This is a genomic window from Citrobacter sp. CK180, from assembly GCF_030333655.1.
GTDB classification, from domain to species: domain Bacteria; phylum Pseudomonadota; class Gammaproteobacteria; order Enterobacterales; family Enterobacteriaceae; genus Citrobacter_B; species Citrobacter_B koseri.
Map to the genome: position 1 here is coordinate 1 of NZ_JAOWFM010000025.1, position 57,671 is coordinate 57,671.

At 56.1% G+C, this 57,671-nt stretch carries 44 protein-coding genes and 1 pseudogene; 18 read left to right on the plus strand and 27 right to left on the minus strand.

From position 1 onward, the window contains the following. Positions 1-207: 207 nt before the first annotated feature. Together rcsD and rcsB are read left to right on the plus strand one after the other, a co-directional pair. Positions 208-2,877, plus strand: coding sequence for a phosphotransferase RcsD (rcsD, locus tag OGV50_RS01265; RefSeq protein WP_071260253.1), 2,670 nt, complete (start codon positions 208-210; stop codon positions 2,875-2,877). 16 nt (positions 2,878-2,893) lie between these two features. Further along, positions 2,894-3,544 carry a response regulator transcription factor RcsB gene (gene rcsB, locus OGV50_RS01270; protein ID WP_001061917.1) on the plus strand — a complete coding sequence of 217 codons (651 nt, stop codon included), beginning with the start codon at positions 2,894-2,896 and terminating at the stop codon, positions 3,542-3,544. A 93-nt stretch (positions 3,545-3,637) separates the two neighbouring features. Here the strand turns inward: rcsB and rcsC are convergent, their stop codons facing one another. Continuing rightward, positions 3,638-6,484: a two-component system sensor histidine kinase RcsC gene (gene rcsC, locus OGV50_RS01275; protein WP_012131533.1), complete on the minus strand. Its 2,847-nt coding sequence runs from the start codon at positions 6,482-6,484 to the stop codon at positions 3,638-3,640. Between the two features lie 168 nt (positions 6,485-6,652). Between rcsC and atoS the strand changes: the two genes are divergently transcribed. The 6 genes from atoS to OGV50_RS01305 all read left to right on the plus strand — a co-directional run bounded on the left by atoS (position 6,653) and on the right by OGV50_RS01305 (position 13,904). Further along, entirely contained in the window at positions 6,653-8,479 is a 1,827-nt protein-coding gene (gene atoS, locus OGV50_RS01280; protein WP_058667734.1) for a two-component system sensor histidine kinase AtoS, read from the plus strand. Beyond that, positions 8,476-9,861: an acetoacetate metabolism transcriptional regulator AtoC gene (gene atoC, locus OGV50_RS01285; protein ID WP_101744037.1), complete on the plus strand. Its 1,386-nt coding sequence runs from the start codon at positions 8,476-8,478 to the stop codon at positions 9,859-9,861. Before atoS ends, atoC begins: the two co-directional genes overlap by 4 nt. Positions 9,862-10,057: 196 nt before the next feature. Continuing rightward, positions 10,058-10,720 carry an acetate CoA-transferase subunit alpha gene (gene atoD, locus OGV50_RS01290; RefSeq protein ID WP_200075614.1) on the plus strand — a complete coding sequence of 221 codons (663 nt, stop codon included), beginning with the start codon at positions 10,058-10,060 and terminating at the stop codon, positions 10,718-10,720. After that, positions 10,720-11,370: a 3-oxoacid CoA-transferase subunit B gene (locus OGV50_RS01295; RefSeq protein ID WP_012131528.1), complete on the plus strand. Its 651-nt coding sequence runs from the start codon at positions 10,720-10,722 to the stop codon at positions 11,368-11,370. Before atoD ends, OGV50_RS01295 begins: the two co-directional genes overlap by 1 nt. Next, positions 11,367-12,689: a TIGR00366 family protein gene (locus tag OGV50_RS01300; protein WP_012131527.1), complete on the plus strand. Its 1,323-nt coding sequence runs from the start codon at positions 11,367-11,369 to the stop codon at positions 12,687-12,689. Before OGV50_RS01295 ends, OGV50_RS01300 begins: the two co-directional genes overlap by 4 nt. 30 nt (positions 12,690-12,719) lie before the next feature. After that, entirely contained in the window at positions 12,720-13,904 is a 1,185-nt protein-coding gene (locus OGV50_RS01305; protein WP_012131525.1) for an acetyl-CoA C-acetyltransferase, read from the plus strand. Positions 13,905-14,013: 109 nt separating this feature from the next. Here OGV50_RS01305 and gyrA read toward each other — a convergent pair whose 3' ends face one another. Further along, complete coding sequence (gene gyrA, locus OGV50_RS01310) at positions 14,014-16,650, minus strand: DNA topoisomerase (ATP-hydrolyzing) subunit A (protein ID WP_200090844.1); 2,637 nt, start codon at positions 16,648-16,650, stop codon at positions 14,014-14,016. Between the two features lie 159 nt (positions 16,651-16,809). On the opposite strand from gyrA, the gene ubiG reads away from it, so the two are divergent. The 4 genes from ubiG (at position 16,810) to yfaE (ending at position 21,750) form a co-directional block, all read left to right on the plus strand. Further along, entirely contained in the window at positions 16,810-17,538 is a 729-nt protein-coding gene (gene ubiG, locus OGV50_RS01315; RefSeq protein ID WP_012131523.1) for a bifunctional 2-polyprenyl-6-hydroxyphenol methylase/3-demethylubiquinol 3-O-methyltransferase UbiG, read from the plus strand. Positions 17,539-17,977: 439 nt separating this feature from the next. Beyond that, the gene (gene nrdA, locus OGV50_RS01320; RefSeq protein WP_012131522.1) at positions 17,978-20,263 is read left to right on the plus strand and encodes a class 1a ribonucleoside-diphosphate reductase subunit alpha; all 2,286 of its coding nucleotides are present in this window, start codon (positions 17,978-17,980) and stop codon (positions 20,261-20,263) included. A 102-nt stretch (positions 20,264-20,365) separates the two neighbouring features. Beyond that, positions 20,366-21,496 carry a class Ia ribonucleoside-diphosphate reductase subunit beta gene (gene nrdB, locus OGV50_RS01325; protein ID WP_012131521.1) on the plus strand — a complete coding sequence of 377 codons (1,131 nt, stop codon included), beginning with the start codon at positions 20,366-20,368 and terminating at the stop codon, positions 21,494-21,496. Further along, complete coding sequence (gene yfaE, locus OGV50_RS01330; protein WP_012131520.1) at positions 21,496-21,750, plus strand: class I ribonucleotide reductase maintenance protein YfaE; 255 nt, start codon at positions 21,496-21,498, stop codon at positions 21,748-21,750. The genes nrdB and yfaE overlap by 1 nt, the downstream gene beginning before the upstream one ends. Positions 21,751-21,832: 82 nt before the next feature. Here the strand turns inward: yfaE and glpQ are convergent, their stop codons facing one another. Together glpQ and glpT are read right to left on the minus strand one after the other, a co-directional pair. After that, positions 21,833-22,903: a glycerophosphodiester phosphodiesterase gene (gene glpQ, locus OGV50_RS01335; protein ID WP_058667747.1), complete on the minus strand. Its 1,071-nt coding sequence runs from the start codon at positions 22,901-22,903 to the stop codon at positions 21,833-21,835. A 4-nt stretch (positions 22,904-22,907) separates the two neighbouring features. Beyond that, positions 22,908-24,273, minus strand: a pseudogene (glpT, locus tag OGV50_RS01340) (glycerol-3-phosphate transporter). A gap of 273 nt (positions 24,274-24,546) precedes the next feature. On the opposite strand from glpT, the gene glpA reads away from it, so the two are divergent. The 3 genes from glpA to glpC are packed head-to-tail and all read left to right on the plus strand — an operon-like array spanning position 24,547 to position 28,611. Next, complete coding sequence (gene glpA / locus OGV50_RS01345) at positions 24,547-26,175, plus strand: anaerobic glycerol-3-phosphate dehydrogenase subunit A (protein WP_012131517.1); 1,629 nt, start codon at positions 24,547-24,549, stop codon at positions 26,173-26,175. Then, positions 26,165-27,424: a glycerol-3-phosphate dehydrogenase subunit GlpB gene (gene glpB / locus OGV50_RS01350; RefSeq protein ID WP_047462373.1), complete on the plus strand. Its 1,260-nt coding sequence runs from the start codon at positions 26,165-26,167 to the stop codon at positions 27,422-27,424. The genes glpA and glpB overlap by 11 nt, the downstream gene beginning before the upstream one ends. Continuing rightward, positions 27,421-28,611, plus strand: coding sequence for an anaerobic glycerol-3-phosphate dehydrogenase subunit GlpC (glpC, locus tag OGV50_RS01355; protein ID WP_058667751.1), 1,191 nt, complete (start codon positions 27,421-27,423; stop codon positions 28,609-28,611). Before glpB ends, glpC begins: the two co-directional genes overlap by 4 nt. 63 nt (positions 28,612-28,674) lie before the next feature. On the opposite strand, the gene OGV50_RS01360 is transcribed toward glpC, so the two are convergent. Then, positions 28,675-29,871: a nicotinamide mononucleotide deamidase-related protein YfaY gene (locus OGV50_RS01360; RefSeq protein WP_200090847.1), complete on the minus strand. Its 1,197-nt coding sequence runs from the start codon at positions 29,869-29,871 to the stop codon at positions 28,675-28,677. A 136-nt stretch (positions 29,872-30,007) separates the two neighbouring features. Continuing rightward, positions 30,008-30,550 (minus strand): YfaZ family protein, encoded by a 543-nt coding sequence (locus tag OGV50_RS01365; protein WP_012131513.1) that lies wholly within the window; start codon positions 30,548-30,550, stop codon positions 30,008-30,010. 272 nt (positions 30,551-30,822) lie between these two features. Between OGV50_RS01365 and OGV50_RS01370 the strand changes: the two genes are divergently transcribed. Continuing rightward, a complete protein-coding gene (locus OGV50_RS01370; protein WP_286488248.1) occupies positions 30,823-32,271 on the plus strand; it encodes a catalase in 1,449 nt (482 codons plus the stop codon). 38 nt (positions 32,272-32,309) lie between these two features. Here the strand turns inward: OGV50_RS01370 and menE are convergent, their stop codons facing one another. From menE to OGV50_RS01410, 8 genes are all read right to left on the minus strand, one after another. Continuing rightward, positions 32,310-33,725: an o-succinylbenzoate--CoA ligase gene (menE, locus tag OGV50_RS01375; RefSeq protein ID WP_200090848.1), complete on the minus strand. Its 1,416-nt coding sequence runs from the start codon at positions 33,723-33,725 to the stop codon at positions 32,310-32,312. Further along, entirely contained in the window at positions 33,722-34,684 is a 963-nt protein-coding gene (gene menC / locus OGV50_RS01380; protein ID WP_012131510.1) for an o-succinylbenzoate synthase, read from the minus strand. Before menC ends, menE begins: the two co-directional genes overlap by 4 nt. Beyond that, positions 34,684-35,541: a 1,4-dihydroxy-2-naphthoyl-CoA synthase gene (menB, locus tag OGV50_RS01385; RefSeq protein WP_012131509.1), complete on the minus strand. Its 858-nt coding sequence runs from the start codon at positions 35,539-35,541 to the stop codon at positions 34,684-34,686. The genes menC and menB overlap by 1 nt, the downstream gene beginning before the upstream one ends. 14 nt (positions 35,542-35,555) lie before the next feature. Beyond that, on the minus strand, positions 35,556-36,314 hold the full coding sequence (gene menH, locus OGV50_RS01390; RefSeq protein ID WP_047462359.1) for a 2-succinyl-6-hydroxy-2,4-cyclohexadiene-1-carboxylate synthase: 759 nt from the start codon (positions 36,312-36,314) through the stop codon (positions 35,556-35,558). Continuing rightward, entirely contained in the window at positions 36,311-37,981 is a 1,671-nt protein-coding gene (gene menD / locus OGV50_RS01395; protein WP_071260232.1) for a 2-succinyl-5-enolpyruvyl-6-hydroxy-3-cyclohexene-1-carboxylic-acid synthase, read from the minus strand. The genes menH and menD overlap by 4 nt, the downstream gene beginning before the upstream one ends. Positions 37,982-38,109: 128 nt before the next feature. Further along, positions 38,110-39,408 carry an isochorismate synthase MenF gene (gene menF, locus OGV50_RS01400; protein ID WP_200090850.1) on the minus strand — a complete coding sequence of 433 codons (1,299 nt, stop codon included), beginning with the start codon at positions 39,406-39,408 and terminating at the stop codon, positions 38,110-38,112. 95 nt (positions 39,409-39,503) lie between these two features. Further along, the gene (gene elaB, locus OGV50_RS01405) at positions 39,504-39,809 is read right to left on the minus strand and encodes a stress response protein ElaB (protein WP_012131505.1); all 306 of its coding nucleotides are present in this window, start codon (positions 39,807-39,809) and stop codon (positions 39,504-39,506) included. 53 nt (positions 39,810-39,862) lie between these two features. Continuing rightward, positions 39,863-40,324: a GNAT family N-acetyltransferase gene (locus OGV50_RS01410; RefSeq protein ID WP_047462350.1), complete on the minus strand. Its 462-nt coding sequence runs from the start codon at positions 40,322-40,324 to the stop codon at positions 39,863-39,865. 65 nt (positions 40,325-40,389) lie between these two features. Between OGV50_RS01410 and rbn the strand changes: the two genes are divergently transcribed. After that, positions 40,390-41,307, plus strand: coding sequence for a ribonuclease BN (rbn, locus tag OGV50_RS01415; protein WP_134769202.1), 918 nt, complete (start codon positions 40,390-40,392; stop codon positions 41,305-41,307). 64 nt (positions 41,308-41,371) lie between these two features. After that, the gene (locus OGV50_RS01420; RefSeq protein WP_012131502.1) at positions 41,372-42,376 is read left to right on the plus strand and encodes a chemotaxis protein; all 1,005 of its coding nucleotides are present in this window, start codon (positions 41,372-41,374) and stop codon (positions 42,374-42,376) included. A 62-nt stretch (positions 42,377-42,438) separates the two neighbouring features. Here the strand turns inward: OGV50_RS01420 and nuoN are convergent, their stop codons facing one another. The 13 genes from nuoN to nuoA all read right to left on the minus strand — a co-directional run bounded on the left by nuoN (position 42,439) and on the right by nuoA (position 57,517). Further along, complete coding sequence (gene nuoN / locus OGV50_RS01425; RefSeq protein WP_012131501.1) at positions 42,439-43,896, minus strand: NADH-quinone oxidoreductase subunit NuoN; 1,458 nt, start codon at positions 43,894-43,896, stop codon at positions 42,439-42,441. 6 nt (positions 43,897-43,902) lie between these two features. Then, on the minus strand, positions 43,903-45,432 hold the full coding sequence (nuoM, locus tag OGV50_RS01430; RefSeq protein WP_012131500.1) for an NADH-quinone oxidoreductase subunit M: 1,530 nt from the start codon (positions 45,430-45,432) through the stop codon (positions 43,903-43,905). Between the two features lie 184 nt (positions 45,433-45,616). Then, a complete protein-coding gene (nuoL, locus tag OGV50_RS01435; protein WP_049011527.1) occupies positions 45,617-47,458 on the minus strand; it encodes an NADH-quinone oxidoreductase subunit L in 1,842 nt (613 codons plus the stop codon). Next, the gene (gene nuoK / locus OGV50_RS01440) at positions 47,455-47,757 is read right to left on the minus strand and encodes an NADH-quinone oxidoreductase subunit NuoK (RefSeq protein ID WP_000612644.1); all 303 of its coding nucleotides are present in this window, start codon (positions 47,755-47,757) and stop codon (positions 47,455-47,457) included. Before nuoK ends, nuoL begins: the two co-directional genes overlap by 4 nt. After that, on the minus strand, positions 47,754-48,308 hold the full coding sequence (gene nuoJ, locus OGV50_RS01445) for an NADH-quinone oxidoreductase subunit J (RefSeq protein WP_012131498.1): 555 nt from the start codon (positions 48,306-48,308) through the stop codon (positions 47,754-47,756). Before nuoJ ends, nuoK begins: the two co-directional genes overlap by 4 nt. 11 nt (positions 48,309-48,319) lie before the next feature. Next, positions 48,320-48,862 (minus strand): NADH-quinone oxidoreductase subunit NuoI, encoded by a 543-nt coding sequence (nuoI, locus tag OGV50_RS01450; RefSeq protein WP_012131497.1) that lies wholly within the window; start codon positions 48,860-48,862, stop codon positions 48,320-48,322. A gap of 14 nt (positions 48,863-48,876) precedes the next feature. After that, positions 48,877-49,854 carry an NADH-quinone oxidoreductase subunit NuoH gene (gene nuoH, locus OGV50_RS01455; protein ID WP_012131496.1) on the minus strand — a complete coding sequence of 326 codons (978 nt, stop codon included), beginning with the start codon at positions 49,852-49,854 and terminating at the stop codon, positions 48,877-48,879. After that, a complete protein-coding gene (nuoG, locus tag OGV50_RS01460) occupies positions 49,851-52,577 on the minus strand; it encodes an NADH-quinone oxidoreductase subunit NuoG (protein ID WP_200026697.1) in 2,727 nt (908 codons plus the stop codon). The genes nuoH and nuoG overlap by 4 nt, the downstream gene beginning before the upstream one ends. An 81-nt stretch (positions 52,578-52,658) precedes the next feature. Next, positions 52,659-53,996, minus strand: a complete 1,338-nt coding sequence (gene nuoF / locus OGV50_RS01465; protein WP_012131494.1) for an NADH-quinone oxidoreductase subunit NuoF — start codon at positions 53,994-53,996, stop codon at positions 52,659-52,661. Then, positions 53,993-54,493 (minus strand): NADH-quinone oxidoreductase subunit NuoE, encoded by a 501-nt coding sequence (gene nuoE, locus OGV50_RS01470; RefSeq protein WP_012131493.1) that lies wholly within the window; start codon positions 54,491-54,493, stop codon positions 53,993-53,995. Before nuoE ends, nuoF begins: the two co-directional genes overlap by 4 nt. A 2-nt stretch (positions 54,494-54,495) precedes the next feature. Beyond that, on the minus strand, positions 54,496-56,298 hold the full coding sequence (gene nuoC / locus OGV50_RS01475; RefSeq protein WP_012131492.1) for an NADH-quinone oxidoreductase subunit C/D: 1,803 nt from the start codon (positions 56,296-56,298) through the stop codon (positions 54,496-54,498). Between the two features lie 85 nt (positions 56,299-56,383). Continuing rightward, a complete protein-coding gene (gene nuoB / locus OGV50_RS01480; protein WP_012131491.1) occupies positions 56,384-57,058 on the minus strand; it encodes an NADH-quinone oxidoreductase subunit NuoB in 675 nt (224 codons plus the stop codon). 15 nt (positions 57,059-57,073) lie between these two features. Next, entirely contained in the window at positions 57,074-57,517 is a 444-nt protein-coding gene (gene nuoA / locus OGV50_RS01485; RefSeq protein WP_012131490.1) for an NADH-quinone oxidoreductase subunit NuoA, read from the minus strand. Between the last annotated feature and the right edge of the window lie 154 nt (positions 57,518-57,671).

The window sequence follows — 57,671 nt, forward strand, 5'->3', positions numbered from 1 at the left end:
TGGCTCATGATGTCCCTCTGGGATGCGCTCCGGATGAATATGATGATCTCATATCAGGAACTTGTTCGCACCTTCCTTAGGGAAACGCCTTCGCGGAGCGGGAGGAAAAATGCAGCGTGTCTGATGAGCGAGAGTATGGAAATTCACACACTACCCTTTATACTGCCCTTTCCTCTTTAGCGTTGTTTTAACAGGTCATAAACACGAATGAGTCAGTCTGATACAACGGTTTCTACCCGATTCTCCCTTCTGCCGGGAAGCATTACCCGTTTCTTCTTATTACTGATCATTGTGTTACTTGTAACGATGGGCGTGATGGTGCAAAGCGCGGTCAACGCCTGGCTGAAAGACAAGAGCTATCAGATTGTCGATATCACCCATGCTATTCATAAGCGTGTAGACACCTGGCGCTACGTGACCTGGCAAATCTATGACAACATTGCCGCGACGGCTAGCCCATCCACGAGCGAGGGCTTGCAGGAAACGCGTCTGAAACAAGACGTCTACTACCTTGAAAAACCGCGCCGTAAGACCGAAGCGCTTATTTTTGGCTCGCATGACAGCTCAACGCTGGAAATGACCCAGCGGATTTCCACCTATCTCGATACGCTGTGGGGCGCGGAGAACGTGCCCTGGTCGATGTATTATCTGAACGGGCAGGACAACAGCCTGATTCTCATCTCCACCCTGCCGCTCAAGGATCTCTCCTCCGGCTTTAAAGAGTCTGCGATTGGCAATATTGTCGATTCCCGTCGGGCGGAGATGCTGCAACAGGCGAATGCGCTGGATGAACGCGAAAGCTTCTCTTCGTTACGTCGTCTGGCGTGGCAAAACGGCCATTACTTTACGCTGCGCACCACTTTTAATCAGCCGGGGCATCTGGCAACGGTTGTGGCGTTCGATTTGCCGATCAACGACCTGATCCCGCCGGGAATGCCGCTGGACAGCTTCCGCCTGGAACCCGACTCCTCAACCACGACGGTACGTAATACGGAGAAAGAGTCTCCAGACAGCGTCAGCATCAGCTTCAACAGCGCCAAAATTGAGATTTCTTCCGCGCTGAACTCAACCGATATGCGGCTGGTCTGGCAGGTTCCTTTCGGCACGCTATTGCTTGATACGCTGCAAAATATCCTGCTGCCGTTACTGTTGAATATCGGCCTGCTTGCGCTGGCGCTGTTTGGCTACACCACCTTCCGCCACCAGCCTGGCCGTTCAACGGAAGTGGCGACAAGCAATACCGCAAATAATGAACTGCGTATTCTGCGCGCGATTAATGAAGAGATCGTCTCCCTGCTGCCGCTGGGGCTGCTGGTGCATGACCAGGAGGCCAATCGCACCGTCATCAGCAATAAAATCGCCGACCATTTGCTGCCGCATTTAAATCTGCAAAACATCACCAGCATGGCGGAGCAGCATCAGGGCATCATTCAGGCGACGATCAATAACGAGCTATATGAAATTCGCCTGTTCCGCAGCCAGGTCGCCCCTCGCACGCAGATCTTTATTATTCGCGATCAGGACCGGGAAGTGCTGGTGAACAAAAAGCTCAGGCAGGCGCAGCGTCTGTATGAGAAAAACCAGCAGGGCCGCGCCGCGTTTATGCAAAATATTGGCAATGCTCTGAAAGAACCCGTGCGGATACTGGCGATCAACGCCGCTGCCGCAGACACGCCGGAAAGCCAGAAGCTGGCGAACCAGGCGGATGTTCTGGTGCGTATGATAGATGAAATTCAGCTGGCGAATATTCTGGAGAATGATACCTGGAAAAGTGAGCCGACGCTGTTCTCCATTCAGGATCTGATTGACGAAGTGGTGCCGGACGTTCTGCCTGCGATTAAGCGCAAGGGTCTGCAACTGCTGATCAAAAACCACCTTAGCGCCAACGATGAACGCCGTGGCGACCGTGACGCCCTGCGCCGCATTCTGCTGTTGCTGATCCAATACGCGGTCACGACCACGCAGATTGGGAAAATCACGCTGGAAGTCGATCAGGATGAGTCGGCTGAAGAACGCCTGACCTTCCGCATTCTGGATACCGGTGAAGGCGTGACGCTCAATGAGATCGACAATCTCCATTTCCCGTATATCAATGAAACGCAAAGCGACCGCTACGGGAAAGCGAATCCGTTAACCTTCTGGTTGTGCGATCAGCTGGCGCGTAAGCTCGGCGGGCATCTGAATATTAAAGCACGCGATGCGCTGGGGACGCGCTATACCGTACATGTTAAAATGACCCCGCATGACCAACATGTAAATGATGAAGAGCGCTTGCTGGATGACGTTTGCGTAATGGTTGACGTCACCTCTAATGACGTGCGCAATATTGTGTTGCGTCAGCTGGAAAACTGGGGAGCCACCTGCATCACGCCGGATGATCGGCAAATAAGTCAAGAATATGATCTCTTTTTAACTGATAATCCGTCTAATCTTACTGCCTCCGGCTTGCTTTTAAGCGATGATGAGTCAGGCGTGCGGAAAATGGGTCCTGGCCAACTGCGCGTCAACTTTAATATGAGCAACGCTATGCAGGAAGCTGTACTACAACTGATAGAAGAGCAACTGGCGCAGGAAGAGATTCCAGAGTCGCCCCTCGGCGGAGATGAAAACGCCGAACTTCATGCCAGCGGTTATTACGCGCTCTTTGTAGACACAGTACCGGATGATGTTAAGAGGTTGTATACTGAGGCAGCGACCAGTGACTTCGCTGCGCTGGCGCAGACAGCCCACCGCCTGAAAGGCGTGTTTGCTATGCTTAATCTGGTACCCGGCAAGCAGTTATGTGAAACGCTGGAACATCTTATTCGTGAGAAAGATGCTCCAGGTATAGAAAAATACATCAGCGACATTGACAGCTACGTCAAGAGCTTGCTGTAGCAAGGTAGCCCAATACATGAACAATATGAACGTAATTATTGCCGATGACCATCCGATTGTACTGTTCGGTATTCGCAAATCACTTGAACAAATCGAGTGGGTGAATGTTGTCGGCGAGTTTGAAGATTCCACAGCACTGATCAACAACCTGCCTAAATTAGATGCGCATGTGTTGATTACTGACCTCTCCATGCCGGGAGATAAATACGGTGACGGGATTACCCTCATCAAATACATTAAACGTCATTTCCCGAGCCTGTCGATCATCGTTCTGACGATGAACAACAACCCGGCAATTCTGAGCGCGGTGCTGGATCTCGACATTGAGGGGATTGTGCTGAAACAAGGCGCGCCGACTGACTTGCCTAAAGCGCTGGCCGCGCTGCAAAAGGGCAAGAAGTTTACCCCGGAAAGCGTCTCCCGCCTGCTGGAGAAAATCAGCGCGGGCGGTTATGGCGACAAACGTCTGTCCCCGAAAGAGAGTGAAGTCCTGCGTCTGTTCGCAGAAGGTTTCCTGGTGACGGAAATCGCCAAGAAACTGAACCGCAGCATTAAGACCATCAGTAGCCAGAAAAAATCGGCGATGATGAAGCTGGGCGTCGAAAACGATATCGCGCTGCTGAATTACCTCTCTTCCGTCACGCTGAGCCCGGCGGACAAAGACTGATCAAACGTCAGGTGCCTGATGGCGTTGCGCTTATCAGGCCGACGTTGATGATTGCAGTAGGCCGGAGAAGGCGAAACCGCCATCCGGCCTTTTTTATGCCCGCGTCTTTCTCACTCGCTCCGCATACACCGCCAGCGTCTGCTTAAGCACATCTAACGTCACCGGCTTGGACAGGCAGCTATCCATACCAGACTCCAGACAACGCTGTTTCTCTTCCGCCAGCGCGTTAGCCGTGACGCCGACCACCGGCAACGTCAACCCCAGCTGGCGAATGCGCTGCGTCAGACGGTAGCCGTCCATATTCGGCATGTTGACGTCGCTCAGCACGATATCAATATGGTTTTTACTCAGCACGTTCAACGCATCGACGCCGTCATTCGCGGTCTTGCATTGATACCCCAGCGATCCCAACTGATCGGCCAGCAAACGACGGTTGATCGGATGATCGTCCACCACGAGGATCATCATGTCGTCATTCGTCGCGTCGGTTTTATCCGGCGCAGGCAGCGCCGTTGCAAGCGCGTCGTTATCAAGCTCAATACTGTAAATCCGCGCCAGCAGCGCAGGCAATTCATGCGGCGACGCCACGCTGTGTACCCACTCGCCCGGCGCTCTTTCCTGCGGAATACCAATATGGCGGCGACTGAAAACAACCGCCGCACGCCCCTGCCATGCCTGCTCCAGCACATCGTCCGTAATCAGAATATCTTCCGGCGCCGGTTTTTGCCCTTCGTAACGAAGCACATCGACACCGCTTCGCGCCAGGCTGGACTCAATAAAATGACACAGCGACGCGTTGCGTACCGCCAGCCAGCAACGCGTTTGAGCCAGCCCTTCGACGCCTTTTTTCTGCGGGTACTGCGCGCCATAAAGTGGAATGCGTAACGTAAACTGGCTGCCCATCCCGGGCTCTGAATCGACGGAGATATCCCCATCCATCATGCTGATCAGTTTTTCACAAATCGCCAGCCCCAGGCCGGTTCCCTGGAAATTACGCTGCACGCCGGTTCCCACCTGGAAGAAAGGATCGAACAAACGCACAACCTCTTTCGCCGGAATCCCCACGCCGGTATCGCGTACCTGAATACTGAGATAATCGCCATCACACTGCACATGCAGCACAATACAACCGGTATCGGTAAATTTGATGGCGTTACTCAGCAGGTTAGAAATCACCTGTTGCAGACGCATCGGGTCGCCGTTCAGCGCAACCGGTACATCCGGTTCAATAAAGCAGTACAGGCCAAGCTGTTTTCTCACCACCAGCGGTAAATAGTTGGCCGTAATATGGTTCATCACCTCACGCGGCGAGAACTCACGTGGTTCAATCTTCAACTGCTCGGATTCGATTTTTGAGAAGTCGAGAATATCGCTGATGATTTTCAGCAGCAGGCTGGAGGAGTTGTTCATCGCCGTAACCAGCCTGTCGACCCCTTTCGGCAGCGCTTTGGTTTGCAGCAGATCGAGGTTACCGATAATCCCGTACAGCGGCGTGCGCAGCTCGTGGCTCACGGTCGCAAGGAACATTGATTTGGACTGGCTCGCCTGCTCCGCCGCCTGCGCCATCTCCTGCAACGACTCTTCCATTTTGACGCGCGCGCTCACATCCACCAGCACGCAAATCGCCACGTTTTCATTACGATAGCGCGAATGGACAAAGCTGATTTGCAGATTGGTATTGTTGCTGGTCAACACATCGACGAAGTTAACCTGCTGACCACAGATAATTTGCGTCAGCCTTTGCCGGTCCTCATGGGTGAGCATATTGAGGTAGGTATGCGCCAGTTCATTACTGAGAATATTGACCCCGTCAATGGTACGCAGGATGCAGATCCCCACTGGCGCGGAAGCGACGATTTTCCGGTTAAACTGCTCATGCTCTTCCAGCCGCTGAGCATCGCTTTCCGCCGGAATAAAGATACGCCGTTCATACATGCGCGCCAGCGTGAACAAGGCGGCGCCCACCAGCACATTCAGCAGAATAGCATTCAGAATCAGCATTCGAATATGCTCCAGCACCAGATCGACCGGTACGGAGTAGACAATGCTGAGCGACGATGGCGGCAGGCTTTTCTTCAGAACCAGCTCACGGAACCCTGGCGTATAGCCAAACCAGGAGCGCTCCTGCATCCAGCGAGGTTCCGGCCTGATATTGCTTTCCGGCCCGGTTAGCGAAATCAGCGGATGACCATTTTCATCGAGGATCGTCACCCCCATAGGCAAACTTCCCGGCGTGAAAAAGTTCTCCATCCGAATGGACTGCTCGACGCCCAGCAGCGCCTGCAAGCGGTTGGCCAGATAAACCGGCGTCAGGGCATAAAAATAGCCGATGCCGGGGCGCGGCCCCTGGCTAATCCAGAAAAGGTTATTCCCGCTCTCTTCCTGCGGGGCATTGCGGTACTTAACAATGCGCTCATGCAGCGTTTTCAGCGCATTATCACGTTCGACCGGCATATCGCGCAGGCCGAAATTCGCCATACAGAGATTGTCGCTGCCAATCAGGAAAACACGATTCAGATCGTAGGCCGCAGAAAAATTGTCGCGCCAGTAGCGCATAAACCAGGCCAGCGACTCCAGCGACCCGCGCCAGGCATTCCCCATCGCCGCACAGTCGGAGTCGGCAAACAGCGGCTCAAAATTGGGCACCACGGTTTTATCGTCGCGCGCCCGGCTGGACATCACGCCGTTTTCCGCCGTTAAGCGATTCTCGGCAATGTATTTAAGTTCTTTCATTACGTCAGACGTGCGCTGAATATAGCGCTGCGCCTGGTCGGAACTGAGATTGAATTCCTGACGGATTTCAGACTCTCTCTGATGCAGCGCATTGACGATGTAAAACACCGAAGCAAAAGCGATCAGCAGCCAGATCAGTAACGCCAACGCTCTGAACAGGTAGCGCGAAACTTTCAGGGTTGTACGAAAGGAAGCAAGGTATTTCAAAGGGGCGAAGCTCCGCCTCAGGCGATAAATAGAGTGTGGTTAAGGTAGCGGTAAATGCCCGGCGTCGCAATGCCCTCTCTTTGCGGGAATATGATATACCGCTGAGAAACCTGCGCCTCAACCCCCGATAATTGGCGTTTGCCTGATAAAGACCACACGGATGTCAGCATGCGCTACCTGAGACGGCTTTACCCGCGACGCTTACGCAATCAAATGATACTGATGGCTATCCTGATGGTCATCGTGCCGACGCTCTCTATTGGTTATATCGTAGAAACCGAAGGCCGATCAGCGGTCTTATCTGAAAAAGAGAAAAAATTATCGGCTGTCGTGCATCTGCTTGATGAAGCGCTGGGCGACAGCTTCACCCAGCAGGAAAATCTGCCGCGCGATGAGCGTATCCGCGCGCTGAATGCGCAGTTATCACCGGTCACTGAGCGTATCACCCGCGCGTTTCCGGGAATTGGCGCGGGCTATTACAATAAGGCGCTGGACGCCATTATCACCTACGCTCCTTCGGCACTGTATCAGAACAACGTCGGGGTCACTATCGCTCCCGATCATCCTGGCCGGGAGGTCATGAGTACCAACGCCCCGGTGGTATTTTCAGGCCGGCAGGTGCGCGGCGATATCCTCAACTCAATGATTCCGATAGCGCGGCATGGCGAGGTCATTGGTTATATCTGGGCGAATGAGTTGACCGAAGATATTCGCCGACAGGCCTGGAAAATGGATGTTCGTATTATTGCCGTTCTGGCGGCGGGGCTTATCAGCAGCCTGTTACTGATCATTCTCTTCTCACGCCGCCTGAGCGCCAATATCGATATCATTACTGAAGGCTTGCCTACTCTTGCGCAGAAAACGCCGGCCCAGTTACCCGATCTCCCCGGTGAACTGGGGCAAATCAGCCGCAGCGTCAACGCTCTGGCGCAGACACTGCGGGAAACCAAGACGCTGAACGATCTGATTATTGAGAACGCCGCCGATGGGGTTATCGCAATCGACAGACAAGGTAATGTCACCACGATGAATCCTGCCGCAGAGACCATCACGGGTTATACGCTGCATGAACTGGCCGGGCGCCCCTACTCAACGCTGTTCGCCGATCCTCATTTTTCCAGCCCTGTGCTTGACACTCTGGAGAACGGCACTGAACATCTGGCTCAGGAAGTCAGCTTCCCCGCGCGTGACCGGACAATTGAACTCAGCGTCACCACCAGTCGCATTCATAACGCTGACGGTGAGTTGATTGGCGCGCTGGTGATGTTTTCCGATTTAACCGCCCGTAAAGAGGCGCAGCGCCGTCTGGCGCAAACGGAGAGACTCGCCACGCTGGGTGAACTGATGGCAGGCGTGGCGCATGAAGTGCGCAACCCGCTCACCGCCATCCGGGGTTATGTGCAGATTATTCGCCAGCAAATCAATCTGCCTGTCCATCAGGAGTACCTGTCCGTCGTACTGAAAGAAATTGATTCTATTAATAAAGTCATCCAGCAACTATTGGACTTCTCCCGACCGCGACAAAGTCAGTGGCAGCAGGTATCCATTAATACGCTGATCGAGGAGGCGTTGATCCTGGTGCAGACTTCCGGGGTGCAGGCGCGAATTAACTTCAATACGGAATTCAACGCCGCATTGCCCACGATCGTCGCCGATCGCGAACTGCTCAAACAGGTGCTCCTGAACATGCTTATCAACGCGGTGCAGGCGATAGGCGCGCGCGGCGAAATTCGTATCCGAACCTGGCGCTACACGACCACGCATCTGGCGATCGCCATTGAAGATAATGGCTGCGGTATTGACGTCGCTTTGCAGAAAAAAATCTTTGATCCGTTCTTCACCACCAAAGCGTCAGGAACCGGCCTCGGGCTGGCGTTAAGTCAGCGCATCATCAATGCGCATCAGGGCGACATATACGTTACCAGTATGCCCGGATGCGGCGCGACCTTTACCCTTATTTTACCGATTAACCCGCAGGAAACCTCGTCAGAATGAAAACTCGCTACCGTATTCTCATCGTTGATGACGAAGATAATGTTCGCCGTATGCTCGCCACCGCGTTTTCGCTGCAAGGGCATGAAACCCAGTGCGCCAGTAACGGTCAGACAGCGCTGCAACATTTTGCCGACACGCCGCCCGACGTGGTGCTGATGGACATCCGCATGCCGGAGATGAACGGCATTGAAGCGCTGAAAGTGATGCGCGCACAGCATCCACGGGTCCCCATTATTCTGATGACAGCCTACGCTGAAGTGGAAACCGCCGTAGAAGCACTGCGCAGCGGCGCATTTGATTATGTGATTAAACCGTTCGACCTCGATGAACTGAACTTATTGATTCAGCGGGCCTTGCAGCTTCAGGCCATGAAGCAGGAGATCCGCAGCCTGCATCAGGCGCTGAGCACCAGCTGGCAATGGGGACATATCCTGACCAACAGTCCGGGGATGATGGATATCTGCAAAGATACCGCGAAAATCGCGCTTTCCCAGGCCAACGTGCTCATTAGCGGCGAAAGCGGCACTGGAAAAGAGTTGATCGCCCGCGCCATTCACTATAACTCACGCCGGGCAAACGGCCCCTTCATCAAGATTAACTGTGCGGCGCTGCCGGAATCACTGCTGGAAAGCGAACTGTTCGGCCACGAAAAAGGGGCGTTTACCGGCGCACAAACGCGACGTCAGGGGCTGTTTGAGCGCGCTCATCAGGGAACGCTGCTGCTGGACGAAATAGGCGAAATGCCGCTGGTGTTACAGGCTAAGCTGCTGCGAATCCTCCAGGAGAGGGAGTTTGAACGCATTGGCGGGCATCAAACCATTCAGGTTGATATCCGCATTGTCGCCGCCACCAACCGGAATTTGCAGGAAATGGTGAAAGAAGGCACCTTCCGTGAAGATCTGTTTTATCGGCTGAATGTGATTCATCTGACGCTTCCTCCTTTGCGTGAGCGGCGGGAAGATATCCCCCTGTTGGCCAACCACTTTTTGCAGAAATTCAGCTCAGAAAACCAGCGGGATATTATTGAAATTGACCCTTCCGCTATGTCACTTCTCACCGCCTGGCCGTGGCCCGGTAATATCCGCGAATTATCCAATGTGATTGAGCGCGCGGTGGTGATGAACACCGGGGCGGTGATTTTTGCCGAAGACCTCCCTACCCAGTTCCGCCAGTCGGTGAGTCACGCCAGCGGAATAAAGCCAGCCCAACCCGGTGAACGGAACCTGAAAGAAGAGATTAAACGCGAAGAACGCCGAATCATTATGGAGGTTCTGGAGCAGCAGGAGGGAAACCGCACGCGCACCGCGTTAATGCTGGGCATCAGCCGACGCGCGTTGATGTACAAATTGCAGGAGTACGGCATCGATCCGGCAGGCCTCTGATACCAGAAGTTGCTATGCAGAATTTTGCACAGTGCGCAAAATTCTGCATAGCGCCTCACGCCCTCTCATACCCCTTCCGTGAAAATTATTTTTATATTCATCAGGTTAACCCTTCTCTTCCCGGTTTATTAATCCTGGCATCCCGCTTGCTATTCCCTTTGCGTACCCAAAATGGAGTATGCAAAAGGGAAACATAATGAAAACAAAACTGATTACCTTACAGAACGCCTCAGGCTTCTTTCGTGACGGCATGACCATCATGGTCGGCGGTTTTATGGGGGTAGGCACCCCGCCCCGCCTTGTTGAAGCCTTACTTGAATCCGGTGTCAGGGACCTGACGCTGATCGCCAACGATACCGCATTTGTCGATACCGGCATCGGCCCGCTTATCGTAAATGGCCGGGTGCGCAAGGTCATCGCCTCCCATATCGGCACCAACCCGGAAACGGGTCGGCGGATGATTGCCAAAGAGATGGAGGTTCAACTGGTTCCGCAAGGCACCCTGATTGAACAAATCCGCTGCGGCGGCGCCGGGCTGGGCGGTTTTCTGACCCCGACTGGCGTCGGCACCGTGGTTGAAGAGGGAAAGCAAACGCTTCAGCTTGATGGCAGAACCTGGCTGCTGGAGCGTCCGCTGCGTGCAGATCTGGCGCTTATTCGCGCCCACTGCGCCGACCCGCTCGGCAACCTGACCTACCAGCTCAGTGCCCGTAATTTTAACCCCCTCATTGCTCTCGCCGCAGACATCACCCTGGTTGAGCCTGACGAACTGGTTGAAACAGGCGATCTACTGCCTGACCAGATTGTCACCCCTGGCGCTGTTATCGACCACATCGTTATTCCACAGGAGAGCAAATAATGGATGCTAAACAACGTATTGCGCGCCGCGTGGCGCAAGAGCTGCATGATGGCGACGTGGTTAACCTGGGAATTGGTTTGCCGACGATGGTCGCAAACTACCTGCCGGATGACATTCACATCACCCTGCAATCTGAGAACGGCTTTCTGGGACTGGGGCCGGTCACCACGGCCCACCCGGATCTGGTGAACGCTGGCGGTCAACCCTGCGGCATTTTGCCCGGCGCGGCAATGTTCGACAGCGCCATGTCGTTCGCATTGATTCGCGGGGGCCATGTTGACGCCTGCGTACTCGGCGGGCTACAGGTGGATGAGCAGGCAAACCTCGCCAACTGGGTGGTTCCCGGCAAAATGGTTCCCGGCATGGGGGGCGCAATGGATCTGGTCACCGGCGCGCGCAAAGTGATCATTGCAATGGAACATTGCGCGAAAGACGGCTCGGCGAAAATTCTGCGCCAGTGCACCATGCCGCTCACCGCCCAGCACGCGGTGCATATGCTGGTTACCGAACTGGCTGTATTTCGCTTTATCGACGGCAAGATGTGGCTGACAGAAATCGCTGAAGGGTGTGATTTGGAAACCCTGCGGGCAAAAACTGAAGCGCACTTTGAGGTTGCGGCCGATCTGGTCATTCAGAGAGGTGACGCATGATTGGGCGTATTTCACGCTTTATGACGCGGGTCGTCAGCCGCTGGCTTCCTGATCCGCTGATCTTCGCAATGCTGTTAACCCTGCTGACGTTCGGGATCGCTCTCTGGCTGACGCCGCAAACGCCGGTCAGTATGGTGAGGTTCTGGGGCGACGGCTTCTGGAACCTGCTGGCTTTCGGTATGCAAATGGCGCTGATTATCGTGACGGGCCACGCCCTGGCCAGTTCCGGCCCGGTTAAAAGCCTGCTGCGTACCGCCGCTTCAGCCGCTAAGACGCCCGCCCAGGGCGTCATGCTGGTGACCTTCTTTGGCTCGGTCGCCTGCGTGATCAACTGGGGCTTTGGTCTGGTGGTCGGCGCAATGTTTGCCCGTGAAGTGGCCCGTCGCGTGCCGGGTTCCGATTATCCGCTGCTTATCGCCTGCGCCTATATCGGTTTTCTCACCTGGGGCGGCGGCTTCTCTGGCTCTATGCCCCTGCTGGCCGCAACGCCAGGCAACCCGGTAGAACACGTCGCGGGGTTGATTCCGGTTAGCGACACCCTGTTCACCGGGTTCAATATTTTCATCACGCTCGGCCTCATCGTGGTGATGCCGTTTATTACCCGAATGATGACGCCAAAACCCTCCGACGTGGTCAGCATCGATCCGAAGCTGCTGCTGGAAGAAGCCGATTTTCAGAAGAAACTGCCGGCTGACGCACCACCGTCGGAAAAACTGGAAGAGAGCCGCATTCTCGCGCTGATCATTGGCGCATTAGGGATTGCCTATCTGGGGCTCTACTTCGCCGAGAAGGGATTCAACATCACCATCAATACCGTCAATCTGATGTTTATGATCGCCGGTCTGCTGCTGCACAAAACGCCAATGGCCTACATGCGCGCCATCAGCGCCGCAGCGCGCAGTACCGCCGGTATTCTGGTGCAGTTCCCCTTCTACGCCGGGATCCAACTGATGATGGAACACTCCGGCCTCGGTGGCCTTATCACTGAATTCTTCATCAACGTCGCCAACAAAGACACCTTCCCGGTGATGACCTTTTTCAGCTCTGCGCTGATTAACTTTGCCGTGCCATCAGGCGGCGGCCACTGGGTTATCCAGGGACCATTCGTCATGCCTGCGGCTCAGGCGCTGGGGGCGGACCTCGGCAAGTCAGTCATGGCAATCGCCTACGGTGAGCAGTGGATGAATATGGCGCAGCCATTCTGGGCGCTGCCCGCCCTGGCAATCGCCGGACTCGGGGTACGCGACATTATGGGCTACTGCATCACCGCCCTGCTCTTCTCCGGGATCATTTTTGTCATCGGTTTGACCTTTTTCTGACGGCAACCACGCACTTTTAAGGAACAGAAGATGAAAAACTGTGTCATCGTCAGCGCGGCGCGTACCGCAATCGGCAGTTTTAACGGCGCACTGGCAACTACCAGCGCCATCGACCTTGGCGCCACCGTGATTAAAGCGGCGCTTGAACGCGCGCAGCTCGACCCGCAACGGGTGGATGAAGTGATTATGGGCAATGTGCTACAGGCTGGTCTTGGGCAAAACCCGGCGCGTCAGGCACTGCTCAAAAGCGGCCTCGCAGAGACGGTCTGCGGCTTTACCGTTAACAAAGTATGCGGCTCCGGCCTCAAAAGCGTGGCGCTTGCCGCGCAGGCGATTCAGGCCGGACAGGCACAGGCGATTGTCGCAGGCGGTATGGAAAATATGAGCCAGGCGCCGTATCTGCTGGATGCCAAAGCCCGCTGGGGCTATCGCCTTGGCGACGGACAGCTCTCCGATGTGATCCTGCGTGACGGTCTGATCTGCGCCACTCACGGCTACCATATGGGGATCACGGCAGAAAACGTCGCCCGGGAATACGGCATCAGCCGGGAGATGCAGGATGAGCTGGCGCTACTCTCACAGCGCAAAGCCGTTGCCGCTATTGATTCCGGCGCATTCCAGGCCGAAATTGTGCCGGTTAGCGTCACATCCCGTAAGAAAACCGTGGTGTTTGAGCGCGACGAGTTTCCGAAAGCCGATTCAACGGCGGAAGGTCTTGCTGCATTACGCCCGGCCTTCGACAAGGCGGGTACGGTAACGGCAGGAAACGCCTCTGGGATCAATGACGGCGCGGCAGCGCTGGTAGTGATGGAAGAATCCGCAGCGCTGGCGGCGGGCCTGACCCCACTTGCTCGTATCAAAGCCTACGCCAGCGGCGGCGTCGCCCCGGCGTTAATGGGGATGGGGCCGGTTCCCGCCACGCAGAAGGCGCTGCAACTGAGCGGTTTAACACTTTCGGATATCGATCTGATCGAAGCCAACGAGGCGTTTGCCGCACAGTTCCTTGCCGTGGGTAAGACGCTCGGTTTTGATCCGCAGAAGGTGAACGTCAACGGTGGGGCTATCGCCCTGGGACACCCCATTGGCGCCAGCGGCGCGCGTATTCTGGTGACGCTGCTGCACGCCCTCTCTGCACACGATAAAACGCTCGGGCTGGCCACGCTCTGCATCGGCGGCGGTCAGGGTATTGCGATGATAGTGGAAAGGATGAATTAAGGATTTGCGCCTTTGCCGGGTGGCGGCCTGATAAGGCGTTTACGCCGCCATCTGGCAAAAAAAAAGGAGGCGCAATGGCCTCCTTTCACACACGATTTACAACGCCGAATTACTCGTCAGCGTCATCCGTTGCATCGTCATCGGTTTCCGCTTCCGGGGCGATATCCTCGTCCCCTTCCGCTACGCTGCCGTCGATGGAGTCGAGTTCCTCATCATCCACCGGCTCAGCAACACGTTGCAGACCCACCACGTTTTCATCTTCCGCCGTGCGGATGAGGATTACGCCCTGGGTGTTACGGCCAACGACGCTGATTTCCGATACGCGGGTACGAACCAGCGTACCGGCATCGGTGATCATCATGATCTGGTCGGCATCATCCACCTGTACCGCGCCAACAACGGAACCGTTGCGCTCGGTGACTTTAATGGAGATAACGCCCTGCGTGCCACGAGACTTGGTTGGGTATTCGCCTTCCGCCGTACGTTTACCGTAACCATTCTGCGTCACGGTCAGGATAGCGCCTTCACCACGCGGAATAATCAGAGAAACGACGCTGTCTTCGCCCGCCAGCTTGATGCCACGTACGCCGGTCGCGGTACGACCCATCGCACGAACGGCATCTTCTTTGAAGCGCACCACTTTACCGGCAGCGGAGAACAGCATGACTTCGTCGGAACCGGAGGTCAGATCCACGCCGATCAGCTCGTCGCCTTCGTTCAGGTTCACCGCGATGATACCGGCGGAACGCGGACGGCTGAACTCGGTCAGCGCCGTTTTCTTCACCGTACCGCTGGCGGTTGCCATAAAGACGTTAACGCCCTCTTCGTACTCGCGTACCGGCAGAATGGCGGTGATACGTTCATCGGCTTCCAGCGGCAGCAGGTTGACGATCGGACGGCCACGCGCGCCACGGCTCGCTTCCGGCAGCTGATAGACCTTCATCCAGTACAGACGGCCACGGCTGGAGAAGCAAAGGATCGTGTCGTGGGTGTTAGCCACCAGCAGACGGTCGATAAAGTCTTCTTCTTTTATACGCGCGGCAGATTTACCTTTCCCGCCACGACGTTGCGCTTCGTAATCGGTCAGCGGCTGATATTTGACGTAACCCTGGTGAGACAGCGTTACAACCACATCTTCCTGGCTGATCAGATCTTCGATATTAATATCGGCGCTGTTAGCGGTGATTTCAGTGCGACGCTCATCGCCAAACTGATCGCGGATCAGTTCCATCTCTTCGCGAATCACTTCCATCAGACGATCGGCGCTGCCCAGAATGTGCAGCAGTTCTGCGATCTGTTCCAGCAGCTCTTTGTACTCGTCGAGCAGTTTTTCATGCTCCAGGCCGGTCAGTTTCTGCAAGCGCAGATCCAGAATCGCCTGTGCCTGTTGTTCAGTCAGGTAATACTGACCATCACGCACGCCAAATTCCGGCTCCAGCCACTCAGGACGGGCAGCATCATCACCGGCGCGTTCCAGCATAGACGCCACGTTGCCCAGATCCCATGAACGGGAGATTAACGCCGCTTTTGCCTCTGCCGGCGTTGGCGCACGGCGGATCATCTCGATGATCGGATCGATGTTCGCCAGCGCAATCGCCAGCGCTTCAAGGATATGCGCGCGATCGCGGGCTTTACGCAGTTCGAAAATAGTACGGCGCGTCACCACTTCGCGGCGGTGACGCACGAACGCGGAAATGATCTCTTTCAGGTTCATGATCTTCGGCTGGCCGTGGTGCAGCGCAACCATGTTGATACCGAAAGAAACCTGCAACTGGGTCTGGGAATAAAGGTTGTTAAGCACCACTTCCCCGACGGCATCGCGTTTCACTTCAATCACGATGCGCATCCCGTCTTTATCAGACTCGTCGCGCAGCGCGCTGATGCCTTCAACGCGTTTGTCTTTCACCAGTTCAGCGATTTTCTCGATCAGGCGCGCTTTGTTCACCTGGTACGGAATTTCATGAACGATGATGGTTTCGCGGCCGGTTTTCGCGTCAGCTTCCACTTCCGCGCGAGCGCGAATGTACACTTTCCCGCGACCGGTACGATAGGCTTCTTCAATACCGCGACGACCGTTGATGATCGCGGCGGTCGGGAAGTCCGGGCCAGGAATGTATTCCATCAGCCCTTCAATGCTGATGTCTTCATCATCGATATACGCCAGGCAACCGTTGATCACTTCCTTCAGGTTGTGCGGCGGGATGTTGGTGGCCATACCTACCGCGATACCGGACGAGCCGTTTACCAGCAGGTTAGGAATTTTGGTCGGCATGACGTCAGGAATTTTTTCCGTGCCGTCATAGTTGTCAACGAAATCCACCGTCTCTTTTTCGAGATCGGCCATCAGTTCATGGGCAATCTTCGCCAGACGGATTTCCGTATAACGCATTGCCGCGGCAGAGTCGCCGTCGATAGAACCAAAGTTGCCCTGACCATCCACCAGCATGTAACGCAGCGAGAAAGGCTGCGCCATACGGACGATAGTGTCGTACACCGCGGAATCACCATGAGGATGGTATTTACCGATTACGTCACCAACAACACGGGCAGATTTTTTATAGGCTTTATTCCAGTCATTGCCCAATACGTTCATGGCGTATAGTACGCGACGGTGTACCGGCTTCAGGCCATCTCGGACATCCGGCAGCGCACGGCCAACAATGACCGACATCGCATAATCCAGATAAGAGCTCTTCAGCTCTTCCTCAATGTTGACCGGTGTAATTTCTCTCGCAAGGTCGCTCATCTAACCGCTATCCCTCTACTGTATCCCGGATTCAAAGGTCGCAAATTATAACACAATCGCAATGAGACAGGTAAATGGAATGGTCTTCTACGGAGGCTTTATTCATCCCGTCGTGCTGATATACTCAGGCGACTTGCCAAATAAGGAGTAAAAGCGCCAATGAATGCCGAAAAACCCCCGGTGACACATAACGTTGATCACGAAGAAATCGCCAAATTTGAAGCTGTCGCGTCACGCTGGTGGGATCTTGAGGGTGAATTTAAGCCTCTGCACCGCATTAACCCGCTGCGCCTGGGCTACATTGCCGAGCGTTCCGGCGGCCTGTTCGGCAAAAAGGTGCTCGACGTTGGCTGCGGCGGCGGCATTCTGGCTGAGAGCATGGCGCGTGAAGGTGCGACGGTAACGGGCCTGGATATGGGCTTTGAGCCTTTGCAGGTCGCGAAACTGCACGCGCTGGAAAGCGGTATTCAGGTTGATTACGTGCAGGAGACGGTTGAAGAGCACGCGGCGAAACATGCGCACCAGTACGACGTCGTGACCTGTATGGAGATGCTGGAGCACGTACCGGACCCGCAATCGGTCGTCAGGGCCTGTGCGCAATTAGTTAAACCGGGCGGTGAAGTCTTTTTCTCGACCCTTAATCGCAACGGCAAGTCGTGGCTGATGGCGGTGGTAGGAGCAGAGTATATTTTACGCATGGTGCCGAAAGGCACGCACGATGTGAAAAAATTTATTAAACCTGCGGAGTTGCTGAACTGGGTCGATCAGACCGTGTTGAAAGAGCGTCACATGACCGGACTGCACTACAACCCGATTACCAACACCTTCAAGCTCGGGCCGGGCGTTGATGTTAACTATATGGTTCACACTACCGCACAAGTTGACTAACTGCGTCTGTAGGCCGGGTAAGGCGTTTATGCCGCTATCCGGCAATTTGCCCGGGGCGCTGCGCTCGCCGGGCCTACGCATCGCCTACCAATCCTGAGTAGGATCGTCAGGGCAATTTTTGCGCCAGATCATAGGAACTTTTCCTGCCTTCGATGAAGAAATCAGCACTCGATCAAATTTTCATTTTTTTTTATGAATTATTGACATGCCCTCCAGGCCTTATAAGACGCGCACTTAGCGATTATCACCCTTTTGCAACCTCAATTTAACCTCAAAATCAACTCTTGTACTGAAAAGAATCCCTACTAGAATACTCACCATATAGCGTTTCATTTATCAGTTACCCCCTATATATAGTATTTATCCACAGACTTAGTCACAACGTGGCATTGTGGATAAACGGGGGATATTTTTTCTTTCACGGACAGGTAAAACCCACATGAATCAGAGTCTGCTGGTGACAAAGCGTGATGGTCGTACTGAACGCATCAATCTCGACAAAATCCATCGAGTTCTGGATTGGGCGGCAGAAGGACTGAATAACGTATCCATCTCCCAGGTTGAACTGCGTTCTCATATCCAGTTCTACGACGGTATCAAGACGTCCGATATCCATGAGACCATCATTAAGGCCGCTGCCGACCTGATCTCCCGCGATGCGCCGGATTATCAGTACCTGGCCGCGCGCCTGGCGATTTTCCACCTGCGTAAAAAGGCCTACGGCGAGTTCGAACCGCCAGCGCTTTACGATCATGTGGTGAAAATGGTTGAGCTGGGTAAATACGACAATCATCTGCTGGAAGACTACACGGAAGAAGAGTTCAAGCAGATGGATTCGTTCATCGTACACGACCGCGATATGACCTTCTCCTACGCTGCCGTTAAGCAGCTGGAAGGTAAATACCTGGTACAGAACCGTGTAACCGGCGAGATTTATGAAAGCGCGCAGTTCCTTTATATTCTGGTTGCCGCTTGCCTGTTCTCTAACTATCCGCGTGAAACCCGTCTCGACTACGTGAAACGTTTCTACGATGCGGTTTCTACATTCAAAATTTCTCTGCCGACGCCAATCATGTCCGGCGTGCGCACCCCGACTCGTCAGTTCAGCTCCTGCGTGCTGATCGAGTGCGGCGACAGCCTGGACTCCATTAACGCCACCTCCAGCGCGATCGTGAAATATGTTTCTCAGCGTGCCGGTATCGGCATCAACGCCGGTCGTATTCGCGCGCTGGGTAGCCCGATTCGCGGCGGCGAAGCGTTCCACACCGGCTGTATTCCGTTCTACAAACACTTCCAGACGGCGGTGAAATCCTGCTCTCAGGGCGGTGTGCGCGGCGGTGCGGCGACGCTGTTCTACCCGATGTGGCATCTGGAAGTGGAAAGCCTGCTGGTACTGAAGAACAACCGCGGCGTGGAAGGCAACCGCGTGCGTCACATGGACTACGGCGTACAGATCAACAAGCTGATGTACACCCGCCTGCTGAAAGGTGAAGACATCACCCTGTTCAGCCCGTCCGACGTTCCGGGTCTGTACGACGCTTTCTTCGCCGATCAGGACGAGTTCGAGCGTCTGTACACCAAATACGAAAAAGACGACAGCATTCGTAAGCAGCGCGTGAAAGCCGTGGATCTGTTCTCGCTGATGATGCAGGAACGCGCATCAACTGGCCGTATCTACATTCAGAACGTGGATCACTGCAACACCCACAGCCCGTTTGATGCGCAGGTTGCGCCGGTACGCCAGTCCAACCTGTGCCTGGAAATCGCCCTGCCGACCAAACCGCTGATGGACGTTAACGACGAAAACGGTGAAATCGCGCTGTGTACGCTTTCCGCCTTCAACCTGGGCGCAATTAACAGCCTGGATGAGCTGGAAGAGCTGGCGGTGCTGGCGGTACGCGCGCTGGATGCGCTGCTGGATTACCAGGATTACCCTATTCCGGCGGCTAAACGCGGCGCAATGGGCCGCCGTACGCTGGGTATCGGCGTGATTAACTACGCTTACTATCTGGCGAAACACGGCGTGCGTTACTCTGACGGCAGCGCGAACAACCTGACGCACAAAACGTTTGAAGCCATTCAGTACTATCTGCTGAAGGCCTCTAACGAGCTGGCGAAAGAGCAAGGCGCATGCCCGTGGTTTAATGAAACCACTTATGCTCAGGGCATTCTGCCGATCGACACCTACAAAAAAGATCTGGATGCGATCGCCAACGAAGCGCTGCACTACAACTGGGAAGCGCTTCGTGAGTCCATCAAAACGCACGGTCTGCGTAACTCCACGCTTTCCGCCCTGATGCCGTCTGAGACCTCTTCGCAGATCTCCAACGCCACTAACGGTATTGAACCGCCGCGCGGCCATGTCAGCATCAAAGCGTCGAAAGATGGCGTACTGCGCCAGGTGGTGCCGGATTACGAAGGGCTGAAAGACCGCTATGAGCTGCTGTGGGAAATGCCGAGCAACGACGGCTACCTGCAACTGGTCGGTATCATGCAGAAATTCATCGATCAGGCGATTTCCGCTAACACCAACTACGATCCGACGCGCTTCCCGTCTGGTAAAGTACCGATGCAGCAATTGCTGAAAGATCTGCTCACCGCCTATAAATTTGGCGTGAAAACCCTGTACTATCACAACACCCGTGACGGTGCGGAAGATGCGCAGGACGATCTGGTGCCGTCTATTCAGGACGATGGCTGCGAAAGCGGCGCATGTAAGATCTAAGTTATTTTTGCCGGGTAGCGCTACGCTTACCCGGCCTACGGTTTTGTAGGCCCGGCAAACGAAGTACCGCCGGGCGATACAATCTCAACAGGACTCACTTCAATGGCATACACCACTTTTTCACAGACGAAAAACGACCAACTCAAAGAGCCGATGTTCTTTGGCCAGCCGGTCAACGTGGCACGCTACGACCAGCAAAAATATGACATCTTCGAAAAACTGATCGAAAAACAACTCTCCTTCTTCTGGCGCCCGGAAGAAGTTGACGTTTCACGCGATCGTATCGATTTCCAGTCATTGCCGGAACACGAAAAACATATTTTCATCAGCAACCTGAAGTACCAGACGCTGCTGGACTCCATTCAGGGGCGTAGCCCGAACGTGGCATTACTGCCGCTGATTTCCATCCCGGAGCTGGAAACCTGGGTAGAAACCTGGGCGTTTTCTGAGACGATCCACTCGCGCTCGTATACCCATATCATCCGCAACATCGTTAACGATCCGGCGGTGGTATTTGACGACATCGTCACCAACGAACAAATTCAGAAGCGCGCGGAAGGCATTTCTCACTACTACGATGAGCTGATTGAAATGACCAGCTACTGGCATCTGCTGGGGGAAGGTACGCACAACGTGAACGGCAAAACCGTCACCGTAAACCTGCGTGCGCTGAAAAAACAGCTCTACCTGTGCCTGATGAGCGTTAACGCGCTGGAAGCGATTCGTTTCTACGTCAGCTTCGCCTGCTCCTTCGCTTTCGCGGAACGTAAGCTGATGGAAGGTAACGCCAAAATCATCCGTCTGATTGCCCGCGACGAAGCGCTGCACCTGACCGGCACGCAGCATATGCTGAACCTGCTGCGTAGCGGCATAGACGATCCAGAAATGGCGGAAATCGCCGAAGAGAGCAAGCAGGCGTGCTATGACCTGTTTGTACAGGCCGCGCAGCAAGAAAAAGAGTGGGCGGATTACCTGTTCCGCGACGGTTCCATGATCGGCCTGAACAAAGATATTCTGTGCCAGTACGTCGAGTACATCACCAATATCCGTATGCAGGCGGTCGGCCTGGAGCTGCCGTTCCAGACGCGCTCCAACCCGATCCCGTGGATCAACACCTGGCTGGTTTCCGATAACGTCCAGGTGGCGCCGCAGGAAGTAGAAGTCAGTTCTTACCTGGTCGGCCAGATTGACTCGGAAGTTGATACCGACGATCTGAGTAACTTCCAGCTCTGATGGGACGCGTGACGCTACGTCTTTCCGGCACCGAAGTGCTGTGTCGGGAAGAACACCCTTCTCTGCTGGTGGCGCTTGAGGCGCATCAGGTTGAAGTGGAGTACCAGTGTCGTGCGGGCTATTGCGGCTCCTGCCGCTGCCGTCTGGTCGCAGGCCAGGTTGACTGGCTGACCGAACCGCTGGCTTTTATCAGCGAAGGGGAAATTTTGCCCTGCTGTTGCAGGGCAAAAGGCGATATTGAGATAGAGATGTAGCCTTGTCGGGTGGCGCTACGCTTACCCGACCTACAAAACCGCAGTTCACAGGCCGGGTAAGGCGAAGCCGCTACCCGGCTTTTTAGTGCTTATCCTTCAAAAACGCCACCGCTTTATCCGGGAAATCGGTGAACAATCCATCCACACCCGCCTTGTTATACAGGATGTCATAAAGCTGATTAACATCCGTGGCGTAGTCAGGAAGCTGATCGGCGCGTACGGTGTAAGGGTGTACCACCATCTTGTTCTGCTGCGCCTCTTTCACCATGCCGGTCAGCGTGATATGCCCGACCTTCGATTTTTCATCAATCAGCATATGATAGTCCGGGCCGATCCCGTCAGCATAGCTGGCGATTTCTTTCATCGCGCCAGGCTTGAACATCCAGTCGTAGTTATAGTTAACCCAACTGCCGTCCGGCTGTTTTTGCTGAGTTTCATTCCAGTCGGTATACGCAATCAACTGCACCAGATTGAGATCCATCCCCCTCTTCGGTTCCAGCTCATTCTTAATGCGCTTCAGCTCCGCGGCATCGAAACACTGCAAATAAACGTTATCTTTTTTACCGGTATAACCATACTTTTTCAGCACATCCAGCGTCTTAGCCGCAATATCCTTCCCTTCCTGATGATGGAACCACGGCGCTTTGATTTCTGGATAAATACCGATATTTTTTCCGGTCGAATGATTCAGCCCCTGAACAAACTCAATCTCTTCCTCAAAGGTATGCACGCGGAAATCTGATTTTCCCATCGGGAAACGGCCAGGGTAAGTCTGTACTTTCTTGCCGTTCTCAATATCAAAACCTTCGGTGAACTTCAGGGATTTAATTTCATCCAGTGTGAAATCAATGGCGTAGTAACGCCCGTCCTTGCGGGCGCGATTCGGAAAACGTTCGGCAACGTCGGTAACCCGGTCAAGGTAGTGGTCATGCAGGACGACCAGATGGTCGTCCTTCGTCATCACCAAATCCTGCTCCAGATAATCGGCACCCTGCGCATACGCCATCGCTTTCGCTGGCAGTGTGTGCTCCGGCAGATAGCCGCTGGCGCCACGGTGCGCAATCACGATTTTATCCGCAGCGATTGCCGCGCTGCTCACGACCATACCCGCCAGCATCAATGCCACGCTGAGATTTTTCAGTGTCGTCTTCATTCACTTAAGCTCCGTTGCGTTTCAACATCAGCTCTTCATGGTGGCGTTTTTCGCCAATCATCACGATAATCAGCAGGATAACCGCCAGAACGCTGCCGCCGATCATCACCATGAAGCCGCCGTCCCAGCCGAAGAAGTCAACGGTATAGCCAACAATGGCGCTCGCCGCGACGGAACCGCCGAGATAACCAAACAGGCCGGTGAAGCCCGCCGCCGTACCTGCCGCTTTTTTCGGCGCCAGTTCCAGCGCGTGCAGACCAATCAGCATGACCGGGCCATAAATCAGGAAGCCGATAACGATCATACAGGCCATATCTACGGTCGGATTTCCTGGAGGGTTCAGCCAGTAAACAACTGTGGCAATGGTCACCAGCGTCATAAAGAACACGCCCGTTGCGCCACGGTTGCCACGGAACACTTTATCCGACATCCAGCCGCACAGCAGCGTACCCGGGATACCGGCATATTCGTACAAGAAATACGCCCAGGACGATTTATCCAGCGCAAAGTGTTTCACTTCTCTCAGGTAGGTCGGCGACCAGTCGAGGATGCCGTAACGCAGCAGGTAAACGAACACGTTCGCAATCGCGATGTACCACAACAGTTTGTTCGGCAGCACGTACTGCATAAAGATCTGTTTTGCCGTCAGCTCTTCTTCCGCTTTTTCGTTGTAATCATCCGGGTAGTCGTTTTTGTACTCTTCAATCGGCGGCAGACCGCAGGACTGCGGCGTATCGCGCATCAGCGCGAAAGCGAAAATCGCCACCAGGATCGCACCAAACGCCGGCATGTAGAGCGCGGCTTTCCAGTCATTAAACCAGGCCATCCCCAGCAGGAACAGCAGCGGAGGAATACCGCCGCCAACGTTATGCGCGCAGTTCCAGACGGAGACGATACCGCCACGTTCTTTCTGTGACCACCAGTGCACCATTGTACATTGTACGACCGCACGGCGGCCACCCCATTCCCTGGAACCAGCCGCAGAGGAACAGCAGCACGAACATCACGGCAATGCTGGACGTGGCCCACGGCACAAAGCCCATAAACAACATCACGGCCGCCGCCAGAATCAACCCTGCGGGCAGGAAAACGCGCGGATTCGAGCGGTCGGAGACCGACCCCATGATAAATTTCGAAAAACCATAGGCGATGGAGATCCCGGACAGCGCAAAACCCAGATCGCCGCGCGAGAATCCCTGCTCTACCAGGTAAGGCATCGCCAGCGCAAAGTTCTTACGCACCAGATAGTAAGCGGCATAACCAAAGAAAATCCCCAGGAAAATCTGCCAGCGCAGCCGACGATATGTCGGATCAATCTCCGCTGCTGGCAAGCGCGTTTTATGTTGCGCAGGTTTAAAAATACTTAACATATGTAGCCTCCGTGGCCGTGTCTTATTAGAGGTAAACACCGCAGTTCGTTTAACTAACCAACCTCGCTGCTCCCAGTGTGGGCGCGATGTTAAGTAAAGATACCTGTCGTTAATGTGAATTACAGCACAGATTGTTACACATTTATGACAAATGTTCAGAAAGGCGCACGAAATCACGTTTCATTTTCGAATCATGAGCGATTATGCGCGAAATCAAACAAACCATGCTTTTTATGTGGCTAAATGATAAAAAACGAACTGTGAGGGATAACCATGAAAACTCGCGACTCGCAAACAAGTGACGTGATTATCATTGGTGGGGGAGCCACAGGCGCAGGGATCGCCCGAGACTGTGCGCTACGCGGATTGCGCGTTATCTTAGTTGAGCGCCACGATATCGCGACCGGCGCAACCGGCCGTAACCACGGCCTGCTGCATAGCGGCGCCCGCTATGCTGTTACCGACGCGGAGTCTGCCCGCGAATGCATCAGCGAAAACCAGATTCTGAAACGGATCGCCCGCCACTGCGTTGAGCCAACGGACGGTCTGTTCATTACTTTGCCGGAAGACGAATTATCCTTCCAGGCCACCTTTATTCGCGCCTGCGAAGAGGCGGGCATTCGCGCCGAAGCGATTGATCCGCAACAGGCGCGGCTGATCGAACCGGCCGTCAATCCGCAGCTGATTGGTGCGGTGAAAGTGCCTGACGGCACTGTCGATCCCTTCCGGCTGACCGCCGCGAATATGCTGGATGCCAGAGAACATGGCGCAATCATTTTAACGGCGCATGAAGTCACCGGACTTATTCGCGAAGGCGCGACCATTTGCGGTGTGAACGTGCATAACCATCTCACAGGGGAAAGCCAATCGCTGCATGCGCCGGTCGTGGTGAATGCCGCAGGCATCTGGGGTCAGCGAATTGCGGAATACGCCGATCTGAGCATCCGCATGTTCCCGGCGAAAGGGTCGCTGCTGATTATGGATCATCGCATTAACCAGCATGTGATTAACCGCTGCCGCAAGCCGTCCGACGCCGATATTCTGGTGCCCGGCGATACCATCTCGCTCATCGGCACTACGTCGACCCACATTGATTACAACGAGATCGACAGCAACCGCGTCACCGCAGAAGAGGTTGATATTCTGCTGCGTGAAGGGGAAAAACTGGCGCCGGTGATGGCGAAAACGCGCATTTTGCGCGCCTACTCGGGCGTGCGTCCGCTGGTCGCCAGCGATGACGATCCGAGCGGTCGTAATGTCAGCCGCGGCATTGTGCTGTTTGACCATGCTGCACGCGACGGGCTGGACGGGTTTATCACCATTACGGGCGGTAAGCTGATGACCTACCGCCTGATGGCGGAATGGGCAACCGACGCGGTATGCCGAAAACTGGGCAACACTCGCCCCTGCGTCACCGCGCAAACCGCCCTTCCCGGCTCGCAGGAACCCACGGAAAACACGCTTAAACGCGTGATCTCACTGCCCGCCCCGCTACGCGGTTCCGCCGTCTATCGTCACGGCGATCGTACTCCGGCCTGGCTCAGCGAAGGTCGCCAGCACCGCAGCCTGGTCTGTGAATGCGAAGCGGTCACCGCAGGCGAAGTGCAGTACGCCGTCGAAAATTTAACCGTCAACAGCCTGCTGGATCTGCGCCGCCGTACCCGCGTAGGCATGGGCACATGTCAGGGAGAACTGTGCGCCTGCCGCGCCGCCGGGCTGCTGCAACGTTTTAATGTCACTACCGCCGCTCAGTCCATCACTCAGCTTTCTGCGTTCCTCAATGAACGCTGGAAAGGCGTACAGCCTGTCGCCTGGGGAGACGCGCTGCGCGAAAGCGAGTTCACGCGCTGGGTTTATCAGGGATTGTGCGGTCTGGAGAAGGAGCACCAGGATGAAATTTGATACGGTCATTATGGGTGGCGGTCTCGCCGGATTACTGTGTGGCCTGGAATTGCAAAAACACGGCTTGCGCTGTGCGATCGTCACTCGCGGCCAAAGCGCGCTGCACTTCTCCTCCGGCTCGCTGGATCTACTCAGCACCCTGCCGGACGGTCAGCCCGTCACAAATATCACTGAAGGTCTGAATGCGTTACGCGAACAAGCGCCGACGCACCCTTACACCACAATTGGCGCGTCAACCGTTCTGGAACTGGCGCAGCAGGCGCAAGCGTTGCTGGAAGCGTCTGGCGCGCATTTACAGGGCGATGTACAACAGTCGCATCTGCGCGTCACGCCGTTGGGAACATTGCGCGCCACCTGGCTAAGCTCGCCAGAAGTGCCCGTCTGGCCGCTGGCCGCGCAACGCATTTGCGTCGTCGGCATCAGCGGTTTACTGGACTTTCAGGCGCACCTCGCGGCGGCGTCGCTGCGTCAGCACCATCTCACGGTAGAGACGGCAGAGATCGACCTGCCTGAACTGGACGTATTACGCGATAACCCGACGGAGTTTCGTGCGGTGAATATTGCGCGTTTGCTCGATAACGAAGAAAAATGGCCGTTGCTCCACGACGCGCTCTTACCGATAGCAAAAACCTGCGACATGATCATCATGCCCGCCTGTTTCGGCCTGGCGGATGACAGCCTCTGGCGCTGGCTCAATGAACGCCTGCCCTGCTCACTGAATTTGCTGCCGACGCTGCCGCCTTCCGTGCCGGGCATTCGCCTGCATAATCGCTTGCAGCGCCAGTTTGTTCGTCAGGGCGGGATCTGGATGCCGGGCGACGAGGTGAAAAAAGTGACCTGCCGTAACGGCGTCGTGAGCGAAGTCTGGACCCGCAACCATGCCGACATTCCTCTGCGCCCGCGCTTTGCGGTACTCGCCAGCGGCAGCTTCTTCAGCAGCGGCCTGGTCGCCGAACGCGACGGTATTCGCGAACCCATTATGGGACTGGACGTTCAGCAAACGGCCACCCGCGCCGAATGGTATCAGCGTGATTTCTTTGATGCGCAACCCTGGCAGCAGTTTGGCGTCACGACCGATGATGCGCTGCGCCCCTCACTGGCGGGGCAGACCGTAGAAAATCTGTTTGCCATCGGCTCGGTGCTCGGCGGATTCGATCCGATAGCCCAGGGATGCGGAGGCGGCGTATGCGCAGTCAGCGCCTTACACGCCGCACGTCACATTGCAGAACGTGCAGGAGGTCAGCAATGAGCGATACGAGTTTCGAGAGTTGTATCAAATGCACGGTGTGCACCACCGCCTGCCCGGTCAGCCGGGTGAATCCTGGCTACCCAGGCCCCAAACAGGCAGGGCCGGACGGCGAGCGCCTGCGCCTGAAAGACGGCGCGCTGTACGACGATGCGCTGAAATACTGCATTAACTGCAAACGCTGCGAAGTGGCCTGCCCGTCAGACGTTAAAATTGGCGATATCATCCAGCGTGCGCGCGCCAGATATGACACTTCGCGCCCGTCGCTGCGCAACTTTATCTTAAGCCACACCGATTTAATGGGCAGCGTCTCTACGCCGTTCGCCCCGGTCGTCAATACCGCGACGTCGCTGAAACCGGTTCGTCAGTTGCTCGACTATGCGTTGAAGATCGACCATCGCCGTACGCTGCCGAAATACTCCTTCGGCACCTTCCGCCGCTGGTATCGCAGCGTTGCGGCACAGCAGGCGCAATACAAAGATCAGGTCGCTTTCTTCCACGGCTGCTTCGTCAATTACAACCATCCGCAGCTCGGTAAGGATTTAATTAACGTCCTGAACGCAATGGGCACCGGCGTGCAGTTGTTAAGTAAAGAGAAGTGTTGCGGCGTGCCGCTGATCGCCAACGGTTTTACCGATAAAGCGCGCAAGCAGGCGGTGAGCAATGTGGCGTCGCTCAGAGAAGCGATTGGCGTAAAAGGCATTCCGGTTATCGCAACCTCATCAACCTGCACCTTTGCCCTGCGTGATGAATACCCGGAAGTGCTGGACGTGGATAACAGCGGGCTGCGTGAGCATATCGAACTCGCGACCCGCTGGCTGTGGCGTAAGATCGATGCAGGCCAGACGCTGCCGCTGAAAAAATTACCGCTGAAGGTGGTTTACCATACGCCGTGTCATATGGAGAAGATGGGCTGGACGCTCTATACGCTGGAGTTGCTGCGCCAGATCCCAGGTCTGGAACTGACCGTGCTGGACTCCCAGTGCTGTGGGATTGCCGGAACCTACGGTTTTAAAAAGGAAAACTACCCCACCTCGCAATCCATCGGCGCCCCGCTGTTCCGCCAGATTGAAGAGAGCGGCGCGGATATTGTGGTGACCGACTGTGAAACCTGTAAGTGGCAAATTGAGATGTCGACAAGCAAACGCTGCGAACATCCGATTACCCTGCTTGCCCAGGCATTAGGTTAAGCGCGTTAACGTCTTATCGGGCCTGCAAACCACGGCAGGCCCGATAAGCACAGCGCCATCAGGCTACAGGGTTAACGACTCCACCACCTCAATCCAGCCATGTTCACTGGCAATATCCTGACCGTTTAACCACCGACGCACCATATTCAGCGCCATCATGGCGCAAACTTCCTGCCGCACCGCCAGACTGTAGCGGCTGGCGCTGAAATGCACGCGCAGGGCAAATGTCCCATCCGGCGTCGCCAGCGCGAAATTAAGATGGTCGTTTTCCAGCCCGGATACCGCCAGCGCCAGTCCGGCGTAGTGGTTGCTCCGTCGCTCTGTCGTCCAGTGCGCGGTCTGAGCCAGCGTCTCTTCCTGGGAAGGCACCACTTCGCTGGCAAGAATCGGCGCATTCGCACGGGAAAGCTGCAAAGCCAGCAGCCCGCTGGTGAACTGTTCGCTGAGCGTCAGGCTGAGCTGGCGCGTCTGCAAACAACGGGCGATTTGCGCAGGCAGTCCTTCCGTCCCTTCAAAAATCAGGTTCTGCCCTGCCACCCGCTTCACCTCCGGCCATAGCGCCAGCATCGCGTCCCGCTGCGCATCCGGGCCAGTGAGTTTCAGTTCAATAATCGGCATTGAAGAGCGATATCCCATCGTCACGCCCGCCGGTAGCGGCAGCGAATCGAGGCTCTGCGCCAGATCGCTTTCCGAACGACCAAACGTGGTGAGTCGCAGACAAACCGGCGGTTCAGGAAGCGAAAAACGCGCACGCAGACGCGGCATAATTTCATGCTCGACCATCACCTTAAATTCAGACGGGACGCCAGGGGTAAAGAACATCAGGCAGCGATTTAGCTTCACCGCAAACCCACAGGCGGTGCCAACCGGGTTATTAATAAACTCGGCGCTGGCGGGCAGTTCTGCCTGCTTGCGGTTACTCGGCGCCATAACCCGCCCGCGCTCATGGAAAAAACGCTCCATCTCAGCCAGCCACGCATCATGAAGCACCAGACCTTCACCTTTCGCCGTGGCGGCGGCCAGCGCGCTTAAATCATCGCTGGTCGGCCCCAGGCCGCCATTCACAATCAGCACATCAGCATGTTCGCTACGTTCGCGTAAAATGGCGACCAGCGCATCCAGATTATCTCCCACCGTATTTCGGCGTGATAACGGCAACCCCTGATTAAAGAAAAAATCGGCCAGCCAGGCGGCATTCGTGTCGACGATTTGCCCGTGCAACACTTCATCCCCGGTGGATAACATCTCCACGTTTAACATCGTGTTCTCCTGCTTCTATGATGAAAACACTATAACGCAAAGCCCGCCGGGGCGGAGTAAGAAACTCAGAGGAAACAAACCGGGAAAGAACGCGATAGCATACAGGAAACGGCGCGACGGATGCCGCGCCCGAAAATCAGAAGCTGGCGTTAACGCCGACGTACGGGCCATCGGCAATCGCGTTGTCACGGTTGCCGTCTTTACCCGCCAGGTTCAGATAGCGATAGCCCGCTTCAATGCTCAGCGGACGCATAATGGTAAAGCGCGCTCCGGCATTGGCTTCTTCATAGCTGTCGATGCCGCTGGACAGTGAATCTGGAGAGTAGTAATACTCGCCAAACAGACGGAAGCTGTCGCCGATTTTCCACTGTAACCCGCCGCCTACCGCCGCCGCATAGCCTTCATCGCCGTCGTTCGGATTGGTATAAACGCCTTTCCCACCAACCGTTGCCAACAACGGCCCAAGCGGAATATTCAGGCCGAGCCCCACGCCGGCAGCGTCGCCGTCGTCGTCGTTATGCATCCAGTTGCCGCTCAACGCCAACCCGGTGGATTCAGTACCGAAACCTACGCCAACGTTGGTGTAATCTTTACCCGCCTGGCCGCTAATGCTCATCGCATTCGCCGATGCAGAAGCGAACAACAGTCCGGCAACGCCTAATAAAATGCTTTTTTTCATTTTTACCCTTTCCAGCAAAGAAATAAACAAAAGACCCCAAAACCGCAGGATTGTACTGCCAGGCGCAACAGAATCAATGAGCTAAAAAAGCGATCTAATAACATATTGTAACTAAACACTACCTTTCAGGTTTATTAAACGTTACAAGAAGAGGCGTTTAGCGCAGCAGTCATTGCCCGAGATCAATATTTCATTCACAAATATTTTCTACATTAGTTTCCGAAATTAAACGGAAATTAAACATTTTTTCTAACGATCGTCGGGAGATAAAGATGAGCAAAAAAGGACTCACCACCGCAGCAGGCGTGCCTGTCGCCCATAATAACAACGTTGCAACCGCAGGCCCGCGCGGCCCCATGCTGCTACAGGACATCTGGTTCCTGGAAAAACTGGCCCACTTCGATCGTGAAGTGATCCCTGAGCGCCGTATGCATGCCAAAGGCTCAGGCGCGTACGGCACCTTCACCGTCACGCACGATATTTCACGTTACACTCGCGCAAAAATCTTTTCGGAGCCCGGTAAAAAAACGGATCTGTTCCTGCGTTTTTCCACCGTGGCGGGAGAGCGCGGCGCGGCGGATGCCGAGCGCGATATTCGCGGGTTTGCGATCAAATTTTACACTGAAGAGGGCAACTGGGATCTGGTGGGTAACAACACGCCCGTTTTCTATCTGCGCGATCCGCTGAAATTCCCGGATCTGAACCATGTCGTGAAGCGCGACCCACGCACCAACCTGCGCAATCCGACCTACAAATGGGACTTTTTCTCCCATCTACCGGAATCGCTGCACCAGTTGACTATCGACTTTAGCGACCGGGGTTTGCCTTTCTCTTACCGTACGATGCACGGTTTCGGTAGCCACACATTCAGCTTTATCAACAGCGACAACGAACGTTTCTGGGTGAAATTCCACCTGAAATCGCAGCAGGGCATCGCCAACCTGATGGATGACGAAGCGAAACGCCTGGTGGCGGACGATCGCGAAAGCTCTCAGCGCGACCTGTACAACGCTATTGAACAGGGCAACTTCCCCCGCTGGAAATTCTACGTGCAGATCATGCCGGAAGCCGAAGCCTCACAGGTGCCGTACAACCCGTTTGATCTGACCAAAGTATGGCCGCACGGCGATTACCCGCTGATTGAAGTCGGCGTGCTGGAACTGAACCGCAACCCGGAAAACTATTTCTCCGAAGTGGAACAGGTAGCGATGAACCCGGCGAACGTCGTGCCGGGGATTAGCTTCTCCCCTGACCGTATGTTGCAGGGGCGTCTCTTCTCCTATGGCGATGCGCACCGCTATCGTCTGGGCGTTAACCATCAGCAGATCCCGGTCAACGCCCCGCGCTGCCCGTTCCATAACTACCATCGTGACGGCGCGATGCGGGTGGACGGCAACAGCGGCAACGGCCCAACCTATGAGCCAAACAGCTTTGGCGTCTTCCAGGAACAGCCTGATTTCAGCGAACCGCCGCTCTCTGTCAAAGGCGCTGCCGCGCACTGGGATCACCGGGAAGATACGGACTACTTCAGCCAGCCGCGTAAGCTGTATGAGTTGCTGAGTGATGAAGAACATCAGCGTATGTTCGCGCGCATCGCCGGCGACATGAAAGATGTGCCGGAATTTATTCAGCAGCGTCAGATTGGCTTGTTTAGCGAAGTTCATCCTGACTATGGCGCGGGCGTCGCCGCTGCCCTGCGGGCGTTAAAAGAAGCGAAATAACCGTTTCCACGGGAGCTGCGGCTCCCGTGTTGTTTACATTACGGACGGTTAGCGCGCACCCACTCCTGCAATGCCCGGCGCGAAACTTTGATCCCGCCGTTTTTCAGCGCTGATGGCAACGTCAACCAACATACCGGCTGCTGAAAACGCGCCAGCTTGTCTTTCACCCATTCCGCGAGATCGACATCTCCGGCCTGCGCGTCATATTCCACCACCGCCACCGGACGATGGCCGAACTCCCTGTCCTCTACCGGCACCACGAACGCCTGTAGAACATGTGGATGCGCCGAGATAACGCGTTCCACCTCTTCCGGCTGAATGCCTTCTCCGCCGCTGAAGAACAGATTATCCAGCCGACCGGCAATCGTCAGCTTACCGTCGTTCAGTTCGCCGCGATCGCGGGTAGCGAACCAGCCTTCGCCATTCACCAGCGGGATCAGCTTACCGTCGCGCCAGTAGCCTTCCGCCATGCTGGCAGCGCGCAGCCAGACTTCGTCATTCACGATTCGGACTTCCCGCCCCGGTAACGCCGCGCCGACATCGCCCAGGCCGTCGGCCTCTTTCGCGCACACCGTCGAGGCAAATTCCGTCAGGCCATAACCGCACCAGCAGCGAATACCCTGCGCGCGAGCCTGCTCCGTCAGTTCAATCGGGATAGCCGCGCCGCCCAGCAGTACCGCTTTCAACGTTACCGATGCCGGATTCTCCAGCAGCCGCCACAGCTGAGTGGGAACCAGAGACGCATGCGTACACCCTTGCAGCATCGCTTCCAGCGGCTGCTTCTCACGCACGGTCATTCGGGCGCCCGCAAACAACCAGCGCCACATAATGCCCTGGCCGGAAACGTGAAACAGCGGCAGCGATAATAGCCAGTCATCCCCATCGGCAAACGGCATCAGGGACAGCACCCCTTCCGCGCTGGCCAGATGCGCCTGGCAGGTATGCACTGCGGCCTTGGGTAATCCGGTTGAGCCAGAGGTCAGCGTCATTGAACTCAGCCGCGTCGGCTGCCAGTCTGCGGCGTGTTCGCCTGCCTCTTGCTGCATTTGCAGCGGTTGCAACGCCGGGAAGGTGTTCTCCCCCTCCAGCAGCAAAGCAAACCGGAGCGTTAAGTCCGGCAGCAGCGCGTCGAGCAGCGGTTGTGGAAGCTGCGGGTTAACCGGCAGGACTCTTGCCCCGCATTGCAGTAAAGCCAGCCAGGCCAGCAGCGTTTGCGGGTGATTCCAGGCGCGCAGCATCACGCCGCAGCCTTCAGAGGCACCCTGAGCGGCAAAACCGCTCGCCAGCGCGTCAATACGGGTACAGAGTGTGCGCCAGCTTAGCACTTCATCATTAAGGCGTAAGGCAGGCGCATCTCCCCGCATCTGCCGCCAGTGACGCCACGGCCAGTCATTAAAAGACGACGGCTGGAGGCCCGATACGCTTGCGCTATCGGGCATTTCCCGGAGGCTCATAGCAGCCGTTCCAGCGCATCGTCGCTAACACACGGCAAAGCGCTGCCCGGCCAGCGGCGCACCTGCTGGGTTTGCATCAGGCTTAGCGTATCCAGACCCGGAATGGTCTGCGGCGTCAGCCACGCGGCAATACGCGCCAGCTGCGTTAAACCGAGGCTCGACTCGATGGAAGAGCTGATCACCGCCGTCAGTCCCAGCGTATGCGCGGCCTGTACCTGCTCGCGAACCTTTTCCAGGCTTCCGGTGAGCGTCGGTTTGATGACCACCGCGCTGACGCCCGCTTCCGCCGCAAAGACAAAATCGTCTTCACGCAGACTTTCATCCCAGGCAATCGCAATCCCGGTTTCACGCGCAAAAGCGCGGGAGTCGTCGCGAGTTTTGCACGGTTCTTCGAGGAAGGCAATGCGGGCACGGTAGTCCGGGTTGACGTATTTCGCGAACTGCTGCGCTTTCAGCGGCGTCCAGGCGCGATTGGCATCCAGACGCAGATGCAGATCGGGAACCGCCTCCAGCAGCAGGTTGACCACCATTCCATCGCGTACCGCTTCGTACAGACCGACTTTGATCTTGGCGACTTTCTCGCCAGGCATATCAGCCAGTTGCAGCACCAGATCGTCTGGATCGCCCGTACACAGCGGCGCAGCGCGGTAATCCGCCGCCTCTGGCAACGTCCCCGCCGCCTCCGCCAGCGCGCAGCTAACGCCAAACGCCACGGAGGGCACTTCAGGCAACGTTGACTGGCCTTGCAGCCAGCCGTTAACCCAGTCCAGCAGCGCGGCCTGCGCCTCTTCCAGGGTTTCCTGGCTGAAACCCGGAAGCGGGGAGATCTCCCCCCACCCTTCGCGCTCGCCGTCGCACAGACGGACATACAGCCCGTCGCGAGTTTTTAACCGCCTGTCGCGCAGAACCACCCCCGCGTCCATGGGGATCTGCCAGCGGTACACCTGCGCGCTACGCATTACGGATTCCGTTTGAATTTGCTGAAATCAGGCTGACGTTTCTGGTTGAAAGCGTTACGGCCTTCCTGACCTTCTTCCGTCATGTAGAACAGCATCGTGGCGTTGCCCGCCAGCTCCTGTAGACCCGCCTGACCGTCGCAGTCGGCGTTCAGCGCGGCTTTCAGGCAGCGCAGCGCCATCGGGCTGTTTTGCAACATTTCGCGGCACCAGCGCACGGTCTCTTTTTCGAGGGAGTCCAGCGGTACGACGGTGTTGACCAGCCCCATATCCAGCGCCTGTTTAGCGTCATACTGACGGCACAGGAACCAGATTTCACGCGCTTTTTTCTGCCCGACGATACGCGCCATATAGGAAGCGCCCCAGCCGCCGTCGAAGGAGCCGACTTTCGGGCCAGTCTGGCCGAAGATGGCGTTTTCCGCCGCGATGGTCAGGTCACACATCATGTGCAGTACGTGACCGCCGCCGATAGAGTACCCTGCGACCATCGCCACGACCGGTTTTGGGCAGGTACGGATCTGGCGCTGGAAATCCAGTACGTTCAGGTGATGCACACCGGAATCATCCTGGTATCCGCCGTAGTCGCCGCGTACCTTCTGGTCGCCGCCCGCACAGAAAGCTTTCTCGCCTTCGCCGGTCAGAATAATAACGCCCACGTTGTCGTCATACCGGGCATCCGCCAGCGCCTGGATCATCTCTTTGACGGTCAAAGGACGGAATGCGTTGCGCACCTGTGGACGGTTAATGGTGATTTTTGCAATACCATCGGTGGATTTTTCATAACGAATGTCCGTGTAACCTTCGGAGCAGTCGTGCCATTCAACCGGTGCGTAAAGCATTGTTTCATCAGGATAGATCATAGTGTGTCCTTTAGTCAGAGACGCAGAATCTGAGCCAGACTATCCACCACGCCTGCGGGGTTTTCCCGATGCGCGTTGTGTCCGGCGTTACGAATCATATGGCAAGGTACAGACAACTCCGCCGCCAGCGCGCGGAATTTGCTGTCGCGTTCACCACATAAATAATAAAACGGAAATGTGCGCGCATTTAGCCGCGCGCGTAAATCAGGCTGTACGGCAAGCGAGGTTGCCTCCAGCATCGCCGCCAGCGTTTCGCCATTGTTCTGGCTGCGCAGCGCGACTAACGCCTCTCTTTGCGAAGCATCCAGCGAAGCGAAAACCGGTTGCTGATACCAGTCAGTAAACACGTCGCGCAGCGGTTCACGGCGAAAGCGCGCCGCCCAACGACCGTCAGACCGTCGGCGCGCGTCACGCTCGGCCTCGCGTTGCAGTCCCGGGTGGCCGCCTTCAACCACCAGCCCGCAAAGACCCGGCAGAGTCTGGCACGCCGCCATCATCGCCACTCTGCCGCCGAGCGAGTAGCCGACCAGCCAGTATTTAAGTATGTTGTAACTAAATAATGTGTTACGCAATAAGTCGCACACATCAGCAAAGCCGCTGACACGAATATCGGCAGAATCGCCGTGACCAGGCAAGTCGATATACAGGCGCGAAAAGTCGGGAAACTGCTCACCGATCTGCTGCCATTCCCGGCAATCACCGGAAAATCCATGCAGGAAAACCAGCCAGGGAGACCCCGGCTGACCACCGTTCGCCTGCGCGCGCAGGATCATAGATGGCTCACCTGCGCCAGCAGCTGTTGCAGGGTTTGCGCCCCGTCGGTATCGTTCACGACCAGCTCAATCACCGTGGTTGTCGGCGTTCGCCAGGCGCCAGCCAGCGCCGCATCCAGCTCATCCCAGCTTTGCGGGCGGTGATATTTGAGGTTAAACATGGCCGCTGCGTGTTCAAAGTGGACGTTTTGCGGCATCAGGTAAAACCGCTCGCGCTCGCTCTGCGGCGTCGGCAACAAAGAGAAAATTTGCCCGCCGTTGTTATTCACCACAATCAGCACAAACGGCGCGGACACCTGGCGCAATAGCGCCAGTGCGTTGAGATCGTAGAGCGCAGACAGATCGCCGACGATAGCCAGCGTCGATTTCGCGCTGGCGCGCTGAACGCCCGCCGCCGTCGAGATCAAACCATCAATACCGCTGGCTCCCCGGTTGCTGTACACCGGGTAGCCCGCCGGTAGCTGCGACAGCGCGTCAATCAGGCGCACCACCAGGCTGTTGCCGACAAACAGTTGCCCTTGTTCCGGCAGATAGTCGCGAATGCGGTGCGCCAGTTGCGCTTCGCCGAACATATCGCGACGCGCGACAACCGCCTGCCACGCCTGCTCTGCCAGGCGCGGGATATCGACGCACCAGGGATGGCGTTTCTCCGCCGGATGCAGCTCCAGCCAGTCGGCGATTTTCGCCACCAGCCTGCGTCCGCGATGATGCGCCGGGTCCAGGCGACCTTCGATATTATCAATAATCCAGTACTCTTCCGGCTCGCAGGCGGCCTGCCATTGCAGCAGGCGCTTTCCGGTCAGGCTGCTGCCGAGTTGCACCACAATTTGCGCCTGCTGAAGCTCAGTGACGGCCTTCGCATTGCCCAGCCAGAGATCGGCGCACGGCAGCGGCTGCCCGGTTTGCGACAGCACGTCGCCAATCAGCGGCCAGCCCAGCGTCTGCGCCCAAAGCGCGACTTTCTTGCCCTCTTCCGCGCTCATGCGCCCGGCCACCACTACGCCGCGTTTTTGCCGCCAGAAGAACCAGTCGCGCTGTTTGTCGCTTTCCAGCCGACGCGCTTCGCGCAGCCAGGGTTTGTCATCCTGCCACCAGTCGCCAAGGCTCTGCTGCCAGGCAAGCCCCGTGTCGTCCATATCACCATACAGCGGTTCCGCAAACGGGCAGTTGATGTGTACCGCGCCGGCATGCAACGTCGCCAGGACGTTATCAAGGGTGGAGACCAGCCAGCGCGCGGAAATATCCTGCGTCGGGCGCGGCAAAGAGAGCGTTTGAGAAGGATGAGAAGCGAACATCCCGGCCTGACGAATCGCCTGATTCGCGCCGCAGTCAATCAGTTCCGGCGGACGGTCCGCAGTCAATAAAATCAGTTTTTCACCGGTAAGCCCCGCTTCAATCAGCGCCGGATAGAGATTTGCCACCGCCGTACCGGAAGTAACAATAACGGCAACGGGCTGCTTACTGACTTTCGCCAGCCCTAACGCCAGATGACCAAGACCACGCTCATCAAAGTGCGTGTGATGAATAAAGGCTGAATTTTCCGCTGCCGCCAGGGTTAAAGGCGTGGAGCGGGAGCCAGGGGCAATGCAAACATGCCTGACGCCGTGGCGAGTGAGTGCTTCCAGAATGACCGCCGCCCAGCGTCGGTTAAATGCGCTTACTGACATGAGATTGTCCGGTATCAATATTGCGACTCAGTATAAGGATTAGAAAAAATGGATTATTGATATGAGTCGGGAATATACACAAAATCATTCAGCAGAGCGCCTGAAGGATGAGGTGTATGTGCGACTCATTAGCTTTCCATCTGTAATAACGTGCGTAGCCCGGCTGCTTTGTTGTCGATCTCTTGCCATTCCTGTTCCGGGTCAGACCCGCGCACAATGCCTGCCCCGGCATACAGACGAACAACGTTCGCCGCGACTTTCGCCGAGCGCAGCGTCACGCAGAATTCGCTTTGCCGTAAAGACAGATAACCCGCCGACCCGGCATACCACTCACGTTCAAACGGTTCATGTTGCTGAATAAACGCGCGCGCCCGTTCACGCGGGATCCCCGCGACGGCTGCCGTGGGCTGTAGCTGTAGCAAACAGAGCGTGTCGTCAGCCTGATTGAGCGCCGTCCAGATACAGCGGCGCAGATGCTGTACTTTGCGTAATCTGAGCACCTGCGGCGGCAAAACATCGAGCGAGTGGGTGCAGCTTTGCAGGCGTTGACAAATATCTTCCACCACCAGCATGTTTTCACGCTGGTTTTTATCATCCTTCATCAACCATTCGCCCAGTTGCCAGGCCTGATGGTCGTCGGGATGATTCGCCACCGTGCCGGCCAGCGCCTCGGTGCGCAATGCCGTTTCACGTCGCCGCCAAAGGCGTTCCGGCGACGAGCCAAGAAAGGCGCTTCCGGCGGAGAACGCCATAAAAAAATGGTAGCAGTTAAGGTTTAAACGGCGACTGGATGCCATCACGGCGGCAGCATTCACCGGATGGGAAAACTGCAAATCCGTCGCCCGCGCCAGCACCACTTTGTCGAGATCGTCTTCAGCGATAGTCTGCGTGGCAAGCTGAATCAGGCTGGTCCAGCCCGCTTTATCCGGCCAGTGCTGCTCGCCCGTCAGGTGCAGGCGCAGCACCGGAATCGGCTTCACGCCCCTTAATGAAGAGAGAAACGCGATCGCCCGCCCGGCGTCTTCACGCAGTGAAACCGGGCTGTAGAGATACAGCCGCAGCGTTGCCACTGCGCCAGCGCGTCGCCATTCAAGACGCGGCAGCAGCAAATGCCCCTGCTGCGGTTCAAACGCATTCAGTCCCCAGATACGCAAATCGGATTGTGATTCATGCTGGCGGAGAAAGTGTTGCGCCTGTTCGAGAGAGGGGAACGTTTCAACGGCGCCAAGCACCGCGGCTTCTTCATCGCCGTTACGCTGTTGCCAGTAAAATTGCGGCCAGATGGCCTGACTGGCCAGCCAGCTTAATGCGTCAAACGCATCATTCAGAGGGAAAGGCACATCAACAATACGCATTCCTGGCGCCGCCGGTATCTCCTGCGATAACTGGCGCCGCAGATTTTCCAGCGCAGTAGTGATTGAATGCACGCGGACCTCTCCCTGTTAAAAACCTCACATTATACGGGGTACAGCGGAGAAAAAGCAGTACCCCCGTTTAGGGAGGAAATGCGATCCCGGTTACATTACCGCCGCGCCAGCAGTAATCCCAGCACCAGGCCGACCGCCGCGCCTGCGCCAATCCCTTGCCAGGGTTTTTCATGCACGTAATCATCCGCTTTATAAACCGCCTGTTTTGCGCGGTAATAGTAGCTGTCAGACGCATGGCTGACGCGATTTTTTACCTCTTCAAGCGCCCGTTCTGCGCGTGCTTTTAACTCAACATATTTTTGATCGGCAGGATCGCCGGAGGAACGCAGCACCTCTTCCAGCGTTTCGCTCAGGAGTTCCAGGTCGTCATCAATACGTGAACCATAAGAATGAAAAGACATTATATTCTCCCTTTCGATTAACGTTCCCACTAACTATAGACAAAACCGGAACATCACACCTGGCTAACCTCGCGCGCCATACCCATGTGCGGGATACCGTCTTCGTCATAAACGTCCGTCACCGGAACAAAGCCAAATCGCGCATAGAAGGATTGCAGATGCGCCTGCGCACCGAGGTAAAGCGCCTTCTCCGGCCAGTGTTGCTCGCAGGATGCCAGGGTCTGCGCCATAAGCTGTTGCCCCAGTTTTTCGCCGCGCAGCGCTTCGCTGACGATCACGCGCCCAATCACCACCGGCTCCAGTTCGTCGTCGCTTTTCAGAATCCTCGCATACGCTACCAGCTCATCGTTATGCCAGCCCAGGATATGACGGTTCTCCCCCACCAGGTCATCGCCGTCCACATCCAGATACGGACACTGTTGTTCAACCACAAATACCGCGCAGCGCAATTTCAGTAACGCATAGAGTTGCGGGACGGATAATTCAGAATGATGCAGGTCTTGCCAGTGAATCATGGTGCGCTCCTTTTACGTATTCGCTTTATACTAGCCAGAATATTTTTTAAACGTGTAATGAAATAATGGAATTAATTTTTTTAGGTACTTCTGCCGGCGTTCCTACCCGCACGCGTAATGTCACGGCCATATTACTGAATTTACAGCACCCGACGCAGGCGGGGCTATGGTTATTCGACTGCGGTGAAGGCACCCAGCACCAGATGCTCAACACCGCGTTCAACCCAGGTAAGCTCGATCGCATTTTCATCAGCCATCTGCATGGCGATCACCTTTTCGGTTTGCCCGGTCTGCTGTGCAGCCGTTCGATGGCGGGAAACGCACAGCCGCTGACGATTTACGGCCCCAAAGGCATTCGCGAGTTCACCGAAACCGCATTGCGCCTTAGCGGCTCCTGGACTGATTATCCGCTGGAGATCGTTGAAATTACCGTCGGCGAAATTCTGGACGACGGCCTGCGCAAAGTGACCGCCTTTGCGCTTGAGCATCCGCTTGAATGCTATGGCTATCGGATTGAAGAGCATGACAAGCCCGGCGCGCTGGATGCCAGTGCGCTAAAAGCGGCAGACGTGAAGCCCGGCCCGCTGTTTCAGGATCTGAAAGCGGGTAAAACCGTCACCCTGAACGATGGTCGCGTCATTAACGGCGCCGATTTTCTCGCGCCAGCTACGCCCGGGAAATCGGTGGCGATATTTGGCGACACCGCGCCATGCGCGTCGGCCATCACGCTGGCAAAAGGCGTGGACGTAATGGTGCACGAAGCAACGCTGGATACCTCAATGGAAGAAAAAGCCAACAGTCGTGGACACAGCTCCACCAGGCAGGCCGCGCAGCTGGCGCACGATGCCGACGTGGGCCAGCTCATCATTACTCACGTCAGCTCGCGTTACGACGACAGAGGCTGCCAACGCCTGCTGGCAGAATGTCAGGCGATCTTCCCCGCAACTGCGCTGGCTCACGATTTCGCCGTTTTCACGGTTTAACGCTCCATTTTTCTTCCTCAGTGCCGATAACAGAGAAAAGGCTGGCTTTCATATTGAGGATGCGATGGATAATTTCCAGAAAGATATTGATGACAGGGCGAACTTAACCCTGTCTAACCGCTTTGAACTGCTGTTATTCCGTCTCGGCACATCGCTGCATGAGCAGAAATCGGAGCTATTTGGCATCAACGTATTCAAACTGCGCGAAATTGTGCCAATGCCCACATTTACGCGCCCTGCCGGAATGAAAGCCCCGCTTTTAGGTATGGTCAACATCCGCGATCAGGTGATCCCGGTCATCGACCTGCCCGCCGTGGCCGGGTGTAAACCGGAGAACGGGCTTAACATCCTGCTGATCACCGAATATGCGCGCAGCGTACAGGCATTTGCGGTGGAGTCCGTCGAGAATATTATGCGTCTGGACTGGCAGCAGGTGCATACCGCCGAGAAAGCGGTTAACGGCCGCTATATCACCAGTATTGCCTGTCTGGATGAAGATAAAGAGACCAACAACCTGGCGCTGGTGCTCGACGTAGAGCAAATTCTCTATGATATCGTGCCGTCAAATCACGACTTGCGCGCCACCAATTTGAAGACCAGCAAGTTCAACATCACGCCGGGTGCGGTGGCGATTGTGGCGGAAGATTCTAAAGTTGCCCGCGCCATGCTGGAGAAAGGGCTGAATGCGATGGAGATCCCGCATCAGATGCACGTCACCGGTCAGGATGCCTGGGAGAAAATTCAGCAACTGGCGAAAGAAGCGGAGGCGGAAGGCAAACCAATTAGCGAGAAAATCGCTCTGGTGCTGACCGACCTCGAAATGCCGGAGATGGACGGTTTCACCCTGACGCGTAAGATCAAAACCGACGAGCGCCTGAAGAAAATTCCGGTGGTGATCCACTCTTCCCTTTCCGGCAGCGCCAACGAAGATCATGTGCGTAAAGTCAAAGCGGATGGTTATGTCGCGAAGTTTGAAGTCAACGAACTGTCGTCGGTGATTCAGGAAGTAATGGAACGCGCCGCGCAAAACGTCAGCGGGCCGCTGGTCAGCCGTCAGTTACTGAGTTAACGTCCTGACGTTCAGAGCATAAAAAAACCCGCCGCGGCGGGTTTTTTCGTTTCTGCTTTCGCTTACATCAGCGGCGTAGCTAACTGCACGATGCTAATCAGCGGTTGCGGGTAGATACCCAGCACCAGAACCAGCAGCGCGGAGATCAGAACCACAATACCGCCCGCGCTGTACTGCCAGTTAGACGGCGCATCGCGGTTAAGCTGCTGCGGCGCGCTCAGATAGAGGCTTACCGCAACACGCAGGTAGTAGTAGAGACCAATCGCGGAACCGACCACCACCGCGGCAACCAGCCACCACAGGCTGGCCTGTACACCGACCGCCAGGACGTAGAACTTGCCGATAAAGCCCAGCGTCATCGGGATACCCGCCAGAGAGAGCATCATCACGGTCATCACCGCCGCGAGGATCGGACGATGCCAGAACAGACCACGGTAGGAGAACAGTGAATCGGCATCCGGGCCACGGAACGGGCTGGACATCAGGCTGACCACGCCGAACGCGCCGAGGCTGCTGAACAGATAACCGGCCAGATAAACGCCAACGGCTTCCATCGACATCTCGCCGCTTTGCAGGGCGATCAACGCCACCAGCAGATAGCCGAGGTGAGAAATAGAGGAGTAACCGAGCAGACGCTTAATGTTGGTCTGGCTCAGCGCCATCAGGTTACCGAAGATGATGGAGGCAAAGGCAATCACGCCCAGCACGATACGTACCGCTTCGCTGTCGCCAACCGGCGCGTACAGGAACAGACGCATCACCACGCCGAAGATAGCGATTTTGCTCGCCGTCGCCAGGAAGGTGGAAACCGGCGCAGGCGCGCCCTGGTATACGTCTGGCGTCCACAGGTGGAACGGCACCAGCGAGAGTTTAAAGCCGAGACCCACAATCATCAGACCGAAGCCCGCCAGCAGCAGCGGTTCATGCAGCATACCGTCGCCGAGGCTCTTACCGAGCGCGACAAACGACAGGTTGCCAGACTGCGCGTACACCAGCGCCATACCGAACAGCAGGAAGGAAGACGCTGCGGCAGACAGAATGGTGTATTTGATACTGGCTTCCAGCGAGCGTTTCTGACGGAAGGCGTAACCAATCAGGCCAAACAGCGGCAGAGAGATCAGCTCAATACCGAGGAACAGCGCCGCCAGGTGGTTGGCGTTCGCCAGCAGAATACCGCCCAATGCGGCAATCAGCACCAGCAGGTAGAACTCTTCCTGGTTATCGTTATAGCCTTCAAGCCACGGATAGGCAAAGGTACAGGTGGCAAGACTCGCCAGCAGAACCAGCCCGGTGTAAAGCATGGCGAAACCGTCAACGCGCATCAGCGGGGTGACGTCCATCGCGCCCGCCTGGCCAACAAACCAGAGCGAAACCAGCGCGGCGTTAAGCCCAATGACCGACAGCGTGGCATTGAGGAAGTGATTGCGTCGCCACGCAATGGAGAGCATCACAACCACCACCGTCAAGCCGACGATCAGCAGCGGTAGCAGCGCAATCAGGTGTTGTGGAGTTATTGTCATGGCGATTTACGGCCTTGTAGTAGTAACGGAATTAACAAACCACTGCTGGATGTTGCTCATCGCAGAATGCGAGGTATCCAGAATCGGCTGCGGATAGAAGCCAAGCAGTACCAGAAGCACGACCAGCAACAGGATGATAAACAGCTCTCGCAGCGACATCCCTGGCATGTCCTGGCTGGCAATCTGGCTCTTCGCTTTACCGAAGTAAGCGCGATGCAGCATCGCCAGCGAGTAAACGGAAGCAAACACCAGACCAAAGGTTGAGATCACGGTAATGACCGGAACCACCTGGTAGCTACCGAACAGAATCATAAATTCGCCAACGAAGTTACCGGTGCCCGGCATACCGAGCGTCGCCACCGCGAAGAACATCGACAGCGCAGGCAACCATTTAATTTTGCTCCACAGACCGCCCATCATACGCATATCACGCGTATGCAGACGTTCGTACAGCTGACCACACAGGATGAACAGACCCGCTGCCGACAGACCGTGCGCAATCATCTGGATTACAGCGCCCTGGTACGCCAGCTGGCTGCCGGTGTAGATAGCAATCAGTACGAAGCCCATGTGCGAAACGGAAGTGTACGCAATCAGACGTTTAATGTCGTACTGGGTGAAGGCCATCCACGCGCCGTAGAAGATGCCAATCACACCCAGCCACATCGCAATCGGCGCAAACTCGGCGGAGGCGTTCGGGAACAGCGGCAGCGAGAAGCGCAGCAGACCGTAAGCCGCCGTTTTCAGCAAAATACCGGCGAGGTCAACGGAACCTGCGGTCGGCGCCTGGGAGTGCGCGTCTGGCAGCCAGCCGTGTAGCGGAACCACCGGCATTTTCACCGCAAACGCGATGAAGAAGCCCAGCATCAGCAGGTATTCCACCCCGTGCGACATCGGCGTTTTCAGCAGGTCTTCGTAGTTGAAGGTCCAGACGCCGGTCGCATTGTGGTGTACAAACACCAGCGCCAGGATGGCAATCAACATCACCAGACCGCTCGCCTGGGTATAGATGAAGAACTTGGTAGCCGCCGTGATACGCGTTTTACCGTCAGAGGCTTTGTGCCCCCACAGCGCGATCAGGAAGTACATCGGCACCAGCATCATTTCCCAGAAGAAGAAGAACAGGAACATGTCGATGGCAAGGAACACGCCGATAACGCCGCCCAGAATCCACATCAGGTTCAGGTGGAAGAAGCCCTGATATTTTTCGATTTCATTCCAGGAGCAGAGTACCGCCAGAACGCCCAGCAGACCGGTCAGCACCACCATCAGCAGCGACAAACCGTCGATAGCCAGATGGATAGAGATGCCGAAGCGCGGGATCCACGGCAGAATGAACTCAGACTGCCACTGCGGAATGCCAGCGGCTTGCGTCAGTGAATAGCCGCCCTGCAACCACAGTTGCAGGCCAAGCGCCAGCGTCAGTCCCATGGTGATCAGCGCAATCCAGCGCGGCACCTTCACGCCGAAGCGTTCGGTCTGCCAGCACAGAAAGCCACCGATAAAGGGAATTAATATTAGCCAGGGTAGTAACATGGCGATCTTTATTCCTTGTTAAAGTCCCATCAGGACCTGATTTTCAACGAATTCTCACAACAGAAAATTCACTTCGGATTGCGGCCTTTTTTGCCCGGTGGCGCTAACGCTTACCGGGCCTACAGATTCCCGTAGGTCGGATAAGCGCCAGCGCCATCCGACATCAACCCCACAATCCTCAAACTCAACGCAGTACCATCAACAGCGCCAGCACAACGACCGCACCGATGCTCATGGATGCCACATACCAGCGCAGATATCCGTTCTCGCTGAGCAGCAGGCCTTTACCTGCAAAGCGGGAAAGGATAGCCGGAATGTTCATCAGCGCATTGAGCGGGTCGCGTTTCAGCAGCCAGGCGACGCCGAGGAACGGCTTCACGAACACTTTGTCGTACAGCCAGTCGAAGCCCCAGGCGTTATACCACCAGGTGCCCAGCAGACGGCCCGGCGCACTGTTGGCGACAGAAGTCACCAGAGTACGTTTACCCAGCCACAGCCATGCGGCAATCAGGATGCCGACAATCGCAACCACGCCGGAGGCAATTTCCAGGGTCATCACGCGGCTATGCTCAAGCTCGGTCGTCTGCGGCAGCACACCCTGCAACGGCGGCACAATCAGCGCGCCAACAAAGGTGGACAGTACCATCAGCACAATCAGCGGCAGGTGATGCGTAATCCCCTTCCCTGCATGAGCGTGAATTTGTTCTTTACCGTGGAACACGATGAAAATCATACGGAAGGTGTACAAGGAGGTCATGAACGCACCGACCAGGCCTGCAACCATCAGATTGATATGACCATTCGCCATCGCGCCAGCCAGAATCTCATCCTTACTGAAGAAGCCGGCGGTAATCAGCGGCAGAGCCGACAGCGCCGCGCCGCCCACCAGGAAGCAGAGATACACCAGCGGAATAGACTTACGCAGGCCGCCCATCTTGAAGATGTTCTGTTCGTGGTGGCAGGCCAGAATCACCGAGCCGGACGCCAGGAACAGCAGCGCTTTAAAGAAGGCGTGCGTCATCAGGTGGAAAATCGCCGCATCCCACGCCTGGACGCCCAGCGCCAGGAACATGTAGCCAATCTGGCTCATAGTGGAGTAAGCGAGAACACGTTTGATGTCGGTCTGCACCAGCGCGGCGAAACCGGCCAGCACCAGCGTAATCGCCCCAACGATCCCCACCAGATGCAGCACTTCCGGCGTCATCAGGAACAGGCCGTGGGTACGGGCAATCAGGTAAACACCGGCGGTAACCATCGTCGCGGCGTGGATCAGCGCGGAGACAGGCGTCGGGCCCGCCATCGCGTCTGCAAGCCAGGTCTGCAACGGCAACTGCGCAGATTTACCTACCGCACCGCCCAGCAGCATCAGCGTCGCCCACATCAGCATGTTGTTGCCGTCGGCGAAGTGCGCTGGCGCCAGTTCCACCATTTCGCGGAAGTTCAGGGTGCCCAGTTCGTTGTACAGAATGAACAGCGCAAACGCGAGGAACACGTCGCCCACGCGGGTCACAACAAACGCTTTCATTGCCGCAGCGCCATTCTTCGGATCGGTGTAGTAGAAACCGATCAGCAGATAGGAGCACAGACCCACGCCTTCCCAGCCGAGGTACATCAACAGCAGGTTATCGGACAGCACCAGAATAACCATGCTGGCGATAAACAGGTTGGTGTAGGCGAAGAAGCGGGAGTATCCCTCTTCACCGCGCATATACCAGGAGGCGAACATGTGGATCAGGAAACCCACGCCGGTCACTACCGAGAGCATGGTCAGCGACAGGCCGTCCAGCACCAGGTTGAAACCGATGTTGAAATCACCCACCGACATCCACGTCCACAGCGGCTGGCTGAACGCCTGCTTGCCGTTAGCGAAGAAGTCAACGCCGACAAACGCCGTCACCAGCGCCGCCAGGCCAATGGAGCCGACGCCCACGGTCGCGGAGAGGTTTTCCGACCAGCGACCGCGAGAGAACGCCAGTAATACAAAGCCAATCAATGGCAGAATAATGGTTAAGGCAAGCATGTTCATCCACGCATCTCACTTACTGAATCGATGTTCAGGTTCTGGCGACGGCGATGAAGTTGCAGTAACAGCGCCAGGCCAATACTCGCCTCCGCAGCCGCAAGGCTGATGGCGAGAATGTACATCACCTGACCATCCGTCTGGCCCCAGTAGCTTCCGGCGACCACGAAGGCCAGCGCAGAGGCGTTAATCATGATTTCCAGCCCAATCAGCATAAACAGCAGATTGCGGCGGATAACCAGACCGGTTAAACCCAGCACGAATAAAATCGCCGCGAGGATCAGTCCATGTTGTAAGGGGATCATGCGTGCTCCTCCGTTTTTCTTTTCGCGCTGTCACCAGGACGGTTGCTCAGCACTTCGCCCACACGCTCTTCGCGACCGACGTGGAAGGCGACAACCAGACCGGCCAGCAGCAGCATAGAGGCCAGTTCGACCGCCAAAACGTAAGGCCCAAACAGCGAGATACCGACCGCTTTGGCGCTAATTGGCGTACCGTCGATACCCTGGTCGTTGACGCCCAGAATGGCGTACACGATCACCACCAGCATGATGGCCGACAAAATCGCCGGGCCAATCCACACCTGCGGTTTCAGCCACTGGCGTTCCTGTTCGATTTCCGAACCGCCGAGGTTGAGCATCATGACCACGAACACGAACAGCACCATGATGGCGCCCGCATAAACGATAATTTCCAGCGCACCGGCAAAGTAAGCGCCCAGCGAGAAAAACACCCCGGAAATCGCCAGCAGCGAAATAATCAGATACAGCAGCGCGTGTACCGGATTGGTATGGGTGATGACTCGCAAGGTTGCGAGAATGGCGATCAGGCCACAGATATAAAAAGCGAACTCCATTGCCCCTCTCCTTACGGTAACAGGCTCTTGACGTCGATAGGCTTGGCTTCGTTCTCTGCTTCGCCCTTATCTTTGCCGTCGATTGCCATACCTGCCATCCGGTAGAAGTTATATTCCGGGTATTTGCCCGGACCGGAGATCAGCAGATCCTCTTTCTCATAAACCAGATCCTGGCGCTTGTACTCACCCATTTCAAAATCGGGGGTGAGCTGAATGGCCGTCGTCGGACAGGCTTCTTCGCACAGGCCGCAGAAAATGCAGCGTGAGAAGTTGATACGGAAAAACTCAGGATACCAGCGACCATCTTTCATCTCTGCTTTTTGCAGCGAGATACAGCCTACCGGGCAGGCTACCGCACACAGGTTACAGGCAACGCAACGCTCCTCGCCGTCCGGGTCGCGCGTCAGCACGATACGGCCACGGTAACGAGGCGGTAGATAGACCGGCTCTTCCGGGTACATCTGCGTTTCGCGTTTCGCGAACGCATGCAGGCCGATCATCCAGATACTGCGTACCTGGGTGCCGAAGCCTACTAACAATTCTTTTAAGGTCATGGTCTTTGTGCCCCTTATTGCGCCTGCCAGAGAATGACAGCCGCCGTTACCAGCAAGTTGATGAGCGTCAACGGCAGGCAGACTTTCCAGCCGAAGGACATTACCTGGTCATAACGAGGACGCGGTAACGACGCACGAATCAAAATGAACATCATCATAAAGAACGCGGTTTTCAGCGCGAACCAGATGAATGGCGGTAAGAACGGGCCATGCCAGCCACCGAAGAACAGCGTCACCATCAGCGCGGAGATAGTAACGATACCGATGTATTCCCCCACGAAGAACAGACCGAATTTCATACCGGAGTATTCAATGTGATAACCATCGGCCAGTTCCTGCTCGGCTTCCGGCTGGTCAAACGGATGACGGTGACACACCGCCACGCCCGCGATGGCAAAGGTGACAAAACCAAAGAACTGCGGAATAACGTTCCAGATATCAGCCTGGTTGTTGACGATGTCGGTCATATTAAATGAACCGGCCTGCGCCACCACGCCCATCAGGGAAAGCCCGAGGAACACTTCGTAGCTGAGCGTCTGTGCTGATGCACGCATCGCCCCCAGCAGCGAGTATTTGTTGTTGCTCGACCAACCGGCGAACAGCACCGCATACACCGCCAGGCCCGCCATCATCAGGAAGAACAGAATCCCGATGTTCAGGTCAGCGACAACCCAGGTCGGGCTAACCGGAACGATAGCGAACGCCAGCAGCAGCGAGGTAAAAGCGATCATCGGCGCCAGGGTAAAGATGACGCGATCCGAGAATTTCGGGATCCAGTCCTCTTTAAAGAACATTTTGATCATGTCCGCGACCAGCTGGAGCGAACCGCCCCAGCCAACGCGGTTTGGCCCATAACGGTTCTGGAACAGACCCAGCAGACGACGTTCGCCAAAGCTCATGAATGCCCCGCAGGTGACCACCACCAGCAGGATCACCACCGCTTTGAGAATGCTCAGCAGGATCTCGATCAGATCCGGTGTAATCCAACTCATTGTTGCGCCTCCTGCAGATTCTCAAGACGACCGCCCGCCAGAACCGGCGCGATGCCAGGCATACCCATCGGCAATCCGACCTGCCCTGCCGTTAAGCCTTCAGCGATTTCAACCGGCAGCGTTACCGTATTGCCGTCGTAGCTGAAGGAAACGCGCGTTCCCGCATTCACGCCCAACTTCGCGGCATCAGCCGGGTTGAGTTTGATGTACGGTTGCGGCATACGGCTCTGGAAGACCGGAGAGCGCTGCGACATTTCGTCACTGCCAAACAGGTGATAGTACGGCGCGATACGCCACTGACCATCCTGTGCCTGGAAGCTGGCCGGAACGGTAGTGAAGTAATCAAGACCGTTTTCAGATGCTTCAATCAAACGCACGCCCGGATCGCCATGACGCAGTTTGCCGCCCACTTCATCCTGGAACTTGTTCCACGCCTGCGGGGAGTTCCAGCCTGGCGCCCAGGCAAACGGAATCTGCGAACGCGGCGCGCCCGGCTGGTTGTTCCCTTCCATTGAGAAGGCGAACATGGTGTCTTTATCCTGCGGCTGACGCGGCTCGTGAACGCTGATGTTAGCGCGCATCGCGGTACGACCGCTGTAACGGTGCGGCTCACGCGCCAGTTTCTGCCCGCGAATGCGGAAGGTCGCGTCCGGCGCGGCATCTTTAATGCCCGCCAGTTGCGGCATTGCGGCGATCGCGGCGTCAATAACGTGGTCCAGTTGCGTCCAGTCCACCTCGCGGTTCTGCACGGTGCTGTGCAGCGAGTGCAGCCAGCGCCAGCTTTCCAGCATCACGGTGTTGCTGTCGTAATAGGCCGGGTCATAAACCTGGAAGAAACGCTGCGCGCGGCCTTCGTTGTTGATGACCGTACCGTCGCTTTCCGCAAAACTTGCGGCGGAGAGCACCAGATGCGCATTCTCCATAATCGCCGTGCGTTGATGGTCGACCACCATCACCAGCGGCGCTTTTGCCAGCGCGGCATTTACACGAACGGCGCTTGCATGACGGTGCAGATCGTTTTCCAGCACCACGACAGCGTCGGCACGACCGGTTTCCAGTTCGGTCAACGCGTCATCCAGCGAACCGCCGCCCATCATGCCCAGCCCCATGCTGTTGACCGAGCGGGCAATCATGGTGATGCCGACATCCGAACCACGACCTTTCAGCGCTTTCGCCACGTTGGCAGCCGCCTGAATCACTTCCGCGCTACCGGCGTTGGTGCCGGAGATAATCAGTGGTTTCTTCGCACCCGCCAGCGCCTGAACGATGACGTCGATTTTGTTCTGCAAATCGCTGCTGATGCCGTTGACCGTCGGTGCGCTGTCGTCCAGCGCATGAGCGATGGCAAAGCCTAAACGCGCCTGATCTTCCACCGGCGCACGGTAAGTCCATGCCGCGATGTCGTCCAGACGGGTGTTGTCAACGTTGGTCACAAACAGCGGATGCTTAGCGCGCTGGCCGATGTTGAGGATGGCCGCAATCTGCCAGTCGGCCACTTTCTGGGCCGCCGCCATTTCACGCGCTTTGCCTTTCACCGCCTGGCGAACCGCCAGCGCAACGCGCGCGCCGGTCTGGGTAATATCTTCGCCCAGCACCAGTACCGCATCGTAAGATTCGATGTCACGCAGCGCCGGAGTATGAATGCCGCCTTCGCGCAGCACTTTCAGCGCCAGTTGCAGACGTTCCTGCTCGCCCTGAGCGATACCGGTATAGAAGTTATCCGCGCCCACCAGTTCACGCAGCGCGAAGTTGCTCTCAACGCTGGCGCGCGGAGAACCGATGCCGATCACTTTCTTCGACTGACGCAGAATATCCGCCGCGCCCTGCATCGCCTGCTCGGCGTTGAGGGTGATCAGGTCATCGCCACGACGCTGAATCGGCTGACGAGGCCTGTCTTTCAGGTTCACATAACCATAACCGAAACGACCACGGTCGCAGAGGAAGTAGTGGTTAACGGTCCCGTTGTAACGGTTCTCGATACGACGCAGTTCGCCGTAGCGCTCGCCCGGGCTGGTGTTACAACCGAGGGAACACTGCTGGCAGATGCTTGGCGCAAACTGCATGTCCCACTTACGGTTATAACGCTCGGAGTGCGTTTTGTCGGTGAATACGCCGGTCGGGCAGATTTCCACCAGGTTGCCGGAGAATTCGCTTTCAAGCGTACCGTCTTCAGGACGACCGAAGTAGACGTTGTCATGCGCGCCATATACGCCCAGATCCGCGCCGTCTGCGTAGTCTTTGTAGTAACGCACGCAGCGGTAGCAGGCGATGCAGCGGTTCATTTCGTGAGAGATGAACGGCCCCAAATCCTGGTTGCGGTGAGTACGCTTAGTGAAACGGTAACGACGGAAGTTGTGGCCCGTCATCACGGTCATATCCTGAAGGTGGCAGTTACCGCCCTCTTCACAGACCGGACAATCGTGCGGGTGGTTGGTCATTAACCATTCCACCACGCTTTCGCGGAACTGTTTCGCTTCTTCGTCATCAATAGAAATAAAGGTGCCGTCGGTGGCAGGCGTCATACAAGACATCACCAGGCGACCACGCGTATCTTCCGCGTTTTGATATTGCTTCACCGCACACTGGCGGCAAGCACCGACGCTACCCAGCGCCGGGTGCCAGCAAAAGTACGGAATATCAAGGCCGAGGGACAGACATGCCTGTAGCAGGTTGTCTGCGCCGTTGACCTCATATTCTTTGCCGTCTACATGAATCGTAGCCATAGTCAGCATGCTTCCAGTTGGCTTAGTCAGGGACTAAGCGTTAATCGAATGACTTATCGCGATGCAGGGGTAAGCCCGCAATTACCAGCGCTCTTTCAGCAGGTTCGGCTGTATACCACCAATCACATGGGTATTGCTGAACGGCTGCTTGATGCCAGCTTCGAATTCTTCGCGGAAATATTTAATGGCGCTCTGCAACGGTTCGACCGCGCCTGGCGCATGCGCACAGAAGGTTTTACCCGGCCCGAGGAAACGACACAGTTGCTCAAGTGTCTCGATATCCCCAGGCTGGCCTTCGCCACGTTCCAGCGCACGCAGAATTTTTACACTCCACGGCAGGCCGTCGCGGCACGGCGTACACCAGCCGCACGATTCGCGCGCAAAAAACTCTTCCAGGTTACGCACCAGCGACACCATGCCAATTTCGTGGTCAACGGCCATCGCCAGCGCCGTACCCAGACGGCTGCCAGCTTTACCGATGCTTTCAAATTCCATCGGCAGGTCGAGGTGCGCTTCGGTCAGGAAGTCGGTTCCCGCGCCGCCTGGCTGCCAGGCTTTGAATTTCAGGCCATCGCGCATGCCACCGGCGTAATCTTCGAGGATCTCACGCGCGGTAGTGCCGAACGGCAGTTCCCACAGTCCCGGATTTTTCACGCGACCGGAGAAGCCCATCAGCTTGGTGCCCGCATCTTTGCTCTTCGAAATGTTCTGATACCACTCCACGCCGTTCGCGAGGATCGCCGGGACGTTACACAGCGTTTCCACGTTGTTGACGCAGGTCGGCTTGCCCCATACGCCGGAGCTTGCCGGGAACGGCGGCTTAGAGCGCGGGTTGGCGCGACGACCTTCGAGGGAGTTAATCAGCGCGGTTTCTTCACCGCAGATGTAACGCCCTGCCCCGGTGTGGACAAACAGTTCGAAGTCGAAACCGGTGCCCATGATGTTTTTGCCGAGCAGACCGGCTTCGGTCGCTTCCGCGATTGCGCGGCGCAGATGCACAGCCGCTTCGATGTATTCGCCACGCAGGAAGATGTAGCCACGGTACGCTTTCAGGGCAAAGGCAGAGATCAACATACCTTCCACCAGCAGGTGCGGCAGTTGCTCCATCAGCAGACGGTCTTTATAGGTGCCCGGCTCCATTTCATCGGCGTTACACAGCAGGTAACGGATGTTCATGGATTCATCTTTCGGCATCAGGCTCCACTTCAGACCGGTGGAGAAGCCCGCGCCGCCGCGCCCTTTCAGGCCAGCGTCTTTCACCTGATTGACGATCTCGTCAGGAGACAGCCCGGTCAGCGCTTTACGCGCGCCTTCGTAGCCGTTTTTACTACGGTATTCGTCCAGCCATACCGGCTGCTTGTCATCGCGCAGACGCCAGGTCAGCGGATGCGTTTCGGGAGTACGGATAACGTTTTTCATTTATACCGCTCCAGTAGTTCGGGAATGGCTTCCGGGGTCAGATGGCTGTGAGTATCCTCATCAATCATCATGTTCGGCCCTTTGTCGCAGTTCCCCAGGCAACAGGTCGGCAGCAGCGTAAAGCGACCGTCAAAGGTCGTCTGCCCCGGCTTGATATTGAGTTTTTTCTCCAGTGCGGCCTGGATCCCCTGATAACCGGTGATATGGCACACCACGCTGTCACAGTAACGGATCACATGGCGACCGACCGGCTGGCGGAAGATCTGGCTGTAGAATGTGGCGACGCCTTCGACATCGCTCGCCGGAATACCCAGCACGTCGGCGATCGCGTAGATCGCGCCATCCGGCACCCAGCCACGCTGCTTCTGTACGATTTTCAGCGCTTCAATGGACGCCGCACGCGGGTCTTCGTAGTGGTGCTTCTCGTGCTCAATGGCTTCACGCTCTGCCGCACTCAGCTCAAAAGCCTCGGTTTGTGGTTGTTGATTCTCGTGCATAATTAGCGGTCCACATCTGACATAACAAAATCGATACTACCTAAATGAACGATCAGGTCAGACACCAGGCTGCCGCGCACCGCCACCGGAATCTGCTGCAAATGCGCATAGCTCGGGGTACGGATACGAGTACGGTAACTCATGGTGCTGCCATCGCTGGTCAGGTAGTAACTGTTAATACCCTTGGTCGCCTCTACCATCTGGAAGGATTCATTCGCAGGCATGACCGGGCCCCACGACACTTGCAGGAAGTGGGTGATCAGGGTTTCGATATGTTGCAGCGTGCGCTCTTTCGGCGGCGGCGTCGTCAGCGGGTGATCCGCTTTGAACGGGCCTTCCGGCATGTTATTGAGGCACTGCTCAAGGATGCGCAAACTCTGACGCAGCTCTTCGACTTTCAGCATCACGCGGGTATAGCAGTCGGACACGCCGCCGCCAACCGGGATTTCAAAGTCAAAGTTCTCGTAGCCAGAGTACGGACGTGATTTACGCACGTCGAAATCAATACCGGTCGCACGCAGCGCGGCGCCTGTACAGCCCCAGTCCAGCGCTTCTTTCTTGCCGTAAGCGGCAACACCCTGGGAACGCCCTTTCAGGATGGTGTTGCGCAGCGCCGCTTTCTCGTAGGAGTCCAGACGCTTCGGCATCCAGTCCAGGAAATCGCGCAGCAGGCGATCCCAGCCGCGCGGCAGGTCGTGCGCGACGCCGCCGATACGGAACCAGGCCGGGTGCATACGGAAACCGGTGATCGCTTCCACCACATCGTAAATTTTCTGACGGTCGGTAAAGGCGAAGAAGACCGGGGTCATCGCGCCGACGTCCTGAATAAACGTCGAGATGTACAGCAGGTGGCTGTTAATGCGAAACAGTTCGGAGAGCATAACGCGAATCACGTTTACGCGATCCGGTACGGTAATACCCGCCAGTTTCTCTACCGCCAGTACGTACGGCATTTCGTTGACGCAGCCGCCGAGGTATTCGATACGGTCGGTATACGGAATGTAACTGTGCCAGGACTGGCGTTCGCCCATTTTCTCAGCGCCACGGTGGTGGTAGCCGATGTCAGGCACGCAGTCGACAATTTCTTCGCCGTCAAGCTGAAGTACGATACGGAATGCGCCGTGTGAGGACGGGTGGTTCGGACCGAGGTTGAGGAACATAAAGTCCTCGTTTTCGGTGCCGCGTTGCATACCCCAGTCTTCCGGTTTGAAGGTCAGCGCTTCCATCTCCAGATCCTGCTTGGCTTTGGTCAGCTCAAACGGATCGAATTCGGTGGCGCGCGCCGGGTAGTCTTTACGCAGCGGATGCCCTTCCCAGGTCGGCGGCATCAGCAGACGCGTCAGGTGCGGGTGGCCGTCAAACGTGATACCAAACATTTCCCAGGTTTCACGCTCGTACCAGTTGGCGTTCGGGAAGAGTTTGGTAAACGTCGGCACATGCAGGTCGTTTTCAGACAATGCCACCTTGAGCATGATGTCGCGATTGCGGTCTATTGAGATCAGGTGGTAGAAAACGGAAAAATCCGCAGCGGGTAACCCGTCGCGGTGCGTGCGCAGACGCTCGTCCATGCCGTGTAAGTCAAACAGCATGACGTAAGGTTTCGGCAGTTTCTTTAAGAAATCGCCAACTTCCAGTAATTGTTCACGCTTGACCCAAACAACGGGTACCCCGGTGCGGGTCGCCTGAACGGTAAAGGCATCCGGCCCAAAACGGTTGCGCAGTTCGCCAATGACCGGGTCATCCAGATGATCCCGGGTTTGCCATACAGCGTCTTGCGCGGTTAAGTCGGTCATATTGTTCACCATTGCAAATGGTCCGTGGTAGTCGGCAGTGCTTCGCGTTATTTATGTAGTGATAAGCGAAGTGAAGTCTGCTGCCGACAGGCGCAAATTAAATCTCGTCTGGTGTACGTAGATTCGTTACTGCAATGCGTTCGCCGCGTTTACGTTCGCGCTCTGACTGCATATTGGCGCGATAAACGCCCTGATCGCCAACCACCCAAGAGAGCGGACGACGTTCTTTGCCAATTGATTCCTGCAACAACATCAGCGCCTGCATGTACGCTTCGGGGCGCGGCGGGCAGCCCGGGATATACACATCTACCGGGATAAATTTATCAACGCCCTGCACAACCGAATAAATATCGTACATACCGCCAGAGTTAGCGCATGCCCCCATGGAAATCACCCACTTCGGCTCCAGCATCTGGTCATACAAACGCTGAATAACAGGCGCCATCTTGGTAAAGCATGTTCCCGCTACCACCATCAGGTCGGCCTGACGCGGCGAAGCACGCAGCACTTCCGCGCCGAAGCGCGCCACGTCATGCACGGCGGTAAAAGAGGTCACCATCTCGACATAGCAGCAGGAAAGGCCGAAGTTATACGGCCAAATTGAATTCTTACGACCCCAGTTAACCATGTCATGAAGCGCGTGTTCGAGCTTGCCCATGTACACGCTTTTGTTGATTTCTTGCTCCAGGGGGTCGGTTACGATCTCCTGTTTTTGCAGGGGGTAACGGTCATTCTCACCGTTGGGATCTATGCGGGTGAGCGTATAATCCATCTTAATGCCTCGCGGTTAGCGTTGACGATTAGCGATACTGTTCGTTTCCGGGTTCATACGCTCGCGGCGTGAACGCGCGGGCGTCCAGTCCAGCGCGCCAATACGCACCAGATAAACCAGACCAGCCAGTAACACAAAAATAAAAATTGCAGCTTCCACAAAGCCTACCCAACCGCTTTCACGGATAGAGGTCGACCATGCGAACAGATACAGCGCTTCAACGTCGAAGATAACGAAGAACATGGCTACCAGGTAAAACTTGGCAGACAGGCGTAAGCGGGCGGAGCCGACCGAGTCGATACCTGATTCAAACGGGGTGTTTTTCGACCTCGCGCGTGCGCGACCGCCTAAAAACCAACCGCCGACGAGCATCAGGCAGCACAGGCCAATGGCAATAATAAGAAAGATAGCGAATGCCCAGTGATGAGCGATGATTTCAGTGGATGTTGACATACTCATTGCTTACTCATCAAAAGTAGCGCCAAATTCTCTGCTCTTTTCGGCAGATGAACGCCACATCGATTCATGGGGAGGAATAAAAAAAACCTTACAATCACTGTAGAAAATGATTAAACAGCTAATTGATGTGGTTTTTTACTCCTTTCTATAACCT

Excerpts from the sequence above, each read along its gene's own strand:
- atoD (WP_200075614.1), top strand. The coding sequence starts at position 10,058 with ATGAAAACAAAACTGATTACCTTACAGAACGCCTCAGGCTTCTTTCGT.
- rcsB (WP_001061917.1), top strand. The coding sequence starts at position 2,894 with ATGAACAATATGAACGTAATTATTGCCGATGACCATCCGATTGTACTG.
- OGV50_RS01365 (WP_012131513.1), bottom strand. The coding sequence starts at position 30,550 with ATGAAAAAAAGCATTTTATTAGGCGTTGCCGGACTGTTGTTCGCTTCT.
- menD (WP_071260232.1), bottom strand. The coding sequence starts at position 37,981 with ATGTCAGTAAGCGCATTTAACCGACGCTGGGCGGCGGTCATTCTGGAA.
- menE (WP_200090848.1), bottom strand. The coding sequence starts at position 33,725 with ATGAGCCTCCGGGAAATGCCCGATAGCGCAAGCGTATCGGGCCTCCAG.
- OGV50_RS01420 (WP_012131502.1), top strand. The coding sequence starts at position 41,372 with ATGGATAATTTCCAGAAAGATATTGATGACAGGGCGAACTTAACCCTG.
- nuoA (WP_012131490.1), bottom strand. The coding sequence starts at position 57,517 with ATGAGTATGTCAACATCCACTGAAATCATCGCTCATCACTGGGCATTC.
- nuoF (WP_012131494.1), bottom strand. The coding sequence starts at position 53,996 with ATGAAAAACGTTATCCGTACTCCCGAAACGCATCCGCTGACCTGGCGT.
- atoC (WP_101744037.1), top strand. The coding sequence starts at position 8,476 with ATGAAAACTCGCTACCGTATTCTCATCGTTGATGACGAAGATAATGTT.
- menC (WP_012131510.1), bottom strand. The coding sequence starts at position 34,684 with ATGCGTAGCGCGCAGGTGTACCGCTGGCAGATCCCCATGGACGCGGGG.
- glpB (WP_047462373.1), top strand. The coding sequence starts at position 26,165 with ATGAAATTTGATACGGTCATTATGGGTGGCGGTCTCGCCGGATTACTG.
- glpA (WP_012131517.1), top strand. The coding sequence starts at position 24,547 with ATGAAAACTCGCGACTCGCAAACAAGTGACGTGATTATCATTGGTGGG.
- OGV50_RS01360 (WP_200090847.1), bottom strand. The coding sequence starts at position 29,871 with ATGTTAAACGTGGAGATGTTATCCACCGGGGATGAAGTGTTGCACGGG.
- atoS (WP_058667734.1), top strand. The coding sequence starts at position 6,653 with ATGCGCTACCTGAGACGGCTTTACCCGCGACGCTTACGCAATCAAATG.
- nuoK (WP_000612644.1), bottom strand. The coding sequence starts at position 47,757 with ATGATCCCCTTACAACATGGACTGATCCTCGCGGCGATTTTATTCGTG.
- OGV50_RS01295 (WP_012131528.1), top strand. The coding sequence starts at position 10,720 with ATGGATGCTAAACAACGTATTGCGCGCCGCGTGGCGCAAGAGCTGCAT.
- gyrA (WP_200090844.1), bottom strand. The coding sequence starts at position 16,650 with ATGAGCGACCTTGCGAGAGAAATTACACCGGTCAACATTGAGGAAGAG.
- nuoN (WP_012131501.1), bottom strand. The coding sequence starts at position 43,896 with ATGACAATAACTCCACAACACCTGATTGCGCTGCTACCGCTGCTGATC.
- nrdB (WP_012131521.1), top strand. The coding sequence starts at position 20,366 with ATGGCATACACCACTTTTTCACAGACGAAAAACGACCAACTCAAAGAG.
- glpQ (WP_058667747.1), bottom strand. The coding sequence starts at position 22,903 with ATGAAGACGACACTGAAAAATCTCAGCGTGGCATTGATGCTGGCGGGT.
- elaB (WP_012131505.1), bottom strand. The coding sequence starts at position 39,809 with ATGTCTTTTCATTCTTATGGTTCACGTATTGATGACGACCTGGAACTC.
- nrdA (WP_012131522.1), top strand. The coding sequence starts at position 17,978 with ATGAATCAGAGTCTGCTGGTGACAAAGCGTGATGGTCGTACTGAACGC.
- menH (WP_047462359.1), bottom strand. The coding sequence starts at position 36,314 with ATGATCCTGCGCGCGCAGGCGAACGGTGGTCAGCCGGGGTCTCCCTGG.
- nuoG (WP_200026697.1), bottom strand. The coding sequence starts at position 52,577 with ATGGCTACGATTCATGTAGACGGCAAAGAATATGAGGTCAACGGCGCA.
- nuoL (WP_049011527.1), bottom strand. The coding sequence starts at position 47,458 with ATGAACATGCTTGCCTTAACCATTATTCTGCCATTGATTGGCTTTGTA.
- nuoE (WP_012131493.1), bottom strand. The coding sequence starts at position 54,493 with ATGCACGAGAATCAACAACCACAAACCGAGGCTTTTGAGCTGAGTGCG.
- nuoB (WP_012131491.1), bottom strand. The coding sequence starts at position 57,058 with ATGGATTATACGCTCACCCGCATAGATCCCAACGGTGAGAATGACCGT.
- glpC (WP_058667751.1), top strand. The coding sequence starts at position 27,421 with ATGAGCGATACGAGTTTCGAGAGTTGTATCAAATGCACGGTGTGCACC.
- menB (WP_012131509.1), bottom strand. The coding sequence starts at position 35,541 with ATGATCTATCCTGATGAAACAATGCTTTACGCACCGGTTGAATGGCAC.
- OGV50_RS01410 (WP_047462350.1), bottom strand. The coding sequence starts at position 40,324 with ATGATTCACTGGCAAGACCTGCATCATTCTGAATTATCCGTCCCGCAA.
- nuoJ (WP_012131498.1), bottom strand. The coding sequence starts at position 48,308 with ATGGAGTTCGCTTTTTATATCTGTGGCCTGATCGCCATTCTCGCAACC.
- yfaE (WP_012131520.1), top strand. The coding sequence starts at position 21,496 with ATGGGACGCGTGACGCTACGTCTTTCCGGCACCGAAGTGCTGTGTCGG.
- ubiG (WP_012131523.1), top strand. The coding sequence starts at position 16,810 with ATGAATGCCGAAAAACCCCCGGTGACACATAACGTTGATCACGAAGAA.
- OGV50_RS01300 (WP_012131527.1), top strand. The coding sequence starts at position 11,367 with ATGATTGGGCGTATTTCACGCTTTATGACGCGGGTCGTCAGCCGCTGG.
- rbn (WP_134769202.1), top strand. The coding sequence starts at position 40,390 with ATGGAATTAATTTTTTTAGGTACTTCTGCCGGCGTTCCTACCCGCACG.
- rcsD (WP_071260253.1), top strand. The coding sequence starts at position 208 with ATGAGTCAGTCTGATACAACGGTTTCTACCCGATTCTCCCTTCTGCCG.
- OGV50_RS01305 (WP_012131525.1), top strand. The coding sequence starts at position 12,720 with ATGAAAAACTGTGTCATCGTCAGCGCGGCGCGTACCGCAATCGGCAGT.
- OGV50_RS01370 (WP_286488248.1), top strand. The coding sequence starts at position 30,823 with ATGAGCAAAAAAGGACTCACCACCGCAGCAGGCGTGCCTGTCGCCCAT.
- nuoI (WP_012131497.1), bottom strand. The coding sequence starts at position 48,862 with ATGACCTTAAAAGAATTGTTAGTAGGCTTCGGCACCCAGGTACGCAGT.
- nuoM (WP_012131500.1), bottom strand. The coding sequence starts at position 45,432 with ATGTTACTACCCTGGCTAATATTAATTCCCTTTATCGGTGGCTTTCTG.
- nuoC (WP_012131492.1), bottom strand. The coding sequence starts at position 56,298 with ATGGTGAACAATATGACCGACTTAACCGCGCAAGACGCTGTATGGCAA.
- nuoH (WP_012131496.1), bottom strand. The coding sequence starts at position 49,854 with ATGAGTTGGATTACACCGGATCTGATCGAGATCCTGCTGAGCATTCTC.